At 64.0% G+C, this 56579-nt stretch carries 54 protein-coding genes, 2 tRNA genes and 1 pseudogene (1 of these 57 running past the window's edge); 29 read left to right on the forward strand and 28 right to left on the reverse strand.

Features of this window, described 5'->3' with window-relative positions; all coding sequences use genetic code 11:
- Positions 1-192 precede the first annotated feature (192 nt).
- The 3 genes from addB to trxA all read left to right on the forward strand — a co-directional run bounded on the left by addB (position 193) and on the right by trxA (position 7243).
- Complete coding sequence (gene addB, locus ACZYOF_RS13640; RefSeq protein ID WP_463716079.1) at positions 193-3339, forward strand: double-strand break repair protein AddB; 3147 nt, start codon at positions 193-195, stop codon at positions 3337-3339.
- On the forward strand, positions 3333-6857 hold the full coding sequence (gene addA / locus ACZYOF_RS13645; RefSeq protein WP_463716080.1) for a double-strand break repair helicase AddA: 3525 nt from the start codon (positions 3333-3335) through the stop codon (positions 6855-6857). The genes addB and addA overlap by 7 nt, the downstream gene beginning before the upstream one ends.
- A gap of 65 nt (positions 6858-6922) precedes the next feature.
- Complete coding sequence (gene trxA / locus ACZYOF_RS13650; RefSeq protein ID WP_282528719.1) at positions 6923-7243, forward strand: thioredoxin; 321 nt, start codon at positions 6923-6925, stop codon at positions 7241-7243.
- A 190-nt stretch (positions 7244-7433) separates the two neighbouring features.
- Here trxA and ACZYOF_RS13655 read toward each other — a convergent pair whose 3' ends face one another.
- The 9 genes and pseudogenes from ACZYOF_RS13655 to rpsA form a co-directional block, all read right to left on the reverse strand.
- Positions 7434-8777 carry a bifunctional folylpolyglutamate synthase/dihydrofolate synthase gene (locus ACZYOF_RS13655; RefSeq protein WP_463716081.1) on the reverse strand — a complete coding sequence of 448 codons (1344 nt, stop codon included), beginning with the start codon at positions 8775-8777 and terminating at the stop codon, positions 7434-7436.
- Positions 8774-9715 (reverse strand): acetyl-CoA carboxylase, carboxyltransferase subunit beta, encoded by a 942-nt coding sequence (gene accD / locus ACZYOF_RS13660; protein WP_463716082.1) that lies wholly within the window; start codon positions 9713-9715, stop codon positions 8774-8776. Before accD ends, ACZYOF_RS13655 begins: the two co-directional genes overlap by 4 nt.
- A gap of 93 nt (positions 9716-9808) precedes the next feature.
- The gene (gene trpA / locus ACZYOF_RS13665) at positions 9809-10645 is read right to left on the reverse strand and encodes a tryptophan synthase subunit alpha (RefSeq protein WP_463716083.1); all 837 of its coding nucleotides are present in this window, start codon (positions 10643-10645) and stop codon (positions 9809-9811) included.
- A complete protein-coding gene (gene trpB / locus ACZYOF_RS13670; protein ID WP_463716084.1) occupies positions 10642-11859 on the reverse strand; it encodes a tryptophan synthase subunit beta in 1218 nt (405 codons plus the stop codon). Before trpB ends, trpA begins: the two co-directional genes overlap by 4 nt.
- A 188-nt stretch (positions 11860-12047) precedes the next feature.
- A pseudogene (locus ACZYOF_RS13675) lies at positions 12048-12686 on the reverse strand (phosphoribosylanthranilate isomerase); the annotation flags it as partial.
- A 60-nt stretch (positions 12687-12746) separates the two neighbouring features.
- Complete coding sequence (locus ACZYOF_RS13680) at positions 12747-13139, reverse strand: LapA family protein (RefSeq protein WP_463716085.1); 393 nt, start codon at positions 13137-13139, stop codon at positions 12747-12749.
- An 81-nt stretch (positions 13140-13220) separates the two neighbouring features.
- Positions 13221-13571, reverse strand: a complete 351-nt coding sequence (locus ACZYOF_RS13685; RefSeq protein ID WP_282528752.1) for an integration host factor subunit beta — start codon at positions 13569-13571, stop codon at positions 13221-13223.
- A 141-nt stretch (positions 13572-13712) separates the two neighbouring features.
- On the reverse strand, positions 13713-14690 hold the full coding sequence (gene sppA, locus ACZYOF_RS13690) for a signal peptide peptidase SppA (RefSeq protein ID WP_463716086.1): 978 nt from the start codon (positions 14688-14690) through the stop codon (positions 13713-13715).
- 282 nt (positions 14691-14972) lie between these two features.
- Positions 14973-16682 (reverse strand): 30S ribosomal protein S1, encoded by a 1710-nt coding sequence (gene rpsA, locus ACZYOF_RS13695; protein ID WP_028167309.1) that lies wholly within the window; start codon positions 16680-16682, stop codon positions 14973-14975.
- Positions 16683-17232: 550 nt separating this feature from the next.
- Here rpsA and ACZYOF_RS13700 point away from each other — a divergent pair.
- On the forward strand, positions 17233-17382 hold the full coding sequence (locus tag ACZYOF_RS13700; protein WP_160168987.1) for a hypothetical protein: 150 nt from the start codon (positions 17233-17235) through the stop codon (positions 17380-17382).
- A 60-nt stretch (positions 17383-17442) separates the two neighbouring features.
- Here the strand turns inward: ACZYOF_RS13700 and cmk are convergent, their stop codons facing one another.
- Genes cmk through aroA form a run of 3 tightly spaced genes read right to left on the reverse strand, consistent with a single transcriptional unit; the run spans position 17443 to position 19938 of the window.
- On the reverse strand, positions 17443-18081 hold the full coding sequence (cmk, locus tag ACZYOF_RS13705) for a (d)CMP kinase (RefSeq protein ID WP_130579846.1): 639 nt from the start codon (positions 18079-18081) through the stop codon (positions 17443-17445).
- 6 nt (positions 18082-18087) lie between these two features.
- Positions 18088-18510, reverse strand: a complete 423-nt coding sequence (locus ACZYOF_RS13710; protein WP_463716087.1) for a hypothetical protein — start codon at positions 18508-18510, stop codon at positions 18088-18090.
- 33 nt (positions 18511-18543) lie between these two features.
- A complete protein-coding gene (aroA, locus tag ACZYOF_RS13715) occupies positions 18544-19938 on the reverse strand; it encodes a 3-phosphoshikimate 1-carboxyvinyltransferase (RefSeq protein ID WP_463716088.1) in 1395 nt (464 codons plus the stop codon).
- A gap of 111 nt (positions 19939-20049) precedes the next feature.
- On the opposite strand from aroA, the gene ACZYOF_RS13720 reads away from it, so the two are divergent.
- The 3 genes from ACZYOF_RS13720 to ACZYOF_RS13730 all read left to right on the forward strand — a co-directional run bounded on the left by ACZYOF_RS13720 (position 20050) and on the right by ACZYOF_RS13730 (position 20972).
- Entirely contained in the window at positions 20050-20460 is a 411-nt protein-coding gene (locus tag ACZYOF_RS13720; protein ID WP_130579843.1) for a TIGR02300 family protein, read from the forward strand.
- Between the two features lie 64 nt (positions 20461-20524).
- Positions 20525-20600: transfer RNA gene (locus tag ACZYOF_RS13725), tRNA-Ala, on the forward strand.
- 132 nt (positions 20601-20732) lie between these two features.
- A complete protein-coding gene (locus ACZYOF_RS13730; RefSeq protein ID WP_130226708.1) occupies positions 20733-20972 on the forward strand; it encodes a GIY-YIG nuclease family protein in 240 nt (79 codons plus the stop codon).
- Positions 20973-20979: 7 nt separating this feature from the next.
- Here the strand turns inward: ACZYOF_RS13730 and ACZYOF_RS13735 are convergent, their stop codons facing one another.
- Positions 20980-21444, reverse strand: coding sequence for a MarR family winged helix-turn-helix transcriptional regulator (locus ACZYOF_RS13735; RefSeq protein ID WP_463716089.1), 465 nt, complete (start codon positions 21442-21444; stop codon positions 20980-20982).
- 157 nt (positions 21445-21601) lie between these two features.
- On the opposite strand from ACZYOF_RS13735, the gene ACZYOF_RS13740 reads away from it, so the two are divergent.
- From ACZYOF_RS13740 to ACZYOF_RS13775, 8 genes are all read left to right on the forward strand, one after another.
- Positions 21602-22027 carry an organic hydroperoxide resistance protein gene (locus ACZYOF_RS13740; protein ID WP_130583130.1) on the forward strand — a complete coding sequence of 142 codons (426 nt, stop codon included), beginning with the start codon at positions 21602-21604 and terminating at the stop codon, positions 22025-22027.
- Between the two features lie 157 nt (positions 22028-22184).
- Entirely contained in the window at positions 22185-23390 is a 1206-nt protein-coding gene (locus ACZYOF_RS13745) for a CaiB/BaiF CoA transferase family protein (protein WP_463716090.1), read from the forward strand.
- Positions 23391-23664: 274 nt separating this feature from the next.
- Entirely contained in the window at positions 23665-24984 is a 1320-nt protein-coding gene (gene ugpB, locus ACZYOF_RS13750; RefSeq protein WP_463716091.1) for a sn-glycerol-3-phosphate ABC transporter substrate-binding protein UgpB, read from the forward strand.
- Between the two features lie 172 nt (positions 24985-25156).
- Positions 25157-26038, forward strand: coding sequence for a sn-glycerol-3-phosphate ABC transporter permease UgpA (ugpA, locus tag ACZYOF_RS13755; protein ID WP_282528730.1), 882 nt, complete (start codon positions 25157-25159; stop codon positions 26036-26038).
- Positions 26038-26886 carry a sn-glycerol-3-phosphate ABC transporter permease UgpE gene (gene ugpE / locus ACZYOF_RS13760; protein ID WP_463716092.1) on the forward strand — a complete coding sequence of 283 codons (849 nt, stop codon included), beginning with the start codon at positions 26038-26040 and terminating at the stop codon, positions 26884-26886. Before ugpA ends, ugpE begins: the two co-directional genes overlap by 1 nt.
- 102 nt (positions 26887-26988) lie before the next feature.
- Positions 26989-28077 (forward strand): sn-glycerol-3-phosphate import ATP-binding protein UgpC, encoded by a 1089-nt coding sequence (locus ACZYOF_RS13765; protein WP_463716093.1) that lies wholly within the window; start codon positions 26989-26991, stop codon positions 28075-28077.
- Positions 28078-28400: 323 nt separating this feature from the next.
- Entirely contained in the window at positions 28401-28826 is a 426-nt protein-coding gene (locus tag ACZYOF_RS13770) for an Hsp20 family protein (protein ID WP_130583124.1), read from the forward strand.
- Between the two features lie 49 nt (positions 28827-28875).
- Entirely contained in the window at positions 28876-29142 is a 267-nt protein-coding gene (locus tag ACZYOF_RS13775; protein ID WP_028164846.1) for a BQ00720 family protein, read from the forward strand.
- A gap of 107 nt (positions 29143-29249) precedes the next feature.
- Here ACZYOF_RS13775 and ACZYOF_RS13780 read toward each other — a convergent pair whose 3' ends face one another.
- The 9 genes from ACZYOF_RS13780 to ACZYOF_RS13820 form a co-directional block, all read right to left on the reverse strand.
- Entirely contained in the window at positions 29250-29558 is a 309-nt protein-coding gene (locus ACZYOF_RS13780; RefSeq protein ID WP_463716094.1) for a HepT-like ribonuclease domain-containing protein, read from the reverse strand.
- A 36-nt stretch (positions 29559-29594) separates the two neighbouring features.
- On the reverse strand, positions 29595-29891 hold the full coding sequence (locus ACZYOF_RS13785) for a nucleotidyltransferase family protein (RefSeq protein ID WP_463716095.1): 297 nt from the start codon (positions 29889-29891) through the stop codon (positions 29595-29597).
- 63 nt (positions 29892-29954) lie between these two features.
- Positions 29955-30416 carry a PTS IIA-like nitrogen regulatory protein PtsN gene (ptsN, locus tag ACZYOF_RS13790; RefSeq protein WP_027581007.1) on the reverse strand — a complete coding sequence of 154 codons (462 nt, stop codon included), beginning with the start codon at positions 30414-30416 and terminating at the stop codon, positions 29955-29957.
- Between the two features lie 232 nt (positions 30417-30648).
- Positions 30649-31251: a ribosome hibernation-promoting factor, HPF/YfiA family gene (gene hpf, locus ACZYOF_RS13795; protein ID WP_028164845.1), complete on the reverse strand. Its 603-nt coding sequence runs from the start codon at positions 31249-31251 to the stop codon at positions 30649-30651.
- A 78-nt stretch (positions 31252-31329) separates the two neighbouring features.
- Positions 31330-32970, reverse strand: a complete 1641-nt coding sequence (gene rpoN, locus ACZYOF_RS13800; RefSeq protein ID WP_130584034.1) for an RNA polymerase factor sigma-54 — start codon at positions 32968-32970, stop codon at positions 31330-31332.
- 93 nt (positions 32971-33063) lie between these two features.
- Complete coding sequence (lptB, locus tag ACZYOF_RS13805) at positions 33064-34080, reverse strand: LPS export ABC transporter ATP-binding protein (protein WP_463716096.1); 1017 nt, start codon at positions 34078-34080, stop codon at positions 33064-33066.
- A 251-nt stretch (positions 34081-34331) separates the two neighbouring features.
- Positions 34332-35027 carry an LptA/OstA family protein gene (locus ACZYOF_RS13810; RefSeq protein WP_463702113.1) on the reverse strand — a complete coding sequence of 232 codons (696 nt, stop codon included), beginning with the start codon at positions 35025-35027 and terminating at the stop codon, positions 34332-34334.
- The gene (lptC, locus tag ACZYOF_RS13815) at positions 35024-35767 is read right to left on the reverse strand and encodes an LPS export ABC transporter periplasmic protein LptC (protein WP_394566501.1); all 744 of its coding nucleotides are present in this window, start codon (positions 35765-35767) and stop codon (positions 35024-35026) included. The genes ACZYOF_RS13810 and lptC overlap by 4 nt, the downstream gene beginning before the upstream one ends.
- Positions 35768-35937: 170 nt before the next feature.
- Positions 35938-36552: a ribonuclease D gene (locus ACZYOF_RS13820; RefSeq protein ID WP_130584221.1), complete on the reverse strand. Its 615-nt coding sequence runs from the start codon at positions 36550-36552 to the stop codon at positions 35938-35940.
- A 426-nt stretch (positions 36553-36978) separates the two neighbouring features.
- On the opposite strand from ACZYOF_RS13820, the gene ACZYOF_RS13825 reads away from it, so the two are divergent.
- The 3 genes from ACZYOF_RS13825 to ACZYOF_RS13835 all read left to right on the forward strand — a co-directional run bounded on the left by ACZYOF_RS13825 (position 36979) and on the right by ACZYOF_RS13835 (position 39360).
- Positions 36979-37608 carry a class I SAM-dependent methyltransferase gene (locus ACZYOF_RS13825; protein WP_463716097.1) on the forward strand — a complete coding sequence of 210 codons (630 nt, stop codon included), beginning with the start codon at positions 36979-36981 and terminating at the stop codon, positions 37606-37608.
- A gap of 147 nt (positions 37609-37755) precedes the next feature.
- Positions 37756-38595 carry an FkbM family methyltransferase gene (locus tag ACZYOF_RS13830; RefSeq protein ID WP_463716098.1) on the forward strand — a complete coding sequence of 280 codons (840 nt, stop codon included), beginning with the start codon at positions 37756-37758 and terminating at the stop codon, positions 38593-38595.
- A 3-nt stretch (positions 38596-38598) separates the two neighbouring features.
- Positions 38599-39360: a glycosyltransferase family 2 protein gene (locus tag ACZYOF_RS13835; RefSeq protein ID WP_463716099.1), complete on the forward strand. Its 762-nt coding sequence runs from the start codon at positions 38599-38601 to the stop codon at positions 39358-39360.
- 17 nt (positions 39361-39377) lie between these two features.
- Here the strand turns inward: ACZYOF_RS13835 and ACZYOF_RS13840 are convergent, their stop codons facing one another.
- From ACZYOF_RS13840 to ACZYOF_RS13850, 3 genes are all read right to left on the reverse strand, one after another.
- Positions 39378-41105 carry an arylsulfatase gene (locus ACZYOF_RS13840; RefSeq protein WP_463716100.1) on the reverse strand — a complete coding sequence of 576 codons (1728 nt, stop codon included), beginning with the start codon at positions 41103-41105 and terminating at the stop codon, positions 39378-39380.
- Positions 41102-41995 carry a formylglycine-generating enzyme family protein gene (locus ACZYOF_RS13845; protein ID WP_463716112.1) on the reverse strand — a complete coding sequence of 298 codons (894 nt, stop codon included), beginning with the start codon at positions 41993-41995 and terminating at the stop codon, positions 41102-41104. Before ACZYOF_RS13845 ends, ACZYOF_RS13840 begins: the two co-directional genes overlap by 4 nt.
- 560 nt (positions 41996-42555) lie before the next feature.
- Positions 42556-42642 (reverse strand) — tRNA-Leu (locus ACZYOF_RS13850).
- Positions 42643-42795: 153 nt separating this feature from the next.
- Between ACZYOF_RS13850 and ACZYOF_RS13855 the strand changes: the two genes are divergently transcribed.
- Positions 42796-43785, forward strand: coding sequence for a complex I NDUFA9 subunit family protein (locus ACZYOF_RS13855; protein ID WP_463716101.1), 990 nt, complete (start codon positions 42796-42798; stop codon positions 43783-43785).
- A 264-nt stretch (positions 43786-44049) separates the two neighbouring features.
- On the opposite strand, the gene ACZYOF_RS13860 is transcribed toward ACZYOF_RS13855, so the two are convergent.
- Positions 44050-44856 carry an undecaprenyl-diphosphate phosphatase gene (locus ACZYOF_RS13860; RefSeq protein WP_463716102.1) on the reverse strand — a complete coding sequence of 269 codons (807 nt, stop codon included), beginning with the start codon at positions 44854-44856 and terminating at the stop codon, positions 44050-44052.
- 350 nt (positions 44857-45206) lie between these two features.
- Here ACZYOF_RS13860 and ACZYOF_RS13865 point away from each other — a divergent pair, with 350 nt between their 5' ends.
- The 4 genes from ACZYOF_RS13865 to ACZYOF_RS13880 all read left to right on the forward strand — a co-directional run bounded on the left by ACZYOF_RS13865 (position 45207) and on the right by ACZYOF_RS13880 (position 50853).
- Positions 45207-45899, forward strand: a complete 693-nt coding sequence (locus ACZYOF_RS13865) for a glutathione S-transferase family protein (protein WP_463716103.1) — start codon at positions 45207-45209, stop codon at positions 45897-45899.
- A complete protein-coding gene (queG, locus tag ACZYOF_RS13870; RefSeq protein WP_463716104.1) occupies positions 45848-47083 on the forward strand; it encodes a tRNA epoxyqueuosine(34) reductase QueG in 1236 nt (411 codons plus the stop codon). The genes ACZYOF_RS13865 and queG overlap by 52 nt, the downstream gene beginning before the upstream one ends.
- 229 nt (positions 47084-47312) lie before the next feature.
- Entirely contained in the window at positions 47313-49241 is a 1929-nt protein-coding gene (locus ACZYOF_RS13875) for a hypothetical protein (RefSeq protein WP_463716105.1), read from the forward strand.
- A 13-nt stretch (positions 49242-49254) separates the two neighbouring features.
- Complete coding sequence (locus ACZYOF_RS13880; RefSeq protein WP_463716106.1) at positions 49255-50853, forward strand: PEP/pyruvate-binding domain-containing protein; 1599 nt, start codon at positions 49255-49257, stop codon at positions 50851-50853.
- A 131-nt stretch (positions 50854-50984) separates the two neighbouring features.
- Here ACZYOF_RS13880 and ACZYOF_RS13885 read toward each other — a convergent pair whose 3' ends face one another.
- Both ACZYOF_RS13885 and ACZYOF_RS13890 read right to left on the reverse strand, forming a co-directional pair.
- Complete coding sequence (locus tag ACZYOF_RS13885) at positions 50985-51455, reverse strand: nuclear transport factor 2 family protein (RefSeq protein ID WP_130581649.1); 471 nt, start codon at positions 51453-51455, stop codon at positions 50985-50987.
- 137 nt (positions 51456-51592) lie between these two features.
- Positions 51593-52408: an alpha/beta hydrolase gene (locus tag ACZYOF_RS13890; RefSeq protein ID WP_130581648.1), complete on the reverse strand. Its 816-nt coding sequence runs from the start codon at positions 52406-52408 to the stop codon at positions 51593-51595.
- A gap of 223 nt (positions 52409-52631) precedes the next feature.
- On the opposite strand from ACZYOF_RS13890, the gene infC reads away from it, so the two are divergent.
- The 6 genes from infC to pheT all read left to right on the forward strand — a co-directional run.
- Entirely contained in the window at positions 52632-53171 is a 540-nt protein-coding gene (infC, locus tag ACZYOF_RS13895) for a translation initiation factor IF-3 (protein WP_130581655.1), read from the forward strand.
- Positions 53172-53502: 331 nt separating this feature from the next.
- Positions 53503-53703, forward strand: coding sequence for a 50S ribosomal protein L35 (gene rpmI, locus ACZYOF_RS13900; RefSeq protein ID WP_028164829.1), 201 nt, complete (start codon positions 53503-53505; stop codon positions 53701-53703).
- Positions 53704-53775: 72 nt separating this feature from the next.
- Entirely contained in the window at positions 53776-54135 is a 360-nt protein-coding gene (gene rplT / locus ACZYOF_RS13905) for a 50S ribosomal protein L20 (protein ID WP_027581334.1), read from the forward strand.
- A 106-nt stretch (positions 54136-54241) separates the two neighbouring features.
- The gene (pheS, locus tag ACZYOF_RS13910; RefSeq protein ID WP_463716107.1) at positions 54242-55324 is read left to right on the forward strand and encodes a phenylalanine--tRNA ligase subunit alpha; all 1083 of its coding nucleotides are present in this window, start codon (positions 54242-54244) and stop codon (positions 55322-55324) included.
- 2 nt (positions 55325-55326) lie between these two features.
- Positions 55327-55737, forward strand: a complete 411-nt coding sequence (locus tag ACZYOF_RS13915; RefSeq protein ID WP_130581654.1) for an ASCH domain-containing protein — start codon at positions 55327-55329, stop codon at positions 55735-55737.
- Positions 55734-56579 carry the 5' end (the start) of a phenylalanine--tRNA ligase subunit beta gene (gene pheT, locus ACZYOF_RS13920; RefSeq protein WP_463716108.1) on the forward strand. 1563 nt of this gene lie beyond the right edge of the window, so 846 of the gene's 2409 nt are visible here — the first part of the coding sequence; the start codon lies at positions 55734-55736; its stop codon lies off the right edge, out of view. The genes ACZYOF_RS13915 and pheT overlap by 4 nt, the downstream gene beginning before the upstream one ends.

Genomic DNA, 56579 nt, shown 5'->3' on the forward strand with positions numbered 1-56579 from the left:
GCCTCGCGCATCCCATCTTGGCCAGCGATCATCCGATCGCATCAAACAGGCCGGACATATGGATGCAAGCGATCCGATCACCTCAAAAGCTCTTGTGCCACGGGGGCCGTCCACATATGGGTCCCGGCCTTCGCCGGGACGACGCGGAACGAGATGCTCTATATTGGCGCCTGACCCCGAATCAGGCCGCTCATGCGCGTTTTCAGCGTTCCCCTCTCCGTTCCGTTCCTGCGTACCGTCATCGCCGCGCTGGTGGACGGTCGCCTGGTCACGGGATTCGACGCGCGCGATAATCCCGAAAAGCTGGCTGACGCGACGCTTTATCTGCCGACGCGGCGTGCGGGCCGGCTTGCGCGGGAGATCTTCCTCGATGTCCTGGATACGGATGCCGCCGTGCTGCCGCGCATCATTGCGCTTGGCGACATCGACGAAGATGAACTCGCTTTCGCGGAAGAGGCGGAACAATTCAGCGGCGCAGCGCCGCTGGAGATTCCGCCCAAGCTTGGCGAACTCGAGCGGCGGCTGACATTGGCGAGATTGGTGGCAGCCTGGGCCAAGAGCCCGGTGACCGCGCCGCAGGTGGTCGGCGGCCCCGCATCGACGCTGCAACTCGCCGGCGATCTCGCGCGCCTGATGGACGACATGGTGACGCGCGGCGTCGAGTGGAGCGCGCTCGACCGGCTGGTCCCCGATCAGCTTGACCAATATTGGCAGCATTCGCTGGATTTCCTGCGGATCGCGCGCCAGGCCTGGCCAGCCTATCTCGCCGAGGTCGGCCGCATCGAGCCGGCGGCGCGGCGCGACCTCTTGATCGCGGCCGAAACCGCGCGACTGACTGCGCAATCTAATGGCCCCGTGATCGCGGCGGGCTCAACCGGTTCGATGCCGACGACGGCCAAGTTTCTCCACGCGGTAGCCAAGCTGCCGCACGGCGCGGTCGTGCTGCCCGGACTCGATACCGATCTTGATGAAGAGTCCTGGGACACGATCGGCGGCATGCGCGACGCCAAGGGCAAATTCACCACGCCGCCGGCGTCGAATCATCCGCAATTCGCCATGCACGCGCTGCTCGACCGTTTCGGCATCAAGCGTGACGAGGTCGAGATTCTGGGCGAGCCGGCGCCACACGGGCGCGAAATGCTGATGTCGGAAACAATGCGGCCGTCCACCGCCACAGCGCAATGGCACGACCGCCTCGAACAGCCCGAAATCGCCGAGAAGATTTCCGCCGGCATGAACGGCGTTGCCGTCGTCGAGGCGCCGAATCCGGAGATGGAAGCGCTCGCCATTGCGATTGCGATGCGCGAGGCGCGGCATCTCAACAAATCAGCCGCGCTGGTGACGCCGGACCGCGCTTTGGCGCGGCGGGTGATGGCGGCGCTGACGCGCTGGAATCTCGAATTCGACGATTCCGGCGGTGAAGCGCTGATGGACACGCCATCGGGCATTTTCGCCCGCCTCACCGCGGAAGCCGCGACCAGGGGGCTGGAGCCGCCGACACTGCTCGCGCTCTTGAAACATCCGCTGTTTCGGCTCGATGCCGCGCCCGGCGCACACCGGCGCGTAACCGAAGTATTGGAGCTGGCGCTCTTGCGGGGAACGCGGCCGCAAGCAGGCAGCGAAGGCCTTGCCCGCGACTTCGAACGTTTCCGCAGCGAACTCGGCAAGCTCCACCGCGGCGAGACTTCATCGCTGCATCCTCTGGAGCGGCGGACCCGGCTCCGCGACGTCGAGCTCGACCAGGCGCAGTCGCTGATATCAAAGCTGAGGGCGGCGCTTGCACCGCTCGAAAGCCTCAGCGCGTCCAAGCCTTACGATTTTGCCGAGCTGGCACTGCGGCATCGCGAGGCTCTCACCGCATTGTCCTGCGATCAGCACGGCATCGCCGTCGCCTTCGAGGAGCAGGCAGGCTCCGTGCTCGCATCCGCGTTCGATGATCTCGTCGGCGCAAAAAAGCTGAGCGGGGTGATGGTCCCGCTCGCCGATTATCCTGACGTCTTCCAGACCGCGTTCGCCGACCGCATGGTGCGCCGCCCCGAATCGCCATGCGCGCAACTGCACATCTTCGGTCAGCTCGAAGCGCGACTGACGGAGACCGATCGCGTGATTCTCGGCGGGCTTGTCGAAGGCGTCTGGCCGCCGGCGCCGCGGATTGATCCCTGGCTCAGCCGGCCGATGCGGCACGAGCTCGGCCTCGACCTGCCGGAACGGCGTATCGGCCTTTCCGCGCATGACTTCGCGCAACTGCTCGGCACTGATGATGTGATCCTCAGCCACTCGGCAAAGGTCGGTGGCGCGCCGGCGGTGGCCTCGCGCTTCCTGCACCGGTGTGAGGCGGTCGCAGGCGAGGCGCGCTGGAAGAGCGCGAAAGCACTAGGCGAGAAATACGTCCATTACGCCGCCGAGCTCGACCGGCCGGACAAGGTCGAGCCGATCGCGCAGCCCGCGCCGAAGCCGCCGCTCGCGACAAGGCCGCTCAAGATGTCGGTGACCGCGATCGAGGACTGGCTGCGCGATCCCTATACGATCTACGCAAGATATATCCTCAGGCTCGACCCGCTCGATCCGGTCGACATGCCGCTGTCGGCGGCTGATCGCGGCTCGGCGATCCACGCCGCGCTCGGCGAATTCACGCAAGCCTTTGCTGCCGCGCTGCCGGATGATCCGCTTCGCGCGCTCCGCGAGATCGGCGGCAAGCATTTTGCGCCGCTGATGGAACGCCCCGAGGCACGGGCGCTGTGGTGGCCGCGCTTCCAGCGCATCGCCACATGGTTCGCCGAATGGGAGACCGCGCGGCGCGGCGATATCGCCGCCATCACCGCCGAGATCCGTGGCGAGATCGGCATCCCCCTGGACAATGCGCGCACCTTCATGCTTTCGGCGCGCGCCGACCGGATCGAGCGTGACCGCGACGGCTCGTTCGCGATCCTCGACTACAAGACCGGGCAGCCGCCGACCGGCAAGCAGGTGCGCATGGGACTGTCGCCGCAGCTCACGCTGGAAGCCGCGATCCTGCGCGAAGGCGGCTTCGAGGGAATTCCCGCCGGCGCGTCCGTCGGCGAGCTCACCTATGTCAGGCTGAGCGGCAACAACCCGCCGGGCGAGCAGCGGACGCTGGAATTGAAGATCAGGCCGGGCGATACGCCGCAACCGCCCGACGATGCCGCCGACCACGCGCGGCGGGAATTGGAAAAGCTGATCCGCCACTTCGAGGACGAGAACCAGGCCTACACCTCGCTGAATCTCTCGATGTGGGCCAATCGCTACGGCACCTATGACGACCTCGCCCGCATCAAAGAGTGGTCCGCGGCCGGCGGCCTGGGATTGGAGGAATGGTGAAAGCGCCCCGCCCCATTCCCGACGCCGTGCGCGCCACGCAGGCGCGCGCGTCCGATCCCAAGGCGTCCGCCTTCGTGTCTGCCAATGCCGGTTCGGGCAAGACCCATGTGCTGGTGCAGCGCGTGATCCGGCTGTTGCTGGAGGGCACACCGCCCGAGAAGATCCTCTGCATCACCTTCACCAAGGCGGCCGCGGCCAACATGGCCGAGCGGGTGTTCTCCACGCTCGGCCATTGGGTCACCCTCGACGATGCCGCGCTGGACACCGCGATCCGCGAGGCCGGCATCGCGCACCCCACAACGAGGCTCCGGAGAGAAGCGCGAAAGCTGTTCGCCTGCGCACTGGAGACGCCGGGCGGGCTGAAGGTGCAGACCATCCACGCGCTGTGCACCCGCCTGCTGCAGCAGTTCCCGTTCGAGGCCAATGTGCCGGCGCGGTTTGCCGTGCTCGACGAGCGCGACCAGAACGAGATGATGGAGCGCGCCAATCTCGCCGTGCTGCTGGAAGCCTCGCGCAATCCCGACAGCGCCACCGGTCGCGCGTTGATGGTGGCGATGGCGAGCGCGGCCGACGTCACCTTCAAGGACGTGGTGCGCGAGGCCTGCCTCAGCCGCGATCATTTCATGGCCTGGACCGATGCCGCGGGCAGCGCGGAAACGGCCGCCGCAGAGATGTCAAAAGCGCTTGGTGTTGCCGCGAATGATTCGATCGAGGATGTCGAGCGCGCGATCCTGGACGGCCCCTATCTGTCACGCGCGCGCTGGGAAGACATTGCGCTCGTCCTCGATACCGGCAACAAGTCCGACCAGGACCAGGCGGCGCGCTTGCGTGAGGCGCTTGTCTTCACCGGCAGCGCGCAGGTCGACGCCTATCTCGCTGTCTTCCTCACGGACGCCGACCGCACGCCGCGCAAGTCGGTGGTGACGAAGAAATTCTTCGACAACAATCCCGCCATCGGGCGGCTGTTCGAGGCGGAAAGCCAGCGCATCCATCCGCTGATCGAGCGCCGCCGCGCCGTGACGATCCGCGACCGCACCGAGGCGCTGCTGCACATCGCGACCGCGGCGGCTGCGAACTACCGGCGCGAAAAACTCGAGCGCGGCCTGCTCGATTACGACGACCTCATCGACAAGACGCTGGAGATGCTCGACCGCGTCTCCTCAGGCTGGGTGCACTACAAGCTCGACCGCGGCGTCGATCACGTCCTGATCGACGAGGCGCAGGATACCAGCCCGAAGCAATGGGACATCGTCGCGCACATCATCTCCGAGTTCACCTCCGGCGCCGGCGCGCGCGACGGGGTGATGCGGACGGTGTTCGCGGTCGGCGACGAGAAGCAATCGATCTTCTCGTTCCAGGGGGCGGCCCCGCATGAATTCGATTTGCGCCGCCGCGAGTTGAAGAAAAAGTTCGAGGATGCCGGGCTGAAATTCGATCCGGTCTCCTTCACCTATTCCTTCCGTTCCGGGCCGACGATCCTGCAATCGGTCGACCACGTGTTCCGCGAACAGGAGATCTATCGCAGCATCCACGCGGTCGAGAACGGCTATCCGCACCACAATGCGCTGGCCGACGCCGGGCCCAGCATGATCGAACTCTGGGAGCTTGCGGAAGCCGACGACAGGCAGGACATTGAAGGCTGGCGCGCGCCGTTCGACGGCGTCTCCGTCACCAGTCCGGAAGTGAAGCTGGCAAAGCGCATCCAGGCCGAGATCAGGCGGCTGGTGGAAAGCGGCACCATGACCGGCAGCCGCGGCAACCGCCGGCCGCTCACCTATGGCGATGTCCTGGTGCTGGTGCGAAGGCGCGGCAACGCGTTCGACGCGGTGATCCAGGCGCTGAAGCACGCCAATATCCCGGTCGCCGGCGCCGACCGACTGAAGTTGACCGAGCACATCGCGATCATCGACCTGATGAACCTCGCGGACGCGCTGCTGCTGCCGCAGGACGATCTGGCGTTGGCGGTCGCGCTGAAGAGCCCGCTGTTCGGCCTCGATGACGACGATCTGTTCAAGCTGGCCTGGGAGCGCAAGGGATCGCTGCGCCAGGCGCTGGCGCAGCATGCGGCGACCGACGTGCGCCTCACGGCCGCGCTGAAACGGCTCGAGCGATGCGAGCGGCGTTTGGCCGATTCGACCCCGTTCGCCTTCTATGCCTGGCTGCTTGGCGGCGACGGCGGGCGGGCGCGCATCCTGGGGCGGCTCGGCCATGAGGCCAACGACGCGCTCGACGAATTCCTCGAGCTGGCGCTCGCGCATGAGCGCAAGGCACCCAGCTCGCTGCAGGGCTTTGTGGCCTGGCTCCGCGCGGCCGACACGGAGGTGAAGCGCGACATGGAGATTTCGCGCGACGAGGTGCGCGTGATGACCGTGCATGGCGCCAAGGGGCTGGAAGGCTCCGTCGTGTTCCTGGTGGACACCACGACCTCGCCCGCGGACACGCAGCGCCTGCGGCTGATTCATCTGCCACAGGGCAACAGCGCGCCGAACGCGCCCGGCGTCGTGGTCTGGGCCGGCCGGAAGGCCGAAGATGCAGGTCCCGTCGCCAAGGCGCGCGAGGCGATGCTGGAGGAGACCGAGGACGAATATCGCCGCCTGCTCTATGTCGCGATGACCCGCGCCGCCGATCGATTGATCGTTGGCGGCTGCATGCCCGGCAACATGAAGAAGGTCCGGACTTCCTCCTGGTATGACCTGATCGACAAGGGCCTCGCCAATTCCGGCCTCGGCTTGCAGGAGATCGAGACCCCGGCGGGCCTAGTGAAGCGCTATTTCCGGCCCGAGGATACCGATCCTGCGACCGGCGTCGCGGTGTCGGGGGCGCCGCAGCCGATCGAGCTGCCGTCCTGGCTGCAGCGGCCGGCGCCGACTGAACTCGCCGCCGACAGCCGGCTGCGACCGTCCGACCCCAGCGACGACAGCCGCCGCGTCCGCAGCGGCGAGCAGCTCTTACAGCGCGCCCGCGCGATCCAGCGCGGCACGCTGGTGCACCGGCTGTTGCAGTCGCTGCCGGATATCGCACCCGAGCGCCGGCCCAGCGCGGCGCTCTCCTATCTTGAGCGCAACGCCGAGGATTGGACCGTCGAGGAGCGTGGGGCGCTGGCCGAAAGCGTGCTGGCCCTGATCGCCGATCCCCGTTTCGCAGCCGTGTTCGCCACTGGCAGCCGGGCGGAAGTCTCCATCGTCGGCCGGCTGGATCGGCCCGGACAGTCGCCGGCGCTGGTGTCCGGCCAGATCGACCGGCTGGTGGTGACGCCGGACGAAATCCTGATCGTCGACTTCAAGACCAACCACGCCCCGCCGAAAAGTGCGGCCGAGGCGCCGCGGGCCTACGTCCGGCAGCTCGCGCTATACCGGGCGGTGCTGCGCAAGCTTTATCCCGGACGCCCCGTCCGTGCCGCCCTGCTCTGGACCGAAAGTACTGAATTGATGGAGGTTTCCGCCTCCGCGCTGGACAGGGAGCTGGCATCCCATCATGCTGGCGTGACCGAGCTTGACCCGGCAGGGGCGCGTTCATAGGTTTGACGTATGATCCCGGGCGCGACTCAGTCGCGCCCTTTTCTTCCAACCAAACGAGGTATCCCATGTCCGTTGGCAAGGTTTCTGACGCCAATTTCGAAGCCGAAGTGCTCAACGCGACCGGGCCTGTCGTGGTCGATTTCTGGGCCGAATGGTGTGGCCCCTGCCGCATGATCGCGCCCGCGCTGGACGAGATCGCCGGTTCGATGGGCGACAAGGTCAAGATCGTGAAGCTCAACGTCGACGAGAGCCCGAAGACGGCTTCCAAATATGGCGTGATGTCGATCCCGACCCTGATGATCTTCAAGGGCGGCGAGATGGCCTCGCGCCAGGTCGGCGCGGCGCCGAAGGCGAAGCTGCAGCAGTGGATTTCCGCTGCGGTCTGATCCGGTAATTTCCTTGGAATAATTTTCGACAGCGGCCGGCGGATAGCCGGCCGTTTTGCTTTATTCGCACGAACGCCGTTCGAGAATCGTAGCCCGGATAGAGCGCAGCGCAATCCGGGGTTCTCCCCACGTGGACAGACTTTTCCCGGGTTTACGCTGCGCTTCACCCGGGCTACGGGAGCTGGAGCCTTCACACCGGCGGCGTGCCGTTCACATCCAGCACATGGCCGGCGAGATAGAGTGAGCCCGTGATCAGGATGCGCGGCGACACCTCGTAGGCGAGGCTCGATAGCGCCTGCAGCGCGGCCTCCACGCTAGCAGCGATCTCGACGCGCATGCCGAACGCGCGCGCCGCATCCGCCAGCCGATCCGGTGGCATGGCGCCCGGGCGGCCGGGAATCTCGACCGCGATGATGTGGCGCGTCAGGCCGGCGAAATTGGCCAGGAAGCCGGATGCATCCTTGTTCGCCATCATGCCGGCGATCACGACCAGCGGACGCGACACGCGCTCCTCGAGATCGCCGACTGCGGTGGCCGCCACGCGCCCGCCTTCGGCATTGTGTCCGCCATCGAGCCAGATCTCCGAGCCCGCCGGCGCCAGATTGACCAGCTCACCCGACGCCAGCCGCTGCATCCGCGCCGGCCATTCGGCACTGACGATGCCAGCCTCGAACACCGCGATCCCGATCTTGAACGCGTCGATCGCACGCAGCGTCGCGATCGCAAGCCCGGCATTGTCGAACTGGTGACGACCGAACAGTTTTGGCGCCGCCAGATCCATCAGGCCGCGGTCATCCTGGTAGACCAGCCGGCCGCGCTCGACCCCGACATGCCATTGCTGTCCGGCCACGTGCAGCGGCGCGCGCCGGCGCGCCGCCTGCACCTCGACGACCGACATCGCATCAGCCGATTGCTCGGCACAGACCACCGGTACGCCGCGTTTGATGATCGCGGCCTTCTCACCGGCGACCGCGGTCAGCGTGTCGCCGAGGAATTCGGTGTGATCCATGCTGATCGGCGCGATGACGGAGGCGAGCGGCGTCTCGACCACATTGGTCGAATCCAGCCTGCCGCCGAGACCGACCTCCAGCAGCGTGACGTCCGCCGCATGCATGGCGAACAGGCAGAACGCCGCCGCGGTCTCGATCTCGAAGATCGTAATCGGCTGGCCGTCGTTGACGCGTTCGCAATGCTCGAGCACCGCGCGCAATTCGTCATCGCCGACCAGCATGCCGCCACCGACGCGGCCAAGGCGATAGCATTCGTTCAGTCGCACCAGATAGGGCGATGTGAAGACATGGACGCGCAAACCGGCCGCTTCCAGGATCGCACGCAAATAGGCGATCGTGGAGCCCTTGCCGTTGGTGCCGGCGACATGGATCACCGGCGGCAGCTTCCGCTCGGGATGATCGAGCCGCGCGAGCAGTCCGTGCATGCGATCGAGGCTGAGGTCGATCGTCTTCGGATGCAGCGCCGACAGGCGCGCAACCAACTCGCCGAGCGGCGGCGATGGTTGGGCGGCCGGTACGCTCACGCGTGCGGCGCTGCCGGCACGGTTTCCGGTGCCGAGACGATCTGGGTAGGTGCCGTGACCTCCGGCGCAGGCTTCGAGGGAACCTGCAGCGGCGGCGATTTGGTGAGCAGGCGGCACAGCCGCGCCAGCGTCGCGCGCATGTCGTGGCGATGCACGACCATGTCGACCATGCCGTGGTCGCGCAGATATTCGGCGCGCTGGAATCCTTCCGGCAATTTCTCGCGGATGGTCTGCTCGATCACGCGCGCGCCGGCGAAGCCGATCAGCGCGCCCGGCTCGGCGATTTGCACGTCGCCCAGCATCGCATAGGAGGCGGTGACGCCGCCGGTGGTCGGGTTGGTCAGCACGACGATATAGGGCTGCTTGGCCTCGCGCAGCATCTGCACGCCCACGGTCGTGCGCGGCATCTGCATCAGCGACAGGATGCCTTCCTGCATCCGCGCGCCGCCCGAGGCTGCGAACACGATGAAGGGCGACTTCTTTTCGACCGCGAGCTCGAGCCCGCGCACCATCGCTTCACCGGCGGCCATGCCGAGCGAGCCGCCCATGAAGTCGAAATCCTGCACCGCGATGACGGCGCCCATGCCTTCGAGTTTGCCGTAGCCGACCTTGATCGCGTCATTCAGCGAAGTCTTGGCCCGCGCATCCTTGATGCGGTCGACATATTTGCGCTCGTCGCGGAACTTCAGCGGATCGGACGTCACCTCCGGCAGCGCCACGTCGAACCAGGTCTCGTTGTCGAAGATCGACTTCAGCCGCGCCACAGCGCCCATGCGCATGTGGTAGTTCGAGCCGGGAATGACGAACTGGTTGGCCTCGACGTCCTTGTAGAACACGAGCTGCCCGGAATCCGGGCACTTGATCCAAAGATTCTCCGGCGTCTCGCGCCGCAGGATGCTGCGGATCTTCGGCCGGACGACATTGGTGAGCCAGTTCATGCTTCGCTCCGAAATGCGGTCAGTTCCGCATTAGGTCAGTATATGGCGGGCCGGGTAACGCCCAGCAAGCCGCGCTGCGACGACGATTGCAGCCTATTCGGCCGCTTGTTTGGCGCCCCACACGCCCTGCGCCAATGCGGCGGCAAGATCGGCCACGGCGGTCACGGTCCTGGCGGTAGCCCGCCCCTCCGCATCCAGGCTGCCGCGCAGGGCATCGACCAGCGCGGTGCCGACCACCGCACCATTGGCGCTTCGGGCGATCGCCCGCGCCGCTTCCGGGGTGCGGATGCCGAAACCGACGCAGACCGGCAGCCTGGTATGCCGCTTGATCCGCGCCACCGCTTCGCCGACCGCCTTGGTGTCCGCCGCCGCTGCGCCGGTGATGCCGGTAATCGAGACATAGTAGACGAAACCCGAGGTGTTCGCGAGCACCGCCGGCAGGCGCTTGTCGTCGGTGGTCGGCGTCGCCAGGCGGATGAAATTGAGCCCGGCCTTCATCGCCGGCAGGCACAGCTCGGTGTCCTCCTCCGGCGGCAGGTCGACGATGATCAGGCCATCGACGCCCGCGGCCTTGGCATCGGTGAGGAACTTGTCGACGCCGTAGATGTAGATCGGATTGTAATAGCCCATCAACACCAGCGGCGTGGCGTCATCGTCCTTGCGGAAGCTGCGCACCATTTCGAGCGTCTTCCTGAGCGTCATGCCGCCCTTGAGCGCGCGCAAGCCGGCCGCCTGGATCGACGGACCATCCGCCATCGGATCGGTGAAGGGCATGCCGATCTCGATGATATCAGCACCGGCCTTCGGCAGCGCCTTGAGGATGTCGAGCGACGTCGCAGGGTCCGGATCGCCGGCCATCACGAAGGTGACAAAGGCGGAGCGGCCCTGCTTCGCGAGCTCGGCAAAACGTGCATCGATACGGGTGGTCACTTGTTTCGGCCCTTCAAGATGTCGCCGACTTGCGGCACGTCCTTGTCGCCGCGGCCGGAGAGGTTGACCACCATCAGGTGATCCCCGGGTCGCTTCGGTGCGAGCTCCATCACCTTGGCGATGGCATGCGCGGGCTCCAGCGCCGGGATGATGCCTTCGAGCCGCGACAGCAATTGGAAGGCTTCCAGCGCCTCTTCGTCGGTCGCCGAGAGATAGTTGACGCGGCCGGTCTCGTGCAGCCAGGCGTGCTCGGGGCCGATGCCGGGATAGTCCAAACCGGCCGAGATCGAATGCGCTTCCTGGATCTGGCCGTCTTCGTCCATCAAGAGATAGGTGCGGTTACCGTGCAACACGCCGGGCCGGCCACCCGCGATCGACGCCGCATGCAATTGCGTCAGGCCGTGGCCGGCGGCTTCGACGCCAAATATCTCGACCGAGGGATCGTCGAGGAACGGATGGAACAGCCCCATCGCATTGGAGCCGCCGCCGATGCAGGCGACGAGCGAATCCGGCAGGCGGCCCTCGACCTCCTGCAATTGCTGGCGCGTCTCGATGCCGATGATCGACTGGAAGTCGCGCACCATCATCGGATAGGGATGCGGGCCGGCCACGGTGCCGATGCAGTAGAACGTGTTGTGCACATTGGTGACCCAGTCGCGCAGCGCATCGTTCATCGCATCCTTCAGCGTGCGCGCGCCCGACTGCACCGGGACCACCTTGGCGCCCAGCATCTCCATGCGGATCACATTGGGCTGCTGCCGCGCGACATCGACCGCGCCCATATAGACCACGCATTCGAGCCCGAACCGCGCGCACAGCGTCGCGGTGGCAACGCCGTGCTGGCCGGCGCCGGTCTCGGCGATGATGCGCTTCTTGCCCATGCGGCGCGCCAGCATGATCTGGCCGAGCACATTGTTGACCTTGTGCGAGCCGGTGTGGTTGAGCTCCTCGCGCTTGAAATAGATTTTTGCGCCGCCGAGATGCTCGGTCAGCCGCTCGGCGAAATAGATCGGCGACGGCCGGCCGACATAGTGCTTCAGATGGCCGTCCATCTCCTTCTGGAAGGCCGGATCGGCCTTGGCCTCGGCATAGGCCTTTTCGAGGTCGAGGATCAGCGGCATCAGCGTTTCCGCGACGAAGCGTCCGCCGAAAATGCCGAAATGCCCGCGCTCGTCGGGACCGCTGCGGAAAGAGTTGGGCAGTGCTGGGCTCATCGAACTATCTTTGTATCGGTTAGTGGCGCCGTTCCTGCTCCCTCGCCCAGCCCTTGCGGGGAGAGGGTCGGGGTGAGGGGCTCTCTCCACAAATTCGGTGAGAACTGTGACCGCGGTGGCTCCCCCTCACCCGGATCGCTGACGCGATCCGACCTCTCCCCGTGAACGGGGAGAGGTGAAGGAAGGTCTGTGGCGCGCGCGGCGCGGATGAAGGCACGGATCAATTCGGGATCTTTGATGCCGGGCGACCGTTCGACGCCGGACGAAATATCGACGCCGCCGGCACGGGTGACACGGACGGCCTCAGTGACATTGTCGGCGTTCAGCCCGCCTGAGACCATGAAGGGCAGCTCAAGCTGGAGCTTTTCGAGCACGTGCCAATCGAACACTGCACCGAGGCCGCCTGGCCGCGTCGCGCCTTTCGGGGCGCGGGCGTCGAACAGGATGCGGTCGGCGACCGCGGCATAGCCCGCAAGCGGTGCGAGATCGGCTGCTGTCTCGACCGCAAGTACCTTCATCACTTGCAGGCCGAACCTCTGCTTGATGTCGCGCACGCGCGCCACCGTCTCCTTGCCGTGCAGTTGCAGGATGTCAGGCTGCAGCGTCTCGACGATGTTTTCGAGCGTGGCGTCGTCTGCATCGACGGTGAGCGCCACCTTGGCGGCGCGGCCCTTCGCCTGCCGACCAAGCTCCCGCGCGGCCTCAAGCGCAAGATGCCGCGGCGAGGGCGGAAAGAACACAAAGCCCACCATGTCGGCACCGGCCTCGAGCGCGACGTCGAGCGTCTCGCGCGTGGACAGGCCGCAGATTTTGACGAGCAGGGACATGGTCTCTCAGGAGTGCTGCAACGGCCGAAACTGGCAGCTCCGGCACGGACGGGGCGGGTTCTACAACGTCGCGCCCTGCTTGTCTCGCCCGACGACCCCCGATGAACCGCCATTTGATGGGGCTGTGAGGCGACGCCGTTCGGCTTGCGCAGCGGCCAAGGTCGCCCGCAGATCGGCCAGTTCCGCCCGGGCCTGCCGGGCGTCAGCCTCATGCTGCCGCGCCGCGCGCCGCCAGCGATGCTGCCGGAACCAGGTCGCCATGCCGCCCGCGATCACGCCCAGGATCGCCACGATAATGAGCACCAGGAATAACGGCAGCGTTATCGCCACCGTCGGAGTGGTCGAATTGAACGGATCGAATGAAACCGTCACCAGGTGACGGTTCGCAACGGCGAAGATGATGAAGAACAGGCCAAGCAGGATGACGAGCAGCGTCGTGAAGAACTTTCGCATCACCATCCCTCGCAGCGGCCGACAATCGCGTGCCGATCTATAGCAACCGGAGACGCGGATGCGCCAGCGATCTCCGCGAGATCAGGCGCTCGATTCCGGCGAGCTACCGCCGCTGCCATCGGTGTCGCGGTTCAGGCGCTCGCGCATTTCCTTGCCGGTCTTGAAGAACGGAACGCTCTTCTGATCGACCGGCACATGCGCACCCGTTCGCGGATTGCGGCCGGCCCGCGCCGGACGATGCTTCACCGAGAACGCGCCGAACCCGCGCAGCTCAACCCGATCGCCGCGCGCCAGCGCAGCCACGATCTCATCGAGAATCGCATTGACGATGTTCTCGACATCCCGCTGGTAGAGATGCGGGTTGTGCTCGGCGATACGCTGAACAAGTTCGGATTTGATCATCGAGAATGTGGCCCGGGACCTTGCGGATATCCATTTCCGTGAAAATGCCTTGAACTGTCAAGACGCTAAATCACTTTTGGCGCCAAGGAAGAGCCGTGACAAATGGCCCGAACCCGGCTTTTCGCGATTCTCGCAATACGGGAGTGCGGCCAAAGACCGATTGTGCGCATCTCAATTGCTCCCCGAAGGCTGCCAAAGCGCCAGCATGCCATCCATGCCGAGCCGATCGACAGCCTGGGCGAGGCCGGTCTGCTCGATGCGGCGCGCTATTGCGCTCAAACCAAATGCATCGAGCGCGGCCGAAGCCGCCGTGCGCAGGAATGTCAGATCGCCGAAGCGCGGATTGAGCTTGTAGTCGCGCACCGGCAGTTCGCTCTTGATCTTCTTCTCCTGGACCAGCCAGGCGACCGCGGCCCTCTCATCGCCGAGCTGATCGATGAGCTTCAATTCCACCGCCTGCCGGCCGGTGAAGACACGACCGTCCGCGACCTTTTCAAGCAGGGCATCATCCATGCCGCGTCGCTCCTTCACGAGGCCGCGGAACCAGGCATAGGAATCCTTCACCAGCGCATCGATCGCGGCGCGTGCTTCCGGGCTGGTCGGCTCGAAGCCGTTGGGCGCGGCTTTCAGCGGCGAGGACTTTATCTCCTCGACCTTCACGCCCACGGTCTTCAGGAGCTCGCTGACATTCGGAAACTGGAACAACACGCCGATCGAGCCGACCAGCGAGCTCTGCTGCGCGACGATGTGGTCCGCGGCAATCGCGGTGATGTAACCGCCGGACGCCGCCAATCCCTCGACCACCACGACCAACGGCTTCTTCGCCTTCAGCCGCGTCAGCGCGTCGTAAAGCTGCTCGGAACCGGCGGTGGTGCCGCCGGGCGAATTGATATGGACGATGACGGCCGCGGCTTGCGACTTCTCCAGCCGCTCCAGCGCCTCGACACGATCCTGGTCGCTGCGGATCAGGCCCTCGATATTGATGCGTGCGATCGATCCCGCCGTCGTCAGCGAGCCGCGCCCGCCCGCTACGATCACGCCGACGCCGACAAGGGCCGCGATCGCAACCACCGCTGCCGCGACGCGCCAGAAGGTCAGCTTGCGGCGAATCCGGCGACGATCGACGATCACGTCTGAATCAAGCGACATCGAAAATCTCCAAAAGAGCTCAACGCGTTCTTGCAATCACAGGATGACGGAGAGGTTATCAAAATACATCAATTGCGGTGCAATATGAAGAAAACAAGGCTGGCATAGAGTTACAAGCGTAGCACGGATGGAATACGCCGAGATACGCAGCCGTAGCCCGGATGGAGCCATCGGGCGTGCGTTCGCGCGACCCGTTGGCTCCATCCGGGCTACGGACAAGCCCTAGATAAAAAAGCCCCGGCCGAAGCCGGGGCTTGATGATGCGACGAAGAAAGCAAGTGCTCACTTCTCGTTGGCACGATTCTTGAGTGCGGTGCCGAGAATGTCGCCGAGCGTCGCGCCCGAATCCGAGGAGCCGTACTGCGCGATGGCTTCCTTCTCTTCGGCCACTTCCAGCGCCTTGATCGAGACCTGCACCTTGCGGGCCTTCTTGTCGAACTGGATCACCCGCGCATCGACCTTCTCGCCGACGGCGAAACGTTCGGCGCGCTGATCGTTGCGGTCGCGGGCGAGTTCCGAGCGCTTGATGAAGGTGGTGAAGTCGGTACCGGAGATCTTCACTTCGACGCCGCTCTCCTTCACTTCGAGCACTTCGCAGGTCACGACCGCGCCCTTCTTGACGTCGCCCGGCTCGGCGAAGGGATCGCCCTCGAGCTGCTTGACGCCGAGCGAGATGCGCTCCTTCTCGACATCGACGTCGAGCACGACGGCCTTCACCAGGTCGCCCTTCTTGAAGTTGTCGATCACCTGCTCGCCCGGAAGCTTCCAGTCGAGATCGGACAGGTGCACCATGCCGTCGACGTCGCCTTCGAGACCCAGGAACAGGCCGAACTCGGTCTTGTTCTTGACCTCGCCCTCGACCACCGAACCGACCGGATGCTTCTCGACGAAGACTTCCCAGGGGTTGCGCATGGTCTGCTTGAGGCCGAGCGAGATGCGGCGCTTGACCGAATCGACTTCCAGCACCTGCACCTCGACTTCCTGCGAGGTGGAGACGATCTTGCCGGGATGCATGTTCTTCTTGGTCCACGACATCTCGGAGACGTGGATCAGGCCTTCGATGCCCGGCTCGAGCTCGACGAACGCGCCGTAATCGGTGATGTTGGTGACGCGGCCGGTGAAGCGGGCGCCAAGCGGATACTTCGCCTCGATGCCCTGCCACGGATCGTCCAGGAGCTGCTTCATGCCGAGCGAGATGCGGTGCGTCTCGTGGTTGATCTTGATGATCTTGACCTTCACGGTCTGGCCGATGGAGAGCACTTCGGTCGGGTGATTGACGCGGCGCCATGCAATATCGGTGACGTGCAACAGGCCGTCGATGCCGCCGAGGTCCACGAACGCACCGTAATCCGTGATGTTCTTGACCACGCCGTCGATCACCTGACCCTCTTCGAGGTTCTGCACCAGCTCCTGGCGCTGCTCGGCGCGGGTTTCTTCGAGCACGGTGCGGCGGGACACCACGATGTTGCCGCGGCGACGGTCCATCTTGAGGATCTGGAACGGCTGCGAGTTGTTCATCAGCGGCGCGACGTCGCGGATCGGACGGATATCGACCTGCGAGCGCGGCAGGAAGGCCACGGCACCGTCGAGATCGACGGTGAAGCCGCCCTTGACCTGGTTGAAGATGACGCCGGTGACCTTCTCGTTGTTCTGGAACGCCTTCTCGAGCTTGCCCCAGCTCTCCTCACGCCGCGCCTTGTCGCGCGACAGCACCGCTTCGCCCAGCGCATTCTCGATGCGGTCGAGGAACACCTCGACCTCGTCGCCAACCTTGAGATCGCTTTCGCGGCCGGGGCCGGCGAATTCGCGCAAGGCCACACGACCTTCGGTCTTCAGGCCGACATCGATGACGGCCATATCCTTTTCGATGGCAACCACCTTGCCCTTGACGACCGAGCTCTCCTGCAGATTGCCGCCGGCAAAGGATTCATCGAGCATCGCGGCGAAATCGTCGCGGGTAGGACTATAGGAAGCAGCAGTATTCGAAGCCATATGTTCTCCAGATGCGGGTGTCTTGCCGGCCGTTCGGGTTAAGGGCGCACCGCGCATGTGGTGTCAGGTCCGCAAATCCTGACGACCGCTCCTTGCGCGTGGGCGCAAAAGCGGGCCGGCAGCAAGCCACATGTTCGATACGTTGATGGCGCGCATTCCGCAAAAGTGGAAAACCGGTTTTGCGAAAGAATGCACGTGACGTAGATGTCCGAGCCCGGAAACGAAAGATCGACGTCAAGAACCGATGGAGCGGGCGCTCCTCCAATATCGGCCGGGGCTCAAACCCCGCTGCCGGCCCGCTCGGGCGGCCCCGACATAGTCGATGGCGGCACGGACGCTACCGATATAATATCCACCGCTATTTTCGGCAAGCCAGAAATGCCCGATTTGCGGGGCTCTAAGGCTGACACAAGCCTTAACAATGCCGGACTGCATTTGAACAATTGTTGACCGTGTTGCGCGAAAGGCATCTGGCAGGGCTTGTGGTGGAACCCGGGCTTAAGTGAGCCCGCGCATAGTGGGGCCCACCCAAGAGACAGGGGGAACGACCATGAAAAGCCTGATCGCCCTGGCCGTCGTTGCCGCGTTCGCACTCGGCCATGCCATCGCCGCAATGCCTGGCGCGGCGGCGTCGATGCGGACCTTTTCGGCTGCACAGTCTTTCTCCGGCCTGGCTGACCAGGAATCCTCGACGCGTTAGGTAGCGTTTTCGAGCGAAGTGGGTACTGGTTCGCGTGAAGAAAACGCGTCAAACAACAATCTAGGCCAGCCCGCGCGCCGCGCGCACCGCCTCGACGATGTCGATCGCGGCGCGCACGCCGGCCTCGATATCGAGATTGGAATTGTCCAGCGTATGCGCATCGGGCGCCGGCTTTAGTGGGGCCACCGCGCGATTCTTGTCACGCTCATCGCGCTTGAGAATATCGGCCAGCACCGCTGCCTCATCGGCGTCCTCGCCGCGCGCGCGGGCCTCCAGCGTCCGCCGCCGGGCCCGCACACGCGGATCGGCGACGACAAAGATCTTCACATCGGCATTCGGGCAGATCACGGTCCCGATATCGCGGCCGTCAAGGACCACGCCAGGCGGATCGGCGGCGAACTGGCGCTGGAAATTGACCAGCGCCTCGCGTACCTTGGGTATTGCAGATACCACGGAAGCGGCATCGCCGATCCGTTGCGTCTTCAGCTCGGGATGGCCGAATTTCTCAGGGTCGAGCTCCATCGCCGCCTTGATCGCGCGCGCTTCATCGGTGAGGTCGGCGCCGGCATCGAGCAACGCCTTCGCCACCGCGCGATAGATCACCCCGGTGTCGAGATGGCGGTAGCCATAATGCGCAGCGAGCCGTTTTCCCAGCGTGCCCTTGCCGGATGCGGCCGGCCCGTCGATGGCGATGATCATGGTGCCCTATTGAGTCGTGGAGTGAGGACCGCGGGCGCGCCGCAACGGTCGCTCCTCGGTGAAGATATTGCGCGAGGCAAACTCGCCCGGGCTGCTGAAGGTGAGAAATTCGCGCATCGCGTCCGAAGCGTCCGCCGAGGTGAACCAGGGTGTCTTCAACCGGCGCGCCGGATCACAGACCCAGCCGGGAACCCGCCCAAGCCTGCGTTGCTTGGCGAGATATTCGGCAATCGCACCAATCAACGCATCGAGCTTCGCGTCACCGGTCAATTTAGGCTCGCGTTCAATCGACGCATAGCGAAGCTCATCGGTGCTTGCCAGGTCGAACGTATCGACAAACTCGGCCAGGACATCGTCCTGCCGCGCACCAGCCTGAATGCTGTCGACGGCATCAGCGAGGGTATTTGGGGGCATCGGCCACTCCCTCACGGCTTATGCTGGGCTGCCGCCATAGCGTCAGCCTCATGAAAACTCCGCGCCGAGCGAGCGCATCATCGGAATGAAATCCGGGAAACTGGTGGCGATGAAGGCGGTGTCGTCGATCGTCACCGGCCGGTCGGCGGCGAGCCCCATCACCAGGGCCGACATCGCGATGCGATGATCCATGTGGGTGGCGACCACGCCGCCGCCGGGCACATGGCCCTTGCCCTCGACGATCAAATCGTCGCCTGAAATCTCGACCTTGACGCCGTTGACACGCAGCATGTCGGCGGTGGCTTCGAGGCGATCGGATTCCTTGACGCGCAATTCCTGCAGGCCGCGCATGATGGTAGTGCCCTCGGCGTAAGCGGCCGCCACCGCCAGCACCAGATATTCGTCGATCATCGCCGGCGCGCGTTCCGGCGGCACCTCGACCCCGCGCAATTTGGAAGCACGCACGCGCAGGCGCGCCATCGGCTCGCCGCCGTCCATGCGCAACTCGTCCTCCTCGATCGAGGCGCCCATCTCGCGCAGCGTCGTGAACAGCCCGGTGCGCAGCGGATTGGTCATGACGTCAGGCAGCACGATATCGGAGCCGCCAACGACCAGCGCCGCCACGACCGGGAACGACGCCGAGGAGGGATCGGCGGGAACGACGACCTCAGCGCCGTGCAGTTCGCCCTGGCCGGTCAGCGCGATCCGGCGGCCGTGGCTGCCTTCCTTGCTCGAGGTGAGCGCGGCACCAAAATGCTTCAGCATCAGCTCGGTGTGATCGCGGCTGGCTTCCTGCTCAATCACCGTGGTGACACCCGGCGCCGCCAGTCCCGCCAACAGCACCGCGGACTTGATCTGGGCCGAAGCGACGGGGGTCTTGTAGACGATCGGCAACGGGTTGCGGGCGCCATGCAGCGTCAGCGGCAGGCGGCCGCCTTCCCTCATCTCGCCCGCCCTGGCGCCCATCAGTTCCAAGGGATCGAGGATCCGCCGCATCGGCCGCGAGCGCAGCGAGGCATCGCCGTCAAAGGTCGCCGTGATCGGACAGCCCGCAACCGCTCCCATCACCAGCCGGCAGCCGGTGCCGGAATTGCCAAAATCGAGCGGCCCGGCGGGCTCCGCGAAGCCCCCGACGCCAACGCCCCGGACCGACCAGGCAAACGGGCCGGTACGCTCGACCTCGGCGCCCAGCGCCCGCATCGATTTGGCGGTATTGAGCACATCTTCGCCCTCGAGCAGCCCGGAAATCCGGCTTTGGCCGACCGCCAGCGCACCCAGGATCAGGGCCCGGTGGGAGATCGACTTGTCGCCGGGGACGCGGGCCTTGCCGCTCAGGGGACCGCTCGCGCGGGCCTCCAGGGGGGCCTTGGAGGGGGTCTTTTCGGGGTTCTGGTGGTCGGAATGGGCCAAGATCGCGTCCTCTCGCGGCGCGGCAGGTAACATATCGAACCCCCGGCGTCACCCGGGAGTAAATGCGCGCAAACCGCTATTGACAGCGGCCCCTCAACTAGCCAAGTGAAGCACCGCTTTTCAGAAAATTCCTGGGATCACCACGTGGCCAAGTCCGACCTCGGAACCAAACGCATTTGCCCGACCACGGGCAAGAAGTTCTATGATCTGAACAAGAACCCGGTTATCTCGCCTTACACTGGCGAAGTCGTGCCGATCGCCCCCGTGGCGCCGCCGCGCGCTACCCGAGGCGCCAGCGCCGCTGCGGCCACCGCCGCTGCCGATACGCCGGAGCCCGCGGAGGCCGAAGAATTGGTCTCGCTCGAGGAGGCCGATGCCGAGGAGAACACCGGCAAGGTCAAGGCGGTCGTTCCCGAATCCGAGGACGATATCGAGATCGACGAGACCCTCGAAGACGATGATGACGATGATTCCACCTTCATCGCCGACGAAGAAGAGGGCGATGAGGACGTCACCGACATCATTGGCGACGTCGGAGGCGATGAAGAGACTTGAGATCGATCCAGAACTGTGTTCTGGGTCTTTCCCCGCGAGTCGGATGCGGCTCGCGATCCCTTAAGGGGCCATAGCTCAGCTGGGAGAGCGCTTGCATGGCATGCAAGAGGTCGGCGGTTCGATCCCGCCTGGCTCCACCACGCTTCGCCCTTCGGGCTACGCGTGGCGCAGCCGCGCGGAGCTCGAAGGGCGAAGCGTGGTGCCCGGCGAAGCCCAACGGGCGAAGACGGGCTGCCGAGAACTTCGCTGGTGCTATCTGCTAGTAGACATTGATGTGGTACGTCTACATCATCCGCAGCATCAACTTTCCAGACCAGGAGTACATCGGTGCCACTGCGGATTTGAAACGACGCTTTCCGGAACACAATGCCGGCAGATCCGCGCACACCGCCAAGTTCAAGCCATGGCAACTGATCTGGTACTGTGCCTTCCCCGATAAGTACAAAGCGCTCGCCTTCGAGAAATATCTCAAATCCCATTCCGGCCGCGCGTTCGCCAAGAAGCGCCTCTGATCCCCCCTCACTCCGCCACCGCCGCATTCAGCCTGTCCCGCAGCGCCACGATCTCGTTCTTCATCGCCGATAGTTCCGGGACCGAGCAGGCAGAGGCCGCCAGGACCTGTCGCGGCACCGCTCTCGCCTTCTCCTTCAGCGCCTGCCCTTGCGGCGTGAGTGCGATCAGCACCTGCCGCTCGTCTTCCTTGCTGCGTGTGCGCTTGATGAGCTGCGCGGCTTCCAACCGCTTGAGCAGCGGCGTCAGCGTGCCGGAATCCAGGAATAGCCGCTCGCCGATATCCTTGACCGGAACGCCATCCTTCTCCCACAGCACCAGCATCACCAGGTATTGCGGATAGGTCAGGCCCAGCCGGTCCAATAGCGGCTTGTAGACGCGGTTGAACGCGTGCGCGGCCGAATAGATCGCAAAGCAGATTTGATTGTCGAGCCGTAGCGGCTGGTCCGCGACCGCCAACTGTTTCCGTGCCATTTTCTCAGCCTCGTCAGAATCTGGGTTCATTGTGGGCCGGTGCCGCCGCACATTCAATTGCGAACAATTAAATGTGAGGCCATGCGCTTTATATTGTGCACAATCTAGTTGTCTGCAATATAAACGGCGTCGAAACCATTGATGAGGGAGACACCCCATGTCCGTGAACGTGCTCTACAAGACCAGCGCCAAGGCCACTGGCGGCCGCGACGGCCATTCCGCGACGCTTGATGGTGCGCTCGACGTCAAGCTCACCACCCCGAAGGAGCTTGGCGGTGGCGGCGGCGCCGGCAACAACCCCGAACAGCTCTTTGCGGCCGGCTACGCCGCCTGCTTCATCGGCGCGATGAAGTTCGTGGCCTCGCAGGGCGGCCCGAAGGTGCCCGCCGACGCTGCGGTGACCTCGACGGTCGGCATCGGACCGCGCTCCGAAGGCGGCTTCGGCCTCGATATCGCGCTCGATGTCTCCCTGCCCGGGCTCTCGCGCGCGGATGCAGAGGCGCTGGTGGAAAAGGCCCACCAGGTGTGTCCCTATTCCAACGCCACGCGCGGCAATGTCGATGTGCGCCTGAACGTGGTGTAATCCGTATGGCGGAATAGCCCGCTGCATCCGGCGGGCTATTCGCGTTGCGATCAGTGGTGCGGCATGCCTCCACGCGCGATAAGGCATTGCCGCCGCGTTCGAAGACCGCTAGCTCTGGACAAGCCCTCCATCTGTTTGACTTGAGCGAAGGTTTCCCATGAGTTCAGAAGCGGTCGCGGGCGCGATGGCCGGCCTGCGCGTGATCGATTTGACGCGCGTGCTCGGCGGCCCCTATTGCACCCAGATTCTCGCCGACCACGGCGCCGACGTGATCAAGGTCGAGCCGCCCGCCGGCGACGAAGTGCGCGACTGGGGCCCTCCCTTTCATGAGGAGGATGCGGCCTATTTCGTCGGCATCAACCGCAACAAGCGCTCGATCGGGCTCGACCTCGCCTCCGAAGGCGGCCGTGCCGTGCTGATGAAGCTGCTCGAAAGCGCCGACGTCCTGATCGAGAATTTCAAGCCGGGCACGCTCGACAAATGGGGCATCGGCAACGACGTGCTGCGCGCGAAATTCCCGCGGCTGGTGCATTGCCGGATCTCCGGCTTCGGCGCCGACGGCCCGCGCGGCGGCAATCCCGGCTATGACGCGATCATCCAGGCCATGACCGGCATGATCGCCGCCACCGGCTCGCCGGAAAGCGGCCCGATGCGAATCGGCGTGCCGCTGGTCGACATCACCACCGGGCTCTATGCGACGATCGGCATCCTGATGGCGCTGTCGGAGCGGCAGCGCTCCGGCCTCGGCCAGTTCCTCGAGACCACGCTGTACGAGACCGGTCTTGCGATCATGCATCCGCACACGGCCAACTACTTCATGCACGGCAAGCCGCCAAGCCTCACCGGCAACGAGCATCCCAACCTCGTTCCTTACGCGATCTTCCCGACCAAGACCGACAACATCTTCATCGGCGTCGGCAATGACGGCACCTTCCGCAAATTGTGTAAGGAGATCGGCAAGCCCGAGCTCGGCACCGACCCGCGCTTTGCCCGCAACAAGGACCGCATCGCCAACCGCGACGCGCTGCGCGCGGAGCTTGCCGCGGTGTTCAGCCAGTATGAGGCCGAGCCGCTGTGCAACCGCCTGCTCGCCGCCGGCCTGCCGGCGGGGCCGGTGCAGAAGATCGACCAGGCGCTGACCAACCCGCACACGATCTACCGCGGCGATATCATCGAGAAGGATTGGTACAAGGGCGTCGCCTCGCCGATCCGGCTGGAACGCACCAAACCCAGCCTGCGCCGCACCCCGCCAAAGTTCAGCCAGCACGCCACTGAGGTGCTCGGCGAGTTCGGCTACTCGCAAGCGGAAGTCGAGGCGCTGGTCGCCAAGGGCGTGGTCTGCGGGCCCGAGCGGAAGCGCTGATCTGTCCGGGTCGGCTTCGTAGCCCGGATGGAGCGAAGCGCAATCCGGGGCTTTTTCGCAAGGCGCGAATTTTCCCGGATTACGCTTCGCTCCATCCGGGCTACTTGCCGGCTGCGGCAACAAGTCACTTCAAGATTGACGTTCCAGGGGCCGCGCGTTTTTGCGCCGGCTCCCGCTTCCCCGGCGCCATGATCTTCGCTTATAGGTCATTTGCACGTCATTCCGCGCTGCTAGCGCAACCGACGGAGATGGCGGCTTAACGGGAGGGGTTTTGATGGCTTTTCGACAGTTCGGCGCTGCAGCAGCAATCGCGGTCGCACTGGCATTCGGCGCTTCGCCGGCATTTGCGGTGACCGAGATCCAGTGGTGGCACGCCATGACCGGCGGCAACAACGATGTCGTGGTCAAGCTCGCCAATGACTTCAATGCATCGCAGAGCAAGTACAAGGTCGTTCCGACCTACAAGGGCGGCTATGCTGATACGATGAACGCCGGCATTGCCGCGTTCCGCGCCGGTAACGCGCCCCACATCATGCAGGTCTTCGAGGTCGGCACCGCCACCATGATGGCGGCAACCGGCGCGATCAAGCCGGTCTACAAGCTGATGCAGGAGGCCGGCGAGAAATTCGATCCGAGCAGCTACCTGCCCGCGATCACCGGCTACTACTCGACTTCGAAAGGCGAGATGCTGTCCTTCCCCTTCAACTCGTCCTCGACGGTGATGTGGGTCAATCTCGACGCCTTGAAGAAGGCTGATATCGCCGAGATTCCGAAGACCTGGCCGGACGTGTTCGACGCAGCGAAAAAACTGAAGGCCGCGGGCTACACCAATTGCGGCTTCTCCAACGCCTGGGCGACCTGGGTCAATATCGAGCAGCTCTCGGCCTGGCACAACGTGCCGCTGGCCAGCAAGGCCAACGGGCTCGACGGCTTTGACACCGTGCTGCAGTTCAACGGACCGCTGCAGGTCAAGCATCTCGAAAATCTGATCGAGCTGCAGAAGGACAAGACCTACGACTATTCCGGCCGCACCAACACCGGCGAAGGCCGCTTCACTTCGGGCGAGTGCCCGATCTTCCTGACCTCGTCGGCCTTCTTCGGCAATGTGAAGTCGCAGGCCAAGTTCAACTGGACCAACGCGCCGATGCCCTACTATCCCGACGCCAAGGGCGCGCCGCAGAATTCGATCATCGGCGGCGCCTCGCTGTGGGTGATGGGTGGCAAGACGGCCGAGGAATACAAGGGCGTCGCCAAGTTCCTGGCCTTCCTCTCCGACACCGACCGCCAGGTCGGGATCCACAAGGCCTCCGGTTATCTCCCGATCACCAAGGCGGCCTACGAGAAAGCGAAGGCGGAAGGCTTCTACAAGGATCAGCCTTATCTGGAGACCCCGCTGAAGGAGCTCACCAACAAGGAGCCGACCGAGAACTCGCGCGGCCTGCGCCTTGGCAACATGGTGCAGCTCCGCGACATCTGGGCCGAAGAGATCGAGCAGGCGCTGGCCGGCAAGAAGACCGCCAAACAGGCGCTCGATGCCGCCGTCGAGCGCGGCAACCAGATGCTCCGGCAGTTTGAAAAAACCGCTGTACGCTGAGATCTCGCGTCGCACGCACACCACGTAGCCCGGATGGAGCGAAGCGTAATCCGGAGAGTTTCGCCGCGGATCGACTACCCGGATTACGCTTGCGCTCCATCCGGGCTACAATTACGCGCCGAGGGGATGATCGGGCGGCCCGCATGATGCGGCCTGCCTCGCTTGGGGTGTCATGCAGAAGCAGGCGGTTTTCCAGTCCAAGCTGTTGCCTTTTGCGCTGGTCGCGCCGCAGCTCGCGATCGTCCTGATCTTCTTCTATTGGCCGGCCGCGCAGGCGGTGCTGCAATCCTTCCTGCTTCAGGATGCGTTCGGGCTCTCGACCAGTTTCGTCTGGTTCGAGAACTACCAGGACATCCTGAGCCAGCCGGATTATTGGGCGGCGATCGTCAGGACCTTCGTGTTCTCCTTCGCCATCGCGTTCTCGTCGCTGTCGTTTGCGCTGCTGCTGGCTGTCATGGCCGACAAGCCGCTGCGCGGCGGCACGCTGTATCGCACGCTCCTGATCTGGCCCTATGCCGTCGCCCCGCCGGTGGTCGGCGTGCTCTGGGTGTTCATGCTGCACCCCTCGCTGGGAATCCTGGCGCGCGGACTGCGCGGCATGGGCATCGACTGGAATCCGCTGCTCGACGGCAACCAGGCCGCGCTCCTGATCATTCTCGCCGCCGCCTGGAAGCAGATTTCCTACAATTTCCTGTTCTTCCTCGCGGGCCTGCAGAGCATTCCGAGAAGCGTGTTCGAGGCGGCCGCGATTGACGGGGCACGCCCGATGCGCCGGTTCTGGACGGTGACGTTCCCGCTGCTGTCGCCGACCATCTTCTTCCTTCTGGTCATCAACATCGTCTACGCCTTCTTCGACACGTTCGGCATCATCGACACGATGACGCGCGGCGGACCGGCAAAGGCCACCGAGACGATGGTGTACAAGGTCTATGTCGACGGCCTGCTCGGCGGCAACCTCGGCAGCTCGGCAGCGCAATCGGTGATCCTGATGATCATGGTCATCGGACTGACAGCGGTGCAGTTCCGCTTCGTCGAGCGCAAGGTGACCTACTGATGGTCGAGCAGGAAGGCATCCAGCGCTACGTCGCGCATGCGATCCTGTGGGTCGGCATCGCGATCGTCGCGTTTCCGGTCTATCTCGCCATCGTTGCGTCCACCCAGGAAAACGCCGTTATCGCCAACGGCCAGATGTCGCTCCTGCCGGGCGGACATTTCCTGGAAACCTACTACCAGACCATTTTCGTCGGCACGAGCGGCTCGACCCGCGAGCCGGTCGGCACCATGCTGCTCAACTCGCTGGTGATGGCGCTGTTGATCGCATTCGGCAAGATCGCGATCTCGATCATCTCGGCCTATGCGATCGTCTATTTCCGCTTTCCGTTCCGGATGGCGATGTTCTGGCTGATCTTCATCACGCTGATGCTGCCGGTCGAGGTGCGGATCTATCCGACCTACAAGACCGTCGCCGATCTGCACCTGCTCGACAGCTATGCCGGTCTTGCGCTGCCGCTGATCGCATCCGCCACCGCGACGCTCCTGTTCCGCCAGTTCTTCATGACCGTGCCCGAGGAGCTGCTCGAGGCGTCGCGCATCGACGGCGCAGGGCCGTTGCGGTTCTTCTGGGATACGCTGTTGCCGCTGTCGCGCACCAACATGGCGGCGCTGTTCGTCATCCTCTTCATCCTCGGCTGGAATCAGTATCTCTGGCCGCTGTTGATCACCACGCGCGACGACATGCAGACGATCCAGATCGGCATCCGCAAGATGATCACCACCACCGATGCACTGACCGAATGGCCGGTGGTGATGGCCACCGCCGTGCTCGCAATGCTGCCGCCGGTGCTCGTGGTCGTGGTGATGCAGAAGCTGTTCGTGCGCGGACTGGTGGAGACGGAAAAGTGAGGGAGCTAGTGGCGAATAGCGAATGGCGAGTAGCGAATGGAGGCACGCGCAAGCTGACGACCTTCGCTTTCCTATTCGCTATTCGCGTCCGCGGAGCTCGACATGGCTAACGTCACCCTCCGCAACGTCCGCAAGACCTATCCGGGCGGCTTCGAAGCGATCAAGGGCATCGATTTCGAGGTCGGCGACGGCCAGTTCTGCGTGCTGGTCGGCCCGTCCGGCTGCGGCAAGTCGACGCTGCTGCGCATGGTGGCGGGGCTGGAGACCATCACCGGCGGCGAGATCGACATCGGCGGCCGCGTGGTCAACCAGGTCGAGCCCGCTGATCGCGACATCGCCATGGTGTTCCAGAACTACGCGCTCTATCCGCATATGAGCGTCTACAACAACATGGCCTACGGCCTGCGCAACCGCCGCATGCCGGAGGCGGAGATCAGGACGCGCGTCGAGGAAGCCGCGCGCATCCTCGAGCTTGCCGCGATGCTCGACCGCAAGCCGCGGCAGCTCTCCGGCGGCCAGCGACAGCGCGTCGCGATGGGGCGCGCGATCGTGCGGCAGCCGAAAGTGTTCCTGTTCGACGAGCCGCTGTCGAACCTCGACGCCAAGCTGCGCATCGCGATGCGAGTCGAGATCCGCAAATTGCAGCGCCGGCTGAACACGACCTCGATCTACGTCACCCACGATCAGCTTGAGGCAATGACGCTCGCCGATATCCTCGTCGTGATGAACGGCGGCCTGGTCGAGCAGATCGGCAATCCCCTTGAAATCTACAAGAAGCCGGCGACCACCTTCGTCGCCGCCTTCATCGGCGCGCCGCCGATGAACCTGATGCCGCTGGCTTCCGATGAACTCAGGTCGCAGCTCGCCAGCGATATCAGTGCCAGCGGCGCCGGCATTCTCGGGATCCGGCCCGAAGACTTCGTGATCGCGAACGAATCGGTCCCCGGCGGCGTCGCGCTTGGCCTCACCGTGGAGGCGATCGAGCATGTCGGCGCCGAGACCTTCGTCTACGGCACCCGCCAGCGTGAGGAACAGGGCGTGGCCGCCAACCCCGGCGAACTGCCGCCGGGCGAGGTCATCGTCCGGGTTCCCGGCGCGACCGGCCCCGCCATCGGCCAGCGGATCCGGGCGGTCGCCCCCCGCGACAAATTGCACCTGTTCACCGCCGATGGCCGGAAGCGAATCGGCTGAGGCTTGGACGCCCTCCCTCGCCGTCATTCCGGGGCCCGCGCAGCGGGAACCCGGAATCCATCGGGCTGCATACCGTGGCGGAGAAATGGATTCCCGGTTCATCGCGGAGCCTGTCATCGGGCCGCGCTTCGCGCGGACCCGGTGGCAATGCCCCGGGGACGACGGCGTTTGGGCTGGCAACGAGCGGATTAATCCTGATTCCAGAGGCGCTTGAACCCTCCGCGAATCGCCCCCATATTCGTTCATGACCGAGGGCAAGACGCCTATTCGGTTGCATGGGGCGCCGCAAGGGCCCCTCAAAGTCGCTTCGAGAGGGCTTTGGGATGTCTCGTGTTCCAACGTTGTCCAGTCCGTTCCTTTTGGGATTCGACGAAATCGAGCGTGCGCTCGATCGCGTCGTGAAAGGCGCCGACGGCTATCCTCCATACAACATCGAGCGGTGTGACCGGTCCAACGGCCAGCCCGAACGCCTGCGCATCACGCTGGCGGTGGCGGGGTTTACCCGCGACCAACTCGATGTAACGGTTGAGGAAAACCAGCTCGTGATTCGGGGCCGCCAGCAGGAGGACAAGGCTCGGCAATACATCCATCGCGGCATTGCCGCACGCCACTTCCAGCGCACTTTCGTGCTGGCGGAGGGGATGCAGGTGCTGGGCGCGGATCTGAAGAACGGGCTGTTGTCGGTCGACCTGGCCAGGCCGGAACCTGAAAGGGTCATTAAGACAATCGCGATCAATGAGCACGAATAATGGAACGAGGAGCGGACTCGACCGCTTAATCGACAAAGGAGTCGAGACCATGAGTGAAGTGAGTACGACGTTAGAACGCGATAGCGTCTCACCGGAGGCGCTGGCCCATCTGGGCGAGGGTCATATCGCCTATGTGAAGCAGGTCCGTTCCGAGGATGTACCGGATCTCTTTCCCCAGGCGCCCAAGATTGCGCCGGGACTCAAACTCTTTGCGCTCCATGCGGCCGACGGCACGCCGATGATGCTGACCGATAGCCGGGAAGCCGCGGTCGCCAACGCCTGGAGCAACGAGCTACAGGCCGTCAGCGTCCACTGACGCCGGTCAGCCTGACGCGGGCTGGTTGAAGGCGCCACAGCGAATTCGATGCGCGGGCATGTCCTCCAACGAGGGCTGCCCGCGTGTTTTTCAAACCGCCCCCCGCTTCATTTGAAGGACTCCCGGAGCTCAAGCAGCGCCGCCTTGAGCGGCGGTCGATCGTCTTTGACGGCTTTCCAGATGATTGCAGCATCAACCCACTGGTAATCATGCCGCAGAATATTGCCGATGCCGGCGATATCCTTCCAACGCACGTCCTTGTGCTGGGCCTTCAAATCATTGCCGAGATGGCGGCTGGCTTCGGAGATAATCTCTATTCCACGTTCAACCGCAGAGCGCAGCAACCACGAGCGCTCGTAATCGCGAATCGTTTTTCCGGCCAGCGCCTTCTCGATGCCGCGGATGCTTTCGAGCATGTCGTGGATCCGCAGCAAAGGGGAGCGCGTGGGCATCTAGAAAACCCGCATCGCCTCGGCTTCGATCTGTTTTCGGATGAGCGGATGGAGTCCCTTGCGGGTGGTTAAATCGACTTCGACGCCAAGGCTCTCCTCGAGTAGCCGCTTGGCGGCCACCAAATCCAGGGCGTTAAAGCGGCCCCGAGGATCGTAGTCGATAAACAGGTCGATGTCGCTTTTCGCATTGGCTTTGTTGCGAGCCGTCGAACCAAACAGGTAGAGCGACGTCGCTCCCAGCGCCTTGATGGCGTCCGCCTGGCTTCGGAGCTTCCTCAATGCTTCAGTTCTTGTCATGCAGCAATTGTATCACGAGCGACGAAATGCCGCCAAAGCGGGTATGCGCTTCGCAACTAGCGACTAAGCCGCGCTTGCCGGCGGCAGTGCGAGCACCGAGTAGATCGCCTGCGCGTCGCGGGAGGCACGGAGCTTCTTGGCAACGTCCTGGTCGCGTAGCAGGCGGGCGATGCGCGCCAGGGCCTTGAGGTGGTCGGCGCCGGCGCCTTCGGGGGCGAGCAGGAGGAAGATGAGGTCGACCGGCTGGCCATCCATCGCCTCGAAATCGATCGGGCGCTCCAGGCGCGCGAACAGGCCGAACAGCTTTTCCAATTTCGGCAATTTACCGTGGGGAATGGCGACGCCGTAACCGACCGCGGTGGTGCCCAATTTCTCGCGCTGCAGCAATACCTCGAAGATCGAACGTTCGTTCTGCCCCGTAAGAGTTGCGGCCCGCGCGGCGAGCTCCTGCAGCGCCTGCTTCTTGCTGATGACTTTCAACGCCGGGAGAATCGCCTCGGGTGCGACCAGATCGGTAATCGTCATGGGGCGTTCCGAGGGTGAAGTGAACCGTCAAGTTGCGAAATAGGTTGTCAGGCGCAGGCGTCAAGAAGATGAATCGGGAAGCGGCTTTTTGGCCCAGATCCCGATCGGGCGGCTTCTACTCCAAGGCATGAGCCGTGCCAACTCCTGCCGGCCAGTTCCCTTGAGCCTATGCTTAAGGGCCGCGGACCATAGGGACGGGCAGGGGGCACGTCAATGCGGAACGGCATAACCATTATGGATTAACCACGGGGGGATCGACCCAGCCTACATTGCCGTCCGCGCGGCGGTAAATGATGTTCACACGGCCGCTACCACCGTGCTGGAAGACCAGGCAGGCTGCGCCGGTCAGGTCCAATTCCAGCACCGCCTCGCTGACCGACAGCCGCTTCAGCGAGGTGGTCGCCTCGGCGATGATCACGGGACTGTATTCGGTGACTTCCCCTTCGCCCTCCGCCGGCGCCTCGATCACATAGCTTGGCGCATCCAGGGGAACGCCGTTGAGCTCGGCAAGGGCGGCGGAGGCCGCGTAGGCCTTGCGGGCCGAGCGGTCCTTCAGCCGGCTCTTATAGCGGCGCAGGCGCTTCTCGATCATCAGGAGCGCGGCGTCGGCGCTGGCATAGGCGTCGGGGGCGTTCGAATCCGCTTCCAGCGTGATCCCGGAATCCAGGTGCAGCGCACAGTCGGTGCGGAAGCCGAAGCCGTCCTTGCTCAGCGTGATATGGCCGGAATAGTTGCCGTCGAAATACTTCTTCAGAACCTCATCGGTGCGCTCGTTCACGCGTGCGCGAAGCGCCTCGCCGATTGAGATGCTCTTTCCCGAGATTCGAAGGGTCATTGCGTGCCTCTATGCCTTATGAAACCCCCGATCGCTTCGGAGGGGTACCAAGACTAGCGCGATTTAACGCGAACGCAATTACACCGGTGCGGTATCGCGCGACCGGTCTGGAGAGGAAGCAGGTGCTGAAAGGGCGTGTCCAAGCATGCTCTGTTTGTCGCGGCGGCGCTGCACCGAGGAAGGAATTCGCATCGCTTCGCGATACTTCGCGACGGTGCGGCGGGCGATATCAATGCCCGACGCGCGCAATCGTTCCACGATCGTATCGTCAGAGAGGATCGCGGACGGCGATTCGGCGTCGATCAACTGCTTGATGTGATGACGGACGGCTTCGGCCGAATGCGCCTCGCCGCCGTCGGCGGAGGCGATCGATGCCGTGAAGAAGTACTTGAGTTCGAAAGTGCCGCGATTGGTCGCCATATATTTGTTGGCGGTCACACGCGACACCGTCGATTCGTGCATCTGGATCGCATCCGCCACGGCTTTGAGATTAAGCGGCCGCAAGTGCGCCACGCCGTAGGTGAAGAAGCCGTCCTGCTGGCGCACGATCTCGGTTGCGACCTTGAGGATCGTGCGGGCGCGCTGATCAAGGGCGCGCACCAGCCAAGTCGCGTTCTGCAGGCAATCCGTGAAGTAGGACTTGTCGCCGTCCTTCCGGATCGTCTTTGACAATTCGGCATAATAGGTCTGGTTCACCAGGACACGCGGCAACGTGTCGCTATTGAGCTCGACATGCCAGCCGCCATCAGGCCCCGGCCGCACATAGACGTCCGGCACCATGGTTTGCGTCCGCGACGAGCCGAACTTCAGGCCCGGCTTCGGATCGAGCCGGCGGATCTCGCCGATCATGTCGGTGATGTCTTCGTCGTCGACGCCGCACAGCTTCCGCAGGGATGCGATATCGCGCTTGGCGAGGAGATCGAGATGTTCGACCAGGGCCTGCATCGCCGGGTCGTAGCGATCGAGCTCGCGGAGCTGGATCGCCAGGCACTCGCTCAAGTTTCGCGCGCAGACGCCGGGGGGATCGAATTTCTGCAGCACCGAGAGCACTGCATCGACCTCGTGCTGCGGCGCACCGAGCCGCTCCGCTGCCTGGCCGAGATCCGGCGGCAGGTAGCCGGCCTCATCGACGAGGTCGATTAGATATTGCCCGATCATACGCTGGGACGGTGAGGTAAAGGCGACCGCAAGCTGCTCGGCGAGATGGTCGGCCAGCGTCAGCTCGGCGGCGACAAAGGCTTCGAGATTGTAGTCCTCATCGCTCGAGGCGCCGCCGCCCCATTCGGTATAGGAGGTCGGAGCCGCGTCTTTCGCGGCGCGTTCGGCAGCCTCCGCCGGCTCTTCGGAGAAGACGTTTTCGAGGCCGGTATCGAGCGTCTGCTCGATCTCGGCGCGGCTGCCGAGATCGCGGTTCAGCCATTCCTCCTGACTCGGCTCGAAGCCGTCGGCGGAACTCGCCGCCTCGCCACCGGCTTCGTCGCCGTAGCTGGAACCATCAGCCTCGGAAAACTCCTGCCGCTCCGTGGCGGGCTCGCCCGCCACCGGCGGTTCCGGCCCATCGCTGGCGCGATCCAGCAATGGGTTCCGTTCCAGCTCCTCCTCCACGAAGGCCGAGAGGTCCAGATTGGACAGTTGCAGCAGCTTGATCGCCTGCATCAACTGCGGCGTCATCACCAGCGACTGCGACTGGCGGAACTCTAATCTCTGGGTCAGTGCCATGGAGGCAAGAACGGTCCAATAAAGAAGTTGGCTCGATTCTTGCTTAGCCTAGTCCAAGGCCGATGTACACGGCTTGACGGATCGGAAAAAGGGCTAGAGGCGGAATTCTTCGCCAAGGTAAAGCCGGCGGACATCCGGATTGTTCACGATCTCATCCGGGCTGCCTTCCGTCAAGATTTCCCCGGCGTAAACGATGTAGGCGCGATCGGTCAGGCCGAGCGTTTCCCGCACATTGTGGTCGGTAATGAGCACCCCGATACCGCGATTGGTCAGGTGACGGACCAGATCCTGGATGTCCCCGACCGCGATCGGGTCGATGCCGGCGAATGGCTCGTCGAGCAGCATGTAATTGGGCCGCGTCGCCAGTGCGCGGGCGATCTCGACGCGGCGGCGCTCGCCGCCGGATAGCGCGATCGATGGTGTCTTTCGCAACCGCGTAATGTTGAATTCGTCGAGCAGCGCATCGAGTTCCGCCTCGCGCTTCTTCCTTGAAGGCTCGACCACTTCGAGCACCGCGCGGATGTTCTGCTCGACCGACAATCCGCGGAAGATCGAGGCTTCCTGCGGAAGATAGCCGATGCCGAGGCGGGCGCGCTGATACATCGGCAGTTTCGTCACATCGTGGCCATCCAGCTCGATGGCGCCGCGATCGGCCTTGATCAGCCCGGTGATCATGTAGAATACCGTGGTCTTGCCGGCGCCATTGGGGCCCAGCAGGCCGACCGCCTCGCCGCGGCGCACATAGATGCTGACGCCGCGCACGACCTGGCGGCTGCCGAAACTCTTTTCCACGCTATGCACAGCCAGATAGCCCGGGCGCCGGATCAGGCGCGGGGCACTGGCGCCCTTGGTCTTGGCGGACGTCTTGGCTGGCTTGGCGGCGCGCGGGCGCGGCCTCTCCTCCCTGGGCGGCTCGGGCACCGGTTGCGGATGTGGCAGTTCCATGCCGGGCATCGGGGCGGCACGCGCCCCCGGCGACGTATCCCGGACGGAGCTTGTCAGCATCTCGCCAAAGGAATCGTCGAGCGCGGTGATGTCCTCACGCGAACGCGCGAAGCCGGAACTGCGTTTCGCAGGGCGCCTTCGGAACATGCCGAATATGTCCACCATCCCGCTTCGCCAGCCTTTCACGGTGTCCCCGGGGACTACGCCCGCGGGCTAATCGATTAGCTCGCGAACCTTGAATGCGTGGATGCCCCTGTCCTGCGGAACCGCTCGCCCACCCCCAGGCGCGTTCCACCACCGGACGTCCACTCTCTGTTCGGAAAACCGGTTCCCATTTTTCCGGATCATCGCCTAGATACAGTCTCGCCCCGCCGGCTTCAACCTCGCCGCCTCAAGATATTCAGTAAGCTATTGATTTATTTCGACTTACTGGAAGGCGACGGGCTGCCGGGCTGCGGCGGGCAGCCCCCCTGGCCACCGCCGCCCTGTCCGCCCTGTCCTTGCTGGATCAGCGCCTGCACCCTGCCGCCGTCGGATTCCACACGCGAGACGCCGGTCGTCATGTCCACCAGCAGCCTGTCGCCGCGCAGCACGTTCTTGCACTGCGTCAGCACGACGCCGCCGAGCATGGTAATGAGATTGGCTTTGGTGTCGAAGATCGCGGTCTCCCCGGTGACGACCTGATCCTTCTGGGTGACCACGACGTTGCCCTTGGCCTCCAGCCGCTTGATCGAGGAGCTGCCACCCGGCCCCGGCTGGGCCGACTGCATCGGCGCCGATTTTGCGCTTTTGGCGTTCGATGGCGGCGGCGTGCCTTGGCCCTGTCCCGAATTCGATTCATAGAACACGACCAGCGTCTTCGACGTCATCGTGGTGTCGCCCTGTACCACCTTCACATTGCCCGAGAATGTCGCTTCCTTTTTCTTGTCGCGCATCTCGAGCGCCGCCGCCTCGATCTGGATCGGCTGGTCACGATTCTGGGTAAAGCCCTGCATGGCGTTGGGCACGCCGGAGACTGCGCTCTGCGCGCGCACCGAACCCGGCGCGATCATCGCGAGTACGAAGGCCGCCGCTGCAACACCGCGCGAAGAAAACTGCTTCATGAAGATCATTTCGTGTTGGCGGATTTGCTTGAGCCCGAGCGCGTCTTCTGTGGCGGTGGCGGTGCAGGTGCGGGCGCCGGCTCCGCTTCGGCCTGCGCCGGCGGATTATCCATGATCAAATTCATCACGACATTGCCTTCGAAGCGCACGACCTCGCCGTTGTTGTAGATCCGGAGCTTGTCGGCGGTCAGCGTGCCGTTCAGCAATTTGACGTCGACATGCTCGTCCGACGTCACCGTGCCCTTGTTGATATCGACAAAGGCTTGCGAAAGCTTGGCCTCATAGCCGGTCGACGTTTGCAGGAAGATGTCTTTGCGCAGGTCGAGGAGCTGCTGCTTGCTGTCGTAGAAGCCGGTGCGCGCATCCATGGTCATCGTGGAGCGGTCTTCCATCAGCATCTTTGCACGCAGGGTCTGAAGCTCGACGTGATCGGGGTCGGTGAGGTCCTGGATCGCCGCCTTGGCCCAGAGCTCGTACGGGCGCTGGTCGGTGGAGAAGCCTGCGAGATGCGGCGATTCCATCGTGATCTTGGTGCCGGAGACGACCAGGTTGCCGATGTCGACCGGCAGCTTCGGCAACAACATGCGGAACGGATTGAAGACCGACACCCCGACGATCGCGAGCAATGACAGCACCACCGCCGCGGGGACCGCGATGCGCAGGATCCGCACCATCCGGCTGTGGCGCTCGGCGGCGGCAAAGCGCGCCTCGAGGCCGGCTAGATAGGCTGGGCTCTGGATCGAATTCACCGCTGCTCCAAGGGCGCGAAGTCTGGCAAAAGCTTACATCATTCTACCCGGGACCGCCGGATTGCGCAGCCGGGACGTCGCATCGCGGCCGCCGCACACTCGCGTTACGAGTGTGACCGAAACGGGGCGGACGAACGTCTTTCGGACGTCCGAGCCGGCCTCGGACAGGCTTAGGAATGCGCAAAAATGTCTTCGGCTTCCCAGCCGCCGAGATCGAGCCGGGCGCGGGTGGGCAGGAATTCGAAACAGGCTTTCGCCAGTTCGGTGCGGCCCTCGCGCGCCAGCATCGCATCGAGCTTCTCGCGCAGCGCATGCAGATGCAGCACGTCGGACGCGGCATAGGCAAGCTGCGCCTCGCTCAGCGCCGGCGCGCCCCAGTCGCTCGATTGTTGCTGCTTCGACAGTTCGATATTGAGCACCTCGCGCACCAAGTCCTTCAGTCCGTGGCGGTCGGTATAGGTGCGGCTGAGGCGGGAAGCGATCTTGGTGCAGTAGACCGGCGTCGGCATCACGCCATAGGCATTGTAGAGCGCCGCAAGATCGAACCGCGCGAAGTGGAAGATCTTCAGGATGTTCGGATTGGCGAGCAGCGCCTTCAGGTTCGGCGCATCGGCTGATGCCATCGGCACCTGCACGACGTCGGCCGTGCCGTCGCCATTGGACATCTGCACCACGCAGAGCCGGTCGCGATGCGGATTGAGCCCCATGGTCTCGGTGTCGATCGCAACGGCATCCTTGTAGCGGGACAGATCCGGCAAATCGCCGCGGTGCAGGCGGATGGTCATGAAAGCGTGCCTCAGGTCAAAAAAGTTCGATTCGAGGCGCGACACTAGCCTCCAAAGCGCGAGGAGGCGAGCGCTAGAACAGCCACAAACCGCAATAAAACGAGCTATTTGCCATGGTTTTGCGGAGTTCCTCGGTGCCCGCAGCCAGTACCGACGAGAGCCCGCCGGCCATCCCTTGGGGGCGTAGCCCGGGTGAAGCGCCAGCGTAACCCGGGGCCGCTCCAACCACTTGCGCAAATGTCCCCGGTTGCGCTCCGCTCCACCCGGGCTACAGACTTTCTGTAAGACGCGCGAGCCAGCCGTTTCTGTCGCCGCGCTTCACGCAGGAGGGCTGCCGGAGTAAACACTGATGGTGTGGAGGTATGCTTGTGGTCGAGGGTAGGGGGAACAGCCCTATCGTGAACCTTGGATCGGCGGAGCAAACCCATGCAGAGCGAGGATCGACACGCCCATTGGCAAGACGTCTATAGCAAAAAGGCCGAGAACGAAGTTAGCTGGTTTCAGGAGAGCCCAGCTCCATCAATTGAATTGATCATGCAGGTCGGAGCGACGCGCGCCTCCCCTATCATAGACATCGGCGGCGGTGCTTCACGTTTGGTCGATAACCTCATCGAGAACGGCTTCGAGGATGTTACCGTGCTCGATATATCCGAAGCTTCGCTGCAGGTTGCCAGAACCCGTCTTGGGAACCGTGCTGCAAAGGTCGATTGGATCGTCGATGACGTAACGACGTGGGAGCCGACAAGGACCTACGACATCTGGCATGATCGTGCCACGTTCCACTTCCTGACCGAGGAGAACGACCGCACGGCCTATGTGGAGCGCTTGATGCAGGCGTTGAAGGTGGGCGGTCACGCGATCATCGCCACCTTCGCGCCGGACGGACCGGAACGCTGCAGCGGATTGCCTGTCGTGCGCTACGACCCGGAGGGCCTCGGCCGGATCCTGGGCCCTGCGTTCGAGCTCACCGATCGGCGGCAGCATCGGCATGGAACGCCATGGGGCACGGAGCAGTCGTTCCAGTTCAGCATGTTTCGCAGGGCCGACATCCCCTGAACTGCCCCGCCCAGGAAACCGGCGATGAAGCGTTTGGCGGCATCTGGACTTTGGCTTACCCGCTCTGTACGGACGATCTCCTCCCGAAGAGGTCGCGACGTCGAGAGAAACGACTAGATGCCCCGAATACCTAGACCAGTCCAATCGATGAAGCTCCTGCTCGCCTGGATGATGCCGCAAGGCACGTCGTTCCAGACCTATGCGACGGGGTCGAAGCTGCGCTTCATCGTCCAGTGCCGCGACGTCATCGGCCGTCATATCGCGAAATATGGCCGGTTTGAACCGCAATTGACCGACTGGATTAGCGGGTACCTGCAAAATCAACCGAAGGGCATCGTCGTCGACGTCGGCGCCAATCTCGGCTGGCATGCGGTGCATGCCGCTCAGCATGCCTCCGTCACCACCGTGGTGGCGTTTGAACCGGATGCGACCAATGCCTGGCTGCTCGATCGTAATCTCACGATCAACGACATCGACAAGGTTGTCGTCTATCCTTGCGCGGTTGGTGCCGCCGTCGGGCATGCGCATTTGCACCGTTACAAGCGGTCCAACAATGGACGCCACTCGCTGATCAAGAACTATGGACTGGGCTCGCGCGTGGTCCCGTTGACCGACGTCGATTCCGCGCTCGAAGCCCTTGGCTTGGCGCAGGACCGAATTTTGCTGATGAAGATCGATGTCGAGGGCTTTGAGCCCGCGGTTCTGGCGGGCGCCGTGAAAGCGCTCGAGCGCGCCGATGTCGTCATCACGGAATACTCGCCAGAGCTGAGCCGCGACGGCGATTTGTCGGTCGAAGGGATGGTCGATCGGCTGCTTGCGGCTGGATTTGTCCCCCATCAGCTCGCAGCTAAGTCGTCCAAGGCCGTCCGGGTTGAGCTCGAGGATCTGCGTCGCATCGAAGACCAGACCGATATCCTCTGGATCAAACCGACGGCGAACGGCTCCGCCATGGCCTCATCCGCGCAGGCCGAGCCATCTGCGGGATGACGCATGCCGAGCCTGTCCCTGATCGTGATCACCAAGAACGAAGAGCACTGCATTGCGCGGTGCCTGCGTTCGGTTGATGCGGACGAGATCATCGTGGTCGACAGCGGCAGCACGGATCGAACGGTGGAGATCGCCCGCGAGAGCGGCGCACGTGTCGTGGTGACATCGGATTGGCCGGGATACGGGCCGCAGAAGAGCCGCGCGCTCGCGCTCGCGCGAGGCGACTGGGTCCTGTCGCTTGATGCCGACGAATGGATCGAGCCGGAATTTGGCGACCGGATCAGGAGCGCCATCAACGCGGCGGACGCACATGCCGCCTACCAGACGCTCCGGCGATCGCGTTTCTGCGGCAAGGCGCTGAGATTCGGAGGTTGGTCTTCCGACTATGTCGTTCGCCTGTTCCAGCGCGGACAGGCCCGATTTTCCGACGACCTGGTCCACGAGGGGCTGATCGTCGACGGCCCCATCAAGCGGATCGATGTCACCATCGAACATGATTCGATCGAATCCTGGTCCGACGCCCAGGACAAGGTCGACCGCTATTCCCGAGCCGCAGCCGAGCAGATGAACGCCCGCGGCCGCCGCGCAGGCCCGTTCGCTGCGCCTTTGCATGGCTTGGCCGCCTTCCTGAAGGTCTACGTTCTGCGCCTGGGCTTCCTGGACGGAGCAGCCGGCTGGGGCGTGGCACAGTACAATCGGCAATATTCCGCCGCGAAGTGGCGGCGTCTTGCGGAATATTCGGCGCAAGCCAAGCGTGGCCGTTGATTGGCAGCCATCATGCTCTAGTTGCCCGTACCAACCGTACCTCGTCTCCTCGCCGCCTTCAGGTCAGCGATTGCGTCTTCCATGATCGTTGTCGGCACGAAGCTCGGCGGAAACGAACGCGGCGGAAACTCCTTGAACGTGACCATGAACTGAGAAACATCGTCCATCGCGCCGTAGATCGCACCGACGTGATTGAGGTTCCAGTCCCAGTAGGTGTTGGAGGTGATGTCCGCCCGCTCGAACGGATCCTGGAACAGATTGTAGATCTTCTGCAGGCGCAATTTCGTGAAAGGCTCGGCCCAGACCTGCATCTGTCCCGGAGCACGTTGCTCGGCATAGACATATTTGTAGTCGCCCTTTCGAAGGGCAACGAGCAGACCATCGTCGTCGGCGTAGAAGAACTTGTCGCGGGCGCTCTTGACCCCGTTGTTGTTTGCCGCGGTCCCGCTCACGTTGCGGAGGAATTGCGACTGGTCGTAGCCGTCGAGATGCACCTTGTAGTCGATACCGTTGGCGGTGTAGCCGGCTCGCAGCTTGTTGACGATATCGGGTTCTCCGGCGATCGAGCACAGTGTCGGTATCCAGTCGTTGTGGCTCATGAGCTCGTTGGTGACCGTTCCGGGCTTGATCACGCCGGGCCAGCGAACCAGGCAGGGCACGCGGAACGCACCTTCCCAATTGGTGTTCTTTTCCGAACGGAACCAGGTCATGGCGCCATCCGGCCAGGTGTTCATGTGAGGTCCGTTGTCGCTGGTGTAGACAACGATGGTGTTGTTCGCGATGCCCATGTCGTCGAGCGCGCCGAGCAGCGCCCCGATCGTGTCGTCATGCTCGATCATGCCGTCGACATACTCGCTGTCGCCGTGCGTGTAGCGCCCGCGATGGCTGTCGCGCACATGCGTTCGCAGATGCATGCGTGTGGAATTGAACCAGCAGAAGAAGGGCCGCCCTGCTGATTGCTGACGCTTCATGAAATCGATCGCCGCCGCCGAGGTCTCGTCGTCGATGGTTTCCATTCGCTTCTTGGTGAGCGCGCCGGTATCCTCGATCGTCTGCTTGCCGATCCTTCCGAAGCGCGGATCGACGGTCGGATCGTCGCGGTCGGTTGCCTTGCACCTCAACACGCCGCGCGGTCCGAATTTGGCGCGGTAGGCAGGATCCTTCGGATAGTCGGGCAGCTCGGGCTCTTCCTCGGCGTTGAGGTGGTAGAGATTGCCGAAGAACTCGTCGAAGCCATTCACGGTCGGCAAGGTTTCGTTGCGATCGCCGACGTGATTCTTGCCAAATTGCCCGGTCGCGTAACCGAGATGCTTGAGCAAACCGCCTGCTGAAGGATCAAGCTGGCTCATTCCCATCGGCGCCCCGGGGTAGCCCACCTTCGTCAGTCCGGTTCGGATTCCATGCTGCCCGGTCAGGAAGGCCGCGCGACCTGCGGTGCAGGACTGCTCGCCATAGTAATGAAGGAATCTGATCCCCTCCCGGGCGATCCGATCGATATTGGGCGTCTCATAGCCCATGAGACCGCCGGAATAGGCGCTGATATTCGCGATGCCGATGTCATCGCCGAAGATAACGAGAATGTTCGGCTTGCGGTCGCCGGGCGGTAGCGATGCGGCGGGAGCCGGCGCCGCTGACTTTTGGTCCTGGCCAAGCGCCTCGGAGGTCAGCGTCGCGGCGACCAGCGCCGTCCCGCTCAAAAGCAAGTTGCGGCGATCGAGAAACGACTGTTTCTTCTCCGAGCTCATCGTTCACTCCCATTTCTGACTACGCACCTGAAACCGACATGGCTCGTCGACGTGTCGACCGGTTCGGCATGCCGGGCGGCGGGCCGATAGCGGCGGCAATAGTTCGGCGCGCACAGATGCGAGCCGCCTTTCAAGACTTTGCGGGGAATGCGGATGTTCGGTTGACCTGAATCAAGGCTCGTGCGCTCCGGGCCGCCGCGCGGATTGTGCGGAACGCAGCAAGGCTTTGCGCTATCGGCTTCGTGCCGGGCCGACCACCAGTCGGCGGTCCATTCCCAGACATTGCCGATCATGTCGTAGACGCCGTAGCCGTTCGGCGGAAATGCCGTGACGGGCGAGGTGCGCTGGAAGCCGTCTTCGCACGCGTTCTGGACCGGGAAGTCGCCTTGCCATGTGTTGGCCATGTGCCGGCCGTCCGGCGTCAGCGTGTTGCCCCACGCGTATTCTTCACCATCCAGACCGCCGCGTGCGGCAAGCTCCCATTCAGCTTCGGTGGGAAGCTGCTTGCCGATCCATTTCGCGTAAGCGAGCGCGTCCGCGTACGAAACGTGCACCACTGGATGGTCGTCCAGGTCCTTGATGTTGCTTCCGGGTCCGTACGGTCGCCGCCAGTTGGCGCCCTTCATGAACGTCCACCATTGGCTCCAGTCGCGTAGATCGTGCACGCGACGCGGCGGCGAGAACACCAGCGAGCCGGCATAGATCATCTTCGGCAGGGCGCCGGGATAGTCTTTTGGGTGCGGCGGAATCTCCGCCGTGGTGACGTAGCCGGTCGCGTTGACGAACGTCTTGAATGCGCCGTTGGTCACCGGTGTACGGTCGATCCAGAAGCCGTCCACGCTCACCCGATGGCTGGGCGCCTCTTCGGGGTAGTGATTGTCGGAACCCATTCGGAAAGTGGCGCCGGGAATCCAAATCGTGTCGCTGGCAGCGAGATCGGTCGGCCGCCCCGTGCGCTCGATACCCGACTCCGACATTCCCACTTCCCGACACAGATCAGCGACTGCCGCCGGCACGTCCCGGAAATTCAGTCCGCGCCGTCAAGGACGTGACGGTAATCTACCACAGGTGGCACGTGAGAAAAATGTCACCGCCGCTGACCTATAGACGCTGCCACAAAATGCATATTCGAGCCCGGGCTGGTGACTTACTAATGAACTGGCAGCGAACCTGCCGCGCTTCTGCACCGACCCCGAAGGCTTCGACCGCTCAGCCTTTCACCGCGAATTCGATGCGAGCATTGTCCGGTTTTTTCGGGAGCATCGTGGCGGCGGCGCGGAGACGTGTTGAGCTGAGCAGCGTGGAGCCCGTAGCCCGGGTGAAGCGCCAGCGTAACCCGGGGCCGCTCACAGACCATCCACGCAGATGTCCCGGGTTGCGCGTTCCGCTGCACCCGGGCTACGGGCTCCGCGGTTCAAACCAGCAATTTTTACCATTGGGATAAAGGGGATGGTGCCCAGGAAAGGACTCGAACCTTCACGGCCGTGAGGCCACTGGCACCTGAAGCCAGCGCGTCTACCAATTCCACCACCTGGGCACGTGGCGGGGTTAGTAAGGACCGGTCGCGCGCTTGTCAAATAGACGATTGGAAACTCAAATAGTCTGTACAGGGTGACCGCGATGGCGTATCGCGACATCCGGCTGAACAGGCCCCAAAATCGCACCTATTTCGACCCGCAGGAACTGACCCATGGCATCGAACCTGGAAACGCTCGTCACGGTTTTCGGCGGATCGGGCTTCCTGGGGCGGCACGTGGTCCGGGCGCTGTGCAAGCGGGATTACCGCGTTCGCGTCGCCGTCCGGCGACCGGAACTGGCCGGGCACCTGCAGCCGCTCGGCAAGGTCGGCCAGATCCACGCCGTCCAGGCTAATCTGCGCTACCCGGCCTCGGTGGCCGACGCGATGCGCGATTCGCACGTCGCCGTTAACCTGGTCGGCATCCTCACCGAGAGCGGCGGGCAGACGTTCGAGGCGGTTCAGGCCAAGGGCGCCGAGGCGGTGGCTGCGGCCGCAAGCGCGGAAGGCGCGCGGGTGGTGCATGTCTCGGCGATCGGCGCCGACGCCGATTCGGCTTCCGCCTATGCCCGCGCCAAGGCGGCTGGCGAAGCGGCGGTGCTGGCGGCCTCGCCGTCCGCCACCATCCTGCGCCCGTCGCTGGTGTTCGGGCCGGAGGATCAATTCACCAACCGCTTCGCGGCAATGGCCCGGATGTCGCCGGCAATCCCGCTGGTCGGCGGCGGCCTGACCAAGATGCAGCCCACCTTTGTCGGCGACGTCGCCACCGCGGTGGCCGATGCCGTCGACGGCAAGACCAAGCCGGGCGCGACCTACGAATTGGGCGGCCCGGAAGTGCTGACCATGCGCGAGATCATGGAGACGATCCTTGATATCACCGACCGCGACCGCGCGCTGGTCTCCCTGCCGTTCGGCCTCGCCAAGATCCTGGCCGCGTTCCTGCAATTCGCACCGGGCGCGCTGAAGCTCACGGCGGATCAGGTCGAGTTGTTGCGCAAGGACAATGTGGTGTCGGACGCGGCCAAGGCCGCCGGCCTCACCTTCGAGGGGCTCGGCATCACGCCCGATTCGCTGGAAGCAATCACCCCGCAATATCTCTGGCGCTTCCGCCCGGCCGGCCAATTCGAGCGCAAGAACGCATATCGTCCGCCGTCTCAGGCTTGATCCGCCACGCATAACCGCAAATCTCGATGCGGCGCGACGCTCGGGCCGCAACCTCCCGCCTCGCCCCTTGTGGGAGAGGCCGGATTTCGCGCGCCAGCGGGAAATCCGGGTGAGGGGTTTCTCTCCGCGAGTACGGTGGCCCTTGAGAGAAACCCCTCACCCGGATCGCATTCCGCTTCGCTGCATGCGCTCCGGCCTCTCCCACAAGGGGAGAGGCGGAACCGAGCAAGCGGAGAGAGAGATCGTACGGCCGCCGCCTGCCCCTTACCTTCCCAGCGCCAGCGCGATCAGGCCGAGCGTGCCGACGATCACGCGCCACCACGCGAACAGTGTGAAGCCGTGGCGGGTGACATAGGAGAGAAAGGTCTTCACCACGACCACAGCGGTGATGAGCGAGACCACGAATCCGATCGCGACGATCCATAGATTGTCCGTCGTCATCTCGGCGCGGTTCTTGTAGAAATCATAGGCGAAGGCGCCGATCATGGTCGGGATCGCCAGGAAGAACGAGAACTCCGCCGCCGCGCGCTTGTCGGAGCCGAGCAGCATTGCCGCGACGATCGAGGCGCCGGAGCGCGATACGCCCGGGATCATCGCCATGCACTGCGCGATGCCGATCCACAGGTACATCAGCAGCGGGAATCTCGTCGCGTCATGTTCGCGCGGCTTGAGCTCGAGCTGATCGACCCACAGCAGGATGGCGCCGCCGACGATCAGCGAGAAGCACACGATCCATGGATTGAACAGAACTGTCTTGATGTATTTGCCGGCAATGAGGCCGACGATGACGGCCGGCAGGAAGGCGACCAGCACGCCGATGACGAAGCGCCGGTCATCGGCATTGGAGAACATGCCGAGCGCGACCCGCGATAATTTCCCGAAATAGAGTCCGACGATGGCAAGGATCGCGCCGAGTTGGATCAGGACGGTGAAGCTGTCCCAGAAGGGGCCTTCACCGAGACCGAAGAATCGTTCCGCCAGCAGAAGATGCCCGGTCGATGAAACGGGCAGGAACTCCGTCACGCCTTCGATTATGCCCAGAATCACCGCCCGCAACGTATCGGTCATCATGATGTGGCCTGCTTTTGCTGGAGAAATCGGGTCCTTCTCGCCTATTCCCCGTTTTGCTGCAATCGCTAAAAACGCCAAACATAGGTTGCCTGATTCGTCTGATTGGCTAGAGCATGATCCGGAAAAGCGGAAACCGGTTTTCCTTCGCGACAAACGCGATGCGTTTGCGCGGAGATCATGCTCAAACTGAGAGCATGGTGCGGAGAAGTGGCAGACCGGTTCTGCAAAAAGATCATGCTCAAACAAAGACATGGGACCATGATCCGATTTCATCTAATCGCATCGTGAATTAGTGTCCCTGATCTGCCGCGGCTTCGACACGATCAGGCCGTGAACTGCTGAAGGACTTCATGTACACGCTGTTTCATCATCCGTTCTGTCCGCATTCCCGTTTCATTCGCCTGGTGCTTGGCGAATACGGGCTCGATCTGCGGCTGGTGGAGGAACGGGTCTGGGAACGTCGCGAGGCCTATCTGGCGCTCAATCCGGCGGCAACGACGCCGACCTTGATCGCCGAGGGTTTCCCGCCGGTTCCCGGTGTCAGCGTGATCGCCGAATATCTCGACGAGGCGCATGGGCTGAATGCCGGCGACCGGCGCCTGATGCCGACCTCGATGGCCGAACGCGTCGAGGTGCGCCGGCTGATGTCGTGGTTCAACGACAAGTTCTTCGAGGAGGCCTCCAATCCGCTGGTGACCGAGCGCATCTACAAGCGCTTCATGAGCGAGGAAGACGGCGGAGGCGCCCCGAATGCGGAGGTGCTGCGCGCGGGCAAGGCCAATGTGCGCTATCATCTGACCTATATCGGCTGGCTGGCGCGGACGCGGAACTATCTCGCCGGCGACCGGCTCACTTACGCGGATCTCGCCGCCGCGGCGCATCTTTCGGCGATCGACTATCTAGGCGACGTGCCATGGAGCGAGGACGACGCAGCAAAGGCGTGGTACGCGCGGGTGAAATCCCGCCCGTCGTTCCGCCCGCTGCTCAGCGAGTGGCTGGCGGGCGTGCCGGCGTCGCGGACCTATGTGGACCTCGACTTCTGAACCCACCGACCAAGCTTTCACCGGCCGATCTCAAATCCGCGCTCGAACACGAAGCCCGCGCGCTCGGTTTCGACTGCATCGGCGTGACCGATCCCGGCGCGATCGGCGGCGCGGCCAAATATTTCCGCGAGTTCCTCGACTTGGGCGGCCATGGCGACATGGATTGGCTTGCGGCGCATCCTGAGCGCCGCAGCGATCCGCGCGTGCTCTGGCCCGGCGTGCGCTCGATCATCATGCTCGGCGTCAATTACGGGCCGGACGAGAATCCGCTCGAGATCCTGAAGCGCCGCGACCGCGGCGCGATCTCGGCTTATGCGCAGGGCGATGATTATCACGATGTGATCAAGAAGCGGCTGAAGACGCTGGCGCGATGGCTGGTCGCGGCCAGCGGCGATGACGTGAAGGTGTTCATCGACACCGCAGCCGTGATGGAAAAGCCGCTCGCGCAAGCCGCCGGTCTCGGCTGGCAGGGCAAGCACACCAACCTGGTGTCGCGCGACTTCGGCTCATGGCTGTTCCTCGGCGCGATCTTCACCGCAAGCGAGCTGCCGCGCGATTCCGCCGACATCGATCATTGCGGCTCCTGCACCGCCTGCCAGGACATCTGCCCGACCGCGGCATTTCCCGCGCCCTACAAGCTCGATGCGCGGCGCTGCATCTCCTATCTCACCATCGAGAGCAAGGGCCCGATCCCGCGCGAATTCCGCAAAGCAATCGGCAACCGCATCTATGGCTGCGACGATTGCCTTGCGGTGTGCCCATGGAACAAGTTCGCGCAAGCCGGACGTGAAGCAAAGCTCGCAGCCCGCGAGGAATTGCGCGCCCCAACGCTTGCCGATCTCGCGCGGCTCGACGATGCCGCGTTCCGCGCGCTGTTCTCGAAATCGCCGGTCAAGCGCATCGGCCGCGACCGCTTTGTCCGCAACGTGCTGATCGCGATCGGCAACTCCGATGATGCAGCTTTGGCCGGTGAGGCCGAGCGCCTGCTCGACGACGCAAGCCCGCTGGTGCGCGGCGCAGCCGTCTGGGCCTTGTCGCAACTGACGGCGCCTGAAACGTTTGCGGCACGAGCCACAAAGGCACTTGGCGCGGAGACCGATGACAGCGTGCGCGAAGAGTGGCGCGCATCAGCACCCGTGCCAGACCCTCATCCTGAGGAGCGCGAAGCGCGTCTCGAAGGATGAGGCCACCGGCCGGGCCACATGGTTCTCCCGGCGATGCGAAGCATCGTCCGGAGACGGCGCTTGCGCGCCTCCTCACCATGAGGGTCAACAGTGATTTCACCGCGCGAATTCGAAGTCGTAGCGGCCAGATCGCATCGAATATGACGATCATATGAATGATCTAGCGCAAGGAGACCGCCCCGCGCGCGAGGCATAGAGATGTCAGTGATGTCTCGCGCCCGGTGGTGTCATGAAAGCCCAGATCATTAGAGAACTCGGACAGGCCGATATTCTGCTGCCGTCGCTTGTCGCCGAAGGCCTCGCCGCCAACGATCGCATCAAGGTCCGCTTGAGCGCACTGCAAGCCGCCGCCGAACATGCGCGGCAGCCCGATCACCCAATCAACGAGCTCGCCGTGGAGAGCCACGCCGCAGGGATCGCGCCGGCCTCGATCGCGTCGCTGGTCGCCGGCGCGCACATGATCGGCGACAGCCGCATCAGTGCGCCCGCGCTCGCGAAGCTGATGAAGGAAATCCAGGACGACATCGCGACCATGATCCGCGCGGTGAACGCGGGCAGCACTGCAGACGGCGAGAAGGCGAATGCTCGGCTCGACGCGATCCGCACCGCCGGCCTGCTCGATGCATCCAGCGAGATCGAGCTCGCGCGGATCGCGCGGCTGACCGGTGTCGGCGAGGATTCGGGCGCGAGCCTGCACCGGCTGGTGATGGAATTGCACAAGGCGCTCAACAAGCTCGCCGCCGGCTGCTCGGAAGAGGTGCTTGCCGGCGCCCATGTGTTCGGCCTGCACATCGAGGACCGCGCGCCGGTCGAAAGCTTCATGAAAGGCCTGAACGAGACCCGCGGCCTCAAATTCGATCACCCCGGCCTCGACACCATGGCGACGCGGTCCGATGGCCGGCTCCTGATCCAGAACGATATCGGCACCACCGACGCGCATGTGCTGGTGATCGCGGTCAGGAAGAATGCGGTCACCGTCACCTATAGCGACGTACACTTGGCGCGCGCGAAATTCTTCATCTCGCTGTTCGACAAGTTCGAGGCGAAGTGGAGCGGGCTCGACCGCCATTCGGCTGATGGCCTTGGCGAGGACAACGCCTTCTTCCTCGTCACCGGGCAGTTCGAGGGGGGAAGCGCGGCGGACCGCAACGATTTCCTGGCCGCGGTCGGCGCCGCGCTGGTCTTCCTGATCGACTGGAACAAGGCGCGGAAATTGCTGCGGAGCTGGGTCGCCAAGGACGACGCCGCGCGGATCCTGGAATGGGCGGCGCGGCACCGGATCGGCCACCGCGCCTTCCTCGAACTCGGCGGCAATGAACTGCTCGGCGGCGCCGTGCGCAATGCCGCGCCGAACCGCATCGGTTTCGGTGAGCGGCTCGACCAGGCGCTCGGTCGCGCGGCCGCGATCGATTTCCTCAAGACCGTGCTGCGGCTTTCGACCGAGGCGCTGCTCGCCGGCCAATCGGTCAGGATGGTGCGTGACCAGATCGAGGCCGATCTGGTGCGGCGGCTGGAGCGGGTCGAGAGCGCGCTGCTGGCGATGGTGCTGCGTCAGGTCGGGCTGGCGCATGACCTCGTCGCCGCCATCTCCCGTTATGTCGCCACGCTACAGGCCAACCAGACCGCCGACGGCAAGGCGCTCGCCGCGCGCGCAAGCCATATCGAGCAGAAGGCGGATCGCCTCGCCTTCGAGGCGCGGCGCGAAGTCACCCGGCTCGATGCGCGCCCCGTCATCGGGCAGTTGATCGATCGCGCCGAAGAAGCCGTCGATGAACTCGAACAGGCCGCCTTCATCGCCTCGCTTACGCCTGCCTGCCTCGACAAGTCGCTGGTGTCGGCGCTCGCCGAACTCTGCGCGGTCGCCATCACCGCGACCGAAGCCGCCGCCAGCGGGCTTGCCGCTGCGATCGAAGTGCCGGAGGGCCGCCGCGCCGATTCCGCGGATGCGCTCGCTGCCGTCGTCCGCCTGGTCGACGCCGAGCACGCCGCCGACACATGCGAACGCACCATCACCACGCTGGTGTTCACCGGCGGCCACGATGTCGCGACCTCGCTGTCCACACTCGAACTCGCCCGCGCAGTGGAGCGCTCGACCGACCGCCTCGCCGGCTTCGGGCACCTGTTGCGACGGCACATCATGATCGATCTGGCGGCGTGAAGGGGAGGCAACAATGCAAATCGTGCGTATCGGCGGCGACGAGACCGTCTGTCACCCGGCCGAAGAGATCGGCGCCAAGGCTGCGAACCTCGCCAGGATGGCCGCGCTCGGCCTGCCGGTGCCGCCGGCCTTTGTGCTGCCTGTCAAACTCTGCGCCGATCTCACCGACAAGCACGTGCACGCAGAGCGGCGCTTGCGCGACGGGCTGAAGGAAGGCATCGCGTTCCTGGAAAGCGTCACCGGCAAGCGCTTTGGCGATCACCGGCATCCGCTATTGGTCTCGGTGCGCTCAGGCGCCGCGCGTTCGATGCCCGGCATGCTGGAAACAGTGCTCAATGTCGGCTGCACTTCGCCCGCGGTGCATGGCCTGATCCGCGCCACCGGCCGGCCGCGATTGGCATGGGATTGCCGCCGGCGTTTCCTGGAGAGCTTTGCCGAGACCGTGCTCGGCTTCGACCTTGCGCCATTCGCGGCGCGGATCGCCGAGCTCACCGCGCAAGAAGACGTTGCGACCGACCGCGAGCTCGACAGCGAGGCGATCGAACGGCTCGCCGCCGACGAGCAGGCGTTGATCGAGGATCGCGACGACGGCTGGCTCGAGGATGCGGAAGCGCAGCTCGAACGCGCAGCCCACGCGGTCTATCAGTCCTGGATGAGCGAGCGCGCGCAGACCTATCGCCGGCTGCAGAACCTCGAAGATTTGAAGGGCACTGCCGTGACGGTGCAGGCCATGGTGTTCGGCAATGGCGGGCTCGCTTCGGGCGCGGGCGTTGCCTTCTCGCGCGACCCTTCGAACGGCACAGCGCGGCCGATGATCGACCTGGTGCTCGACGCGCAGGGAGAGGACGTCGTGTCCGGCCGGCGCACGCCAGACAATGAGGCGACGATCGCCCGCGCGCTGCCGAGGCTCACGAGCGAGCTCGGTGACATCCTGAAACGGCTGGAACGGGAATTTGCCGACGTCCAGGACGTCGAATTCACCGTCGAGGATGGCAAATTGTGGATCCTGCAGACGCGCTCCGCCAAACGCACGCCGCGCGCTGCACTCAGAATCGCGATCGACCTCGTGCATGAGGGACTGATCACGCCAAAGGAGGGACTCAGCCGCATCGCCGATGTCGACCTCGCCTCGCTGGTCGAAGTCTCGCTGGCAGCAGTGGAGGATCCGGTCGTCACCGGCATCGGCGCCTCCGGCGGCATCGCTGTGGGGCGCGCCGCCTTCGATTCCGAAAGCGCGCAGCGGCTTGCTTCCGCCGGCGACCCCGTGATCCTGATGCGCCCGGACACCAGCACGGCCGATGTCGCCGGCTTTGCGGTGGCGGCCGGCATCGTCACCGCCGTCGGCGCCCGCACAGCCCATGCCGCGCTGGTCGCGCGGCAGATGGGCAAGCCGTGCATCGTCGGATGCGCCGACATGACGATCGACGCCGTGGCCGAACGCGCCTCGCTCGGCAAGTCGCCCATCCTGGCGGGCGACTGGATCACCATCGAGGGCGATGGCGGCAATATCTATCTCGGGCGGCGTGAGACGGTCGTGAAACGGCCGGAAGCGGAGCTTGCGGAAATCGCGAGCTGGCGGTCGCAGCAGGTGCGCAAGTCGGCGCCGGCTTGAGCAGCGCAACGTCCTCACCCCTTGTCATTCCGGGGCGATGCGCAGCATCGAGCCCGGAATCCATTTCACCACTTACCCCGCGGCCTGATGGATTCCGGGCTCGCGCTAACGCGCGCCCCGGAATGACGGCCTCAGTTGGCGAGATGCCGCGCCATCTCGGGGCGCGCCTTCAGCTCGGCGCCCTGCTTGGCGACGATCTTTGCGATTCGCTCTGGCACAAAGTGCATATCGAGGAAGGCCGGGGCGGTGTTGGCGACCTCGTGATATTCCGCGATGCGGCCATCGCGAAGGGTCATGATCGCAACGCCCTCGAACATCGCCCGCGCGCCACCAGCCTCCGGCAGCGTCGAGCGGTAGCTGAACGTATAGCGCGCGTACAGCATACGGCCGTCGCTGACGGGGTCATGCATGTCCCAGCGGAAATCGGTCGCGGTGCGATAGAAGACGTCATGGATCATGTCAGCGATCGCGGCATGCCCCGTGAACGCGCCATAGAACACGTCGTGATAGACGCCGTCGTCCGTGAACAAATCAGCGAATGCAGCGCCCTTCCGCTGTTCGACAGCATCGCAGAAGGCGCGGAGCAAGCACGTTGTTTCCATGGCGTTTCTCCCCACTCTTTCTGTCATGCCCCGCGCAGGCGGGGGCATCCAGTATTCCACAGCGGTCGTGATACATCGATGGGCCGCGGCGTACTGGATCATCCGCCTTCGCGGATGATGACAGCGTGAGTGGCCGCTCACCCCATCTCCTTCACTGCGGCGATGATGCGGGCGATGTCCTGCGGGCGCGACAGGCGGTGGTCGCCGTCCTGGATCATGGTCAGCACCACGTCCTCGCTCGGCAGCCGATGCGCCAGCGTGAACGCGTGTTGCCAGGGCACGTCGGGATCCTGCGCGCCCTGCAGGATGCGCACCGGGCAGCCGACATCGATCTTGGCCCCGAGTAACAAATGATTGCGTCCCTCCTCGATCAGCGCCCGCGTGATCGGATAGGGGCTATCGCCATATTGCGACGGCCGCAGCCAGACGCCCTTGGTCTCGATCTCGGCACGGATTTCCGGCGAAAAGCCCTTCCACATCAGCTCTTCGGTGAAATCCGGCGCCGGCGCGATCAGTACCATTCCCGCGAGCGAGGCGCTGATGTCGGCACGCCTGGCAAGCTCGCGCGCCAGCAGCAGCGCCATCCAGCCGCCCATCGAGGAGCCGATCACGACCTGCGGCCCGCTGCAGAACTGCGCGAACACCGCGACACTCTCCTCGAGCCAGCGTCCAATGGTGCCGTCGATGAACTTGCCGCCGGATTCGCCATGGCCGGAATAATCGAACCGGACAAAGGCGCGTTCGTGTTCCACGACCCACGCATCGAGCGCGACCGCCTTGGTGCCCTTCATGTCGGAATTGAAGCCGCCGAGCCAGAACAGCCCAGGACTACGCTCAGGACCGCCCGCAAGGCTGCGACCTCCGCGCGCACGCACCGCAATGCGGCGGCTTTCGGCGCCGTTCCCTACCTCGATGAACTCTGGTTCCTGGTCGATAGTCGCGGGACTGGTCATGGGATCGTCATTCTCATCAGTGCGTTTTCGATAGACACAGGCAAACCGTGAGCAGGGAACATATCTCTCCTTGTAGAGTATCCGCTCACCAAATATCTGCTCTGTCGCGTGACCTAAATGCCGCGCATTTGACGGTTTTGGGATGCAACTTGCGAGCACGCTTGCCCGTTGCCAAGTATTGCTTCAAAATATCGCCTTCCTTCACAACTTTGGAGAGTTACCCATTCGCCGTCCCAATAGAGCCCCGCCCGCTGTCGCCAAAGACGGGCCGCGCACCAACGATGAAATCCGCAACGCGCAGATCCAGCTAATCGACCAGAACGGTACCAATATAGGCACCGTGGAAACCATGGTGGCCATCAAGATGGCCATGGAAGCCGGTATGGACCTGGTCGAGATTTCGCCGAATACGAGTCCCCCGGTCTGCAAGATCATGGACTACGGGAAGTACAAATATTCTGCGCAGAAGAAAGCCGCCGAAGCCCGCAAGAAACAGAAGATCGTCGAGATCAAGGAGATCAAGCTCCGTCCGATGATCGACGATCACGACTACGACGTGAAGATGCGCGCGATGCAGCGCTTCTTTGAGGAGGGCGACAAGGTCAAGATCACCTTGCGCTACCGCGGTCGTGAAATGGCGCACCAGGAAATCGGCACCAAACTGTTGGACAAGGTCAAGGCCGACGTCGCGCAATACGCCAAGGTCGAGCAGGACGCGAAGTTCGAAGGCCGCCAGGTCGTGATGGTGCTGGCGCCGCGCTGAGGCGAATTTTCGATCGGTGAAAGAAAACGCCCGCCGGACCGATCCGGCGGGCGTTTCCGTTCAGCCCGTAGCCCGGGTGGAGCGCAGCGCAACCCGGGTCTGTCGCCAAGCGATGCAGGCGTCCCGCAGCGGTTCCGGGATTGCCAATTCGCCCCTACTCTGCCATAAGCGCAACCTTCGCCGCCCGGCTGATCAAGGGCTGCCGTGGCGACGTTCTGTGCGGGTTGTTTCATTTGCGAAAAACCTGAGCACATTCAACGCTCTAACGAGCATTTTAGCCGGCCGGCGCCCCTCGCGGGGCGGTTTCGTGCTGGCACTTAAGGAGAGCCAAATGCCCAAGCTGAAGACCAAATCGGGCGCCAAAAAGCGCTTCAAAGTGACCGGTACCGGCAAGGTGATGCACGCCCAGCGCGGCAAGCGCCACGGCATGATCAAGCGGACCAACAAGCAGATCCGCCAGCTCCGCGGCACCCGCGTGCTGTTCAAGACCGACGGCGACAACATCAAGAAGTACTTCTTGCCGAACGCTTGAGCCGAGCCGCTTGAACCTCGCCGCGGTCCGCGCGGCCCCCGTCACCACTTCAGAAATCTAAGGATTTAAGTCATGTCTCGCGTCAAACGCGGTGTGACCGCCCACGCCAAGCACAAGAAAGTCTACAAGGCCGCCAAGGGCTATTACGGCCGCCGCAAGAACACCATCCGCGTCGCCAAGCAGGCGGTCGAGAAGGCCGGCCAATATGCGTTCCGCGACCGCAAGCGCAAGAAGCGGACCTTCCGCGCGCTCTGGATCCAGCGCCTCAACGCCGCCGTCCGCCCGTTCGGCATGACCTACAGCCGCTTTATCGACGGCCTCTCCAAGTCGGGCGTCGTTGTCGACCGCAAGGTGCTGTCGGATCTCGCGATCCACGAGCCGGCGGCGTTCCAGGCGATCGCCGAGAAGGCCAAGGCCGCGCTCGCGGCCTAAACCATCGTCGCTTTTCTGCGAAGTTTCTGGAAATTGTCATGCCCGGCTAGGTCCGGGCATGCGGGCTGGGAGCGCCGGCTTGGTATCCTGGCCAAAAGGGATTGCCATGACCGACCTAGCCCGACTCGAATCGCAAATCCTCGCTGACATTACCAACGCCGGCGACGAAGCGGCGCTGGAAGCCGTGCGTGTCGCCGCCCTCGGCAAGAAAGGCTCAGTCTCGGCGCTGCTTGCCACCCTTGGCAAGATGTCGCCCGAGGAGCGCAAGACACAAGGCGCGGCGATCAACCTTGCCAAGGACAAGGTCACTCAGGCGCTCGCCGAGCGCCGCGAGGTGCTGAAGGCCGCCGCGCTCGATGCCCGGCTTGCCTCTGAGACCATCGACGTCACACTGCCGCTGCGCGAGGCGCCGGCGGAAGCGGGCCGCATCCATCCGCTCAGCCAGGTCTGGGACGAGCTGACGGCGATCTTCGCCGACATGGGATTTTCGGTCGCCGAAGGTCCCGACATAGAGACCGACGACTACAACTTCACCAAGTTGAACTTCCCGATCGGCCATCCCGCGCGCGAGATGCACGACACCTTCTTCTTCAATCCGAAGGAGGATGGCTCGCGCATGCTGTTGCGGACCCACACCTCGCCGGTGCAGGTGCGCACGATGCTGACGCAGAAGCCGCCGATCCGCGTGATCTGTCCCGGCCGCACCTATCGCATCGATTCGGACGCGACCCACACGCCGCAATTCCACCAGGTCGAGGGGCTCGTGATCGACAAGGAGTCGCATCTCGGCCACCTCAAATGGATCCTGCACGAGTTCTGCAAGGCGTTCTTCGAGGTCGACCACATCAACATGCGCTTCCGGCCGTCGTTCTTCCCATTCACCGAGCCGTCGCTGGAAGTCGACATCCAGTGCCGCCGCGACAAGGGCGAGATCCGCTTCGGCGAGGGCGAGGACTGGCTGGAGATTTTGGGCTGCGGCATGGTGCACCCGAACGTGCTGCGCGCCTGCGGCCTCGACCCCGACGTCTACCAGGGTTTTGCCTGGGGCATGGGCATCGACCGCATCGCGATGCTGAAATACGGCATGAGCGACCTGCGCCAATTGTTCGACAGCGACGTCCGCTGGCTCAGCCACTACGGCTTCAAGCCGCTCGATCTCCCGACGCTCGCGGGAGGGCTGAGTACGTGAATCTGAGTGCTGTGCCCGAGCAATATCGGAGCTTGCGCGCGTTCGCCTTTGGCGACGGCCCTGGGCTTGCCGACGAATTGCTCGAACTCGTCATGAAAGGCATCAAGACCGCGACCTGCAGCACTGAAGACGAGCCGAACACCTCGACATCAGGCGAACGCTGGATCGTGCTCGACGGCCGCGGCGAACCGGCTTGCGTCATCGAAACAACCGAGGTGACCTATCGCCGTTTTGGCGAGGTCGACGCAGCGTTTGCCTACGAAGAAGGTGAAGGTGACCGCAGCCTGCAATATTGGCGGGACGCGCACCGCCGCTATTTCGGTCGGCAGGGCAAATTCAGCGAAGACATGATGCTGATGTGCGAGCGTTTTCGTCTGGTTGAGGTTTTTCGCGATCACAGGTTGGCATCATGAAATTCACCCTTTCCTGGCTGAAGGAACATCTCGACACCGACGAGCCCCTGGAAAAGCTCGCCGACAAGCTCACCATGATCGGGCTCGAGGTCGAGAACATCGAGGACAAGGCGAAGGCGCTGGCGCCGTTCACCATTGCGCGGGTGATCTCGGCCGAGCAGCATCCGAATGCCGATCGTCTGCGGGTCTGCATGGTCGACACCGGCAACGGTGCTGCGCCGGTGCAGGTGGTCTGCGGCGCGCCGAATGCGCGAACAGGCCTGATCAGCGTGTTCTCAGCCCCCGGCACCTTCATTCCCGGCAAGAACATCACGCTCGGCGTCGGCACGATCAGGGGCGTCGAAAGCCGCGGCATGCTGTGTTCGGCGGCCGAGCTCGAGATCTCCGACGATCATGACGGCATCATCGAATTGCCCGCCGACGCACCCGTCGGCCAGGGCTATGCCGAATGGGCCGGGCTCGGCGATCCGACAATCGAGATCAACCTGACGCCGAACCGGCAGGATTGCACCGGCGTGCACGGGATTGCGCGCGATCTTTCCGCCGCCGACATGGGCAAGCTCATCGACCCCGCGATCAAGCCGATCAAGGGTGAATTCCCCTCGCCTGTCACGGTGACGGTGGAAGACGCCTCGCTCTGCCCGGGTTTCGCGCTGCGGCTGGTGCGCGGCGTGAAGAACGGCCCATCGCCGGAATGGCTGCAGAAGCGCCTGGCTTCGATCGGGCTGCGGCCGATCAATGCGCTGGTCGATATCACCAACTTCATGACCTTCGACCGTGCGCGTCCCCTGCACGTGTTTGACGCCAGGAAGGTGAAGGGCAATCTGGTGGTGCGCCGCGCC

The sequence above is a fragment of the Bradyrhizobium sp. LeoA1Lang genome, assembly GCF_055413685.1.

What these genes read in the sequence shown, in the direction of transcription:
- addB (WP_463716079.1), top strand. Translation starts at nt 193, where the DNA reads ATGCGCGTTTTCAGCGTTCCCCTCTCCGTTCCGTTCCTGCGTACCGTC.
- addA (WP_463716080.1), top strand. Translation starts at nt 3,333, where the DNA reads ATGGTGAAAGCGCCCCGCCCCATTCCCGACGCCGTGCGCGCCACGCAG.
- trxA (WP_282528719.1), top strand. Translation starts at nt 6,923, where the DNA reads ATGTCCGTTGGCAAGGTTTCTGACGCCAATTTCGAAGCCGAAGTGCTC.
- accD (WP_463716082.1), bottom strand. Translation starts at nt 9,715, where the DNA reads ATGAACTGGCTCACCAATGTCGTCCGGCCGAAGATCCGCAGCATCCTG.
- trpB (WP_463716084.1), bottom strand. Translation starts at nt 11,859, where the DNA reads ATGAGCCCAGCACTGCCCAACTCTTTCCGCAGCGGTCCCGACGAGCGC.
- ACZYOF_RS13680 (WP_463716085.1), bottom strand. Translation starts at nt 13,139, where the DNA reads ATGCGAAAGTTCTTCACGACGCTGCTCGTCATCCTGCTTGGCCTGTTC.
- sppA (WP_463716086.1), bottom strand. Translation starts at nt 14,690, where the DNA reads ATGTCGCTTGATTCAGACGTGATCGTCGATCGTCGCCGGATTCGCCGC.
- rpsA (WP_028167309.1), bottom strand. Translation starts at nt 16,682, where the DNA reads ATGGCTTCGAATACTGCTGCTTCCTATAGTCCTACCCGCGACGATTTC.
- ACZYOF_RS13700 (WP_160168987.1), top strand. Translation starts at nt 17,233, where the DNA reads ATGAAAAGCCTGATCGCCCTGGCCGTCGTTGCCGCGTTCGCACTCGGC.
- cmk (WP_130579846.1), bottom strand. Translation starts at nt 18,081, where the DNA reads ATGATCATCGCCATCGACGGGCCGGCCGCATCCGGCAAGGGCACGCTG.
- aroA (WP_463716088.1), bottom strand. Translation starts at nt 19,938, where the DNA reads ATGTTACCTGCCGCGCCGCGAGAGGACGCGATCTTGGCCCATTCCGAC.
- ACZYOF_RS13730 (WP_130226708.1), top strand. Translation starts at nt 20,733, where the DNA reads ATGTGGTACGTCTACATCATCCGCAGCATCAACTTTCCAGACCAGGAG.
- ACZYOF_RS13735 (WP_463716089.1), bottom strand. Translation starts at nt 21,444, where the DNA reads ATGGCACGGAAACAGTTGGCGGTCGCGGACCAGCCGCTACGGCTCGAC.
- ACZYOF_RS13740 (WP_130583130.1), top strand. Translation starts at nt 21,602, where the DNA reads ATGTCCGTGAACGTGCTCTACAAGACCAGCGCCAAGGCCACTGGCGGC.
- ACZYOF_RS13745 (WP_463716090.1), top strand. Translation starts at nt 22,185, where the DNA reads ATGAGTTCAGAAGCGGTCGCGGGCGCGATGGCCGGCCTGCGCGTGATC.
- ugpB (WP_463716091.1), top strand. Translation starts at nt 23,665, where the DNA reads ATGGCTTTTCGACAGTTCGGCGCTGCAGCAGCAATCGCGGTCGCACTG.
- ugpA (WP_282528730.1), top strand. Translation starts at nt 25,157, where the DNA reads ATGCAGAAGCAGGCGGTTTTCCAGTCCAAGCTGTTGCCTTTTGCGCTG.
- ugpE (WP_463716092.1), top strand. Translation starts at nt 26,038, where the DNA reads ATGGTCGAGCAGGAAGGCATCCAGCGCTACGTCGCGCATGCGATCCTG.
- ACZYOF_RS13765 (WP_463716093.1), top strand. Translation starts at nt 26,989, where the DNA reads ATGGCTAACGTCACCCTCCGCAACGTCCGCAAGACCTATCCGGGCGGC.
- ACZYOF_RS13770 (WP_130583124.1), top strand. Translation starts at nt 28,401, where the DNA reads ATGTCTCGTGTTCCAACGTTGTCCAGTCCGTTCCTTTTGGGATTCGAC.
- ACZYOF_RS13775 (WP_028164846.1), top strand. Translation starts at nt 28,876, where the DNA reads ATGAGTGAAGTGAGTACGACGTTAGAACGCGATAGCGTCTCACCGGAG.
- ACZYOF_RS13780 (WP_463716094.1), bottom strand. Translation starts at nt 29,558, where the DNA reads ATGCTCGAAAGCATCCGCGGCATCGAGAAGGCGCTGGCCGGAAAAACG.
- ACZYOF_RS13785 (WP_463716095.1), bottom strand. Translation starts at nt 29,891, where the DNA reads ATGACAAGAACTGAAGCATTGAGGAAGCTCCGAAGCCAGGCGGACGCC.
- ptsN (WP_027581007.1), bottom strand. Translation starts at nt 30,416, where the DNA reads ATGACGATTACCGATCTGGTCGCACCCGAGGCGATTCTCCCGGCGTTG.
- hpf (WP_028164845.1), bottom strand. Translation starts at nt 31,251, where the DNA reads ATGACCCTTCGAATCTCGGGAAAGAGCATCTCAATCGGCGAGGCGCTT.
- rpoN (WP_130584034.1), bottom strand. Translation starts at nt 32,970, where the DNA reads ATGGCACTGACCCAGAGATTAGAGTTCCGCCAGTCGCAGTCGCTGGTG.
- lptB (WP_463716096.1), bottom strand. Translation starts at nt 34,080, where the DNA reads ATGGTGGACATATTCGGCATGTTCCGAAGGCGCCCTGCGAAACGCAGT.
- ACZYOF_RS13810 (WP_463702113.1), bottom strand. Translation starts at nt 35,027, where the DNA reads ATGATCTTCATGAAGCAGTTTTCTTCGCGCGGTGTTGCAGCGGCGGCC.
- ACZYOF_RS13820 (WP_130584221.1), bottom strand. Translation starts at nt 36,552, where the DNA reads ATGACCATCCGCCTGCACCGCGGCGATTTGCCGGATCTGTCCCGCTAC.
- ACZYOF_RS13825 (WP_463716097.1), top strand. Translation starts at nt 36,979, where the DNA reads ATGCAGAGCGAGGATCGACACGCCCATTGGCAAGACGTCTATAGCAAA.
- ACZYOF_RS13830 (WP_463716098.1), top strand. Translation starts at nt 37,756, where the DNA reads ATGAAGCTCCTGCTCGCCTGGATGATGCCGCAAGGCACGTCGTTCCAG.
- ACZYOF_RS13835 (WP_463716099.1), top strand. Translation starts at nt 38,599, where the DNA reads ATGCCGAGCCTGTCCCTGATCGTGATCACCAAGAACGAAGAGCACTGC.
- ACZYOF_RS13840 (WP_463716100.1), bottom strand. Translation starts at nt 41,105, where the DNA reads ATGAGCTCGGAGAAGAAACAGTCGTTTCTCGATCGCCGCAACTTGCTT.
- ACZYOF_RS13845 (WP_463716112.1), bottom strand. Translation starts at nt 41,995, where the DNA reads ATGGGTTCCGACAATCACTACCCCGAAGAGGCGCCCAGCCATCGGGTG.
- ACZYOF_RS13855 (WP_463716101.1), top strand. Translation starts at nt 42,796, where the DNA reads ATGGCATCGAACCTGGAAACGCTCGTCACGGTTTTCGGCGGATCGGGC.
- ACZYOF_RS13860 (WP_463716102.1), bottom strand. Translation starts at nt 44,856, where the DNA reads ATGATGACCGATACGTTGCGGGCGGTGATTCTGGGCATAATCGAAGGC.
- ACZYOF_RS13865 (WP_463716103.1), top strand. Translation starts at nt 45,207, where the DNA reads ATGTACACGCTGTTTCATCATCCGTTCTGTCCGCATTCCCGTTTCATT.
- ACZYOF_RS13875 (WP_463716105.1), top strand. Translation starts at nt 47,313, where the DNA reads ATGAAAGCCCAGATCATTAGAGAACTCGGACAGGCCGATATTCTGCTG.
- ACZYOF_RS13880 (WP_463716106.1), top strand. Translation starts at nt 49,255, where the DNA reads ATGCAAATCGTGCGTATCGGCGGCGACGAGACCGTCTGTCACCCGGCC.
- ACZYOF_RS13885 (WP_130581649.1), bottom strand. Translation starts at nt 51,455, where the DNA reads ATGGAAACAACGTGCTTGCTCCGCGCCTTCTGCGATGCTGTCGAACAG.
- ACZYOF_RS13890 (WP_130581648.1), bottom strand. Translation starts at nt 52,408, where the DNA reads ATGACCAGTCCCGCGACTATCGACCAGGAACCAGAGTTCATCGAGGTA.
- rpmI (WP_028164829.1), top strand. Translation starts at nt 53,503, where the DNA reads ATGCCCAAGCTGAAGACCAAATCGGGCGCCAAAAAGCGCTTCAAAGTG.
- rplT (WP_027581334.1), top strand. Translation starts at nt 53,776, where the DNA reads ATGTCTCGCGTCAAACGCGGTGTGACCGCCCACGCCAAGCACAAGAAA.
- pheS (WP_463716107.1), top strand. Translation starts at nt 54,242, where the DNA reads ATGACCGACCTAGCCCGACTCGAATCGCAAATCCTCGCTGACATTACC.